Raw genomic sequence first — 46,182 nt, forward strand, 5'->3', positions numbered from 1 at the left:
AGCGGGCGGACGAACTCCCACTCGACATCAGACAGTTCATGGCGACGTATCACCCGACCATGATCCGCCACTCAAGATCTTTTGAAGACACGGCCTAGCGGTCGCGCTCGCAACCCTGGTCCACGCCTTGTCCGATGTACCCACGCGGGGCTGGACCGCCACGCCGATGCTGCTCGAATTCCTCGCCGTCATCGGCGTGGCAACGTTGCTCACTTGGCACGAACGCCGCACCACACACCCGATCGTTCCACCAGCCGTAGCGCGGTCCGTACCGGTGACGGCGTCGATGACGCTCCTGCTGGTCACCACCGCCGGCGTGTTCGGCGCGCTGTTCAGGGCCACGTTCTACCTCCAGAACGTACTTCGACTCGACGCACTCGCCAGCGGTCTGCGCGTGCTCCCGCTGACCGTGCTCATGGTCCTCGGCTCACCCGCCGCGGTCGCCGCACTGCGCCGGTACGGTGCGCGCCGCACCGCGATCGCCGGTACGGTCCTCGTCGTGGTCGGCATCGCGGGGCTGTCCCGGCTCGATCCCGCCAGCACATGGATGGCTACGGCTGCAGTCTTTGCCGCCATCGGTGCCGGGTTCGCCACCGTGATGGTCACCGCCACCGGGACCGTCGTCGGTGACGCGCCGCCCGGGTACGCCGGAGTCGTCGGCGGGCTCAAGCAGACCGCCATGAACATCGGGCCGACCTTCGGCATCGCCGTCGCGGCCAGCGCAACCAGCTCGGCTGTTTCAACCATGAGCTCTACTCTGCTGATCCTGGCCTCACTCGCCGCTCTCGGCCTGCTGCCCGCGTCGCGGCTGCCCCGGCGGCCGGCCCACCAGGAAGGAGACGAGACGACCGCCTCACGCCCGGCGCAAGCACCAACACCATAAGCGACGCCCGCTCGCCACACGCAAAGTTGAGCAACCGCCGAACACACCCAGGCTGATCCGGTCATGCACCAGACCGATCTTCAGAGTCGGCAAACGATGGCGCCCGCGACAAGGTCCGCATCGACACCGCGAGCGGCGCGAAGGCGTCCAGGCGGAAGCTCGACCTCGCGCTTCAGTTGTTGCGCAATGGCGACACATTGAAGGCACCCGGCTCGGCCGGCTCGCCCGCAAGAAGACCGCGCTCACGAAGTCCTGATCGCTACTTTGCGGCTTGTGTCTGAGCTAGGACTCCGGGGCCGACACGAGCTGATGTCTCATGAGACACGTCAAAGTCTGGAGAAGGACGGATGGCGCGCGCTTGTGTCGTGGGACGCCGGGCGTCTGGTGCTGCGCTCCCGCAGGGGCACAGACCTCGCCCCTTCCTTCCCTGAGCTGCACTCCGGCGCAGTCCTCCAGCTCCCAGACGCGACGGCCCTGGATGGGGAAGTGGTTGTATGGGAGTCCGGCAGGCTCGCCTTCGAGCGGCTTCAGGGCCGTCTCCAGCGGCGAGGCGCCGGCGCGGCCCGGGTCGCCAAACAGTGGCCCGCCCATTACGTGGCCTTCGACCTGCTGCGGCTTGCGGGCACCGACACCACCACCTGGCCGTACCGGCGTCGCAGGGCCGCCTTGGAGCATCTGTTCGCCGAGCGCCGGCTCACCGCACCGTGGGCGCTGTGCCCGTCGACCACCGACCCGGACACCGTGCGCGAGTGGCTGACGAGCTGGACAGCCGTCGGTGTCGAAGGCGTGGTCTACAAAAGGTTGGAGGGCGCCTATGAACCCTCCTCGCGTGGCTGGAGGAAATTCAAGACCAGGGAGACCGAGGACGCCATCGTCGGCGCGTTCACCGGCTCTCCGACGGCTCCTCGCACGCTGCTGCTGGGCCGGTATGACACCGACGGGCGCCTGCGGTACGTCGGGCGCAGTACGACGCTTCCGCAGGCCGCGGGCCGGGCGGTCGCCGGGCTGTTCACTCCGGCTGGAGACGATCACCCCTGGACGGGGTGGACGTTCTCCGCCGGGTGGGGCTCGCGCGAGAGGCTGCGCGTCACTCTCGTAGTGCCGGAATTGGTGGTGGAGGTCGGCGTCGACGTCGCACGCGATGGTGCCGGACGCTGGCGCCACCCTGCGCGCTGGCACCGGATGCGTCCGGACCTGTCACCGGCCGGCACCCCGCGTTTCGAGCCGGGGCCGACGGGCTGAGCGACCGCCCGGGGGCCACGCTGCTACGCGAGGGCAGCACGCTCTAGCCGGGACGTACCCCGGCGCCACTCCCTGCAGCCGCTGCCCCGGCACGCGGGGCGGTGTGCCTCGCTCCGCTCGTTGCCCCGGTATCCACTGGCCGTGCTGCACTGCGGATGGTCCTGGCCCAGCACGCACAGGGACCACCCGGCCTCGTCTAGCTCCTCGGCGAACGCAGAGTCCCAGTTCGCCCGGCCGTAGACCTGGCGCAGCGTTACCCCGGCCTTCTCCGCCGCCTCGGCCACGGGCGTCTGTGCCGCGACCAGATCCAGCACGCGCCTGCTGAGGACCGCCACCAGCCCGTCGACGGCCGCGGGCGGCCCGGTCAGCCGTACCTGGGTGAAGGCCGGGCCCCGCGGTGTTGAGGACTCTGCGCTCACACTTGCTCCTTGAGAAGACGGGCGGCCCGTGCTGCTTGGGTGGGAGCCCCTGGCGGGCCGGCTCGGGACGAAGGCGCCGCAGACGGCGCACACGGCCAGTGTTGCAGGGGCGGCACAGCCGAGATCAACAACCATGCCCGTTGTGGGCAGGCGCGGACGGCGGCCGGGGCTGCGGCGGTCAGGGGACGGGACGCAACTGCTGACCGCGTTCCGGGGCGCGGGAGTACGGGCGGCGCGGCGCGGCCCGCGCAGGATACGTGCACCAGATCACCTCATTTCATATGGTTTGCCTGCCCGGCTCTGACAGGACAGCGGGGCTCGGCGGTCCCGTGCCCCATTCGCACGTCGCACGGGACCGCCTCCCCGTCTGCCGCCGGTCCGGGGCGCCAGGTCCTCGTGGCGCGTCAGAGGCCGGGGCTCGCGGGCGCGGCCGGGGCGGACTAGGGCCTGTCTGGAGTCGTGCTCGATGCGGTCTGTTTTCGGGCCCGAGGGTTGCGCCGAGCTGGTAGAACGCTTCGGTGACGCGACGTGAACTGAGCGATGACGAGTGGGAACTGATAGAGCCGTTTCTACCGATAGGGCGGTACGGCCCTTTCCCGCAGCGCCTGCGAGTGCAGTTCGAGGGCGTCATCTGGCGGTTCCGCACTGGCAGCCAATGGCGAGAGGTGCCAGAGGAGTTCGGGGCCTGGCAGACGGTCTACGGCCGCTTCACCCAGTGGCGTGACGTCGGCATGTTCGCCGTGCTGATGGAGGGGATGATCGCCGAGGCCGCTCGGCGCGGCCAGGCGGACATGTCTTTGGTCAGCGTGGACTCCACGGTGGCCCGCGCCCATCACGACGCGGCCGGGATGGTGGTGGAACCGGAGGTCCTGGCGGCGTTGGAAGAGGCCGCGGCGCAGGAAAAGGGGCCACGGAAACCGGGCAAACCGCCCCGGCAACCGTCGACTCGCTGGCTGGGGAGTCCGAGCGGGCCGAGCGCCGGCGGCTGCGTCGGCGCCGCCGGGCCCGGCTCAAGGCTGCGGCGCTGGGTCGTTCGCGCGGCGGGCTGACCAGCAAGGTCCACCTTGCGGCAGACCGGCGATGCCGCCCTCTGGCGTTCGTGCTCACGCCCGGGCAGGCCGCCGACAGCCCCCGATTCGTCGCGGTGTTGGAGAAGGTTAAGGTACGCGGACCAGTGGGCCGTCCGCGCACCCGACCGGACGCGGTAGCTGCCGATAAGGCGTACTCCTCGCGGGCGAACCGCTCCTACCTGCGCAGACGCGGGATCAAGGCGGTCATCCCGGAGAAGGCCGATCAGGCCGCGAACCGCAAGAAGCGCGGCAGGGACGGCGGTCGACCGGTGGCCCATGACGCTGAGCAGTACAAGGAGCGCAACACGGTGGAACGCTGCATCAACAAGATCCGGGCCTGGCGGGGCCTGGCCACGCGATACGACAAGACGCCCGCGAGCTACATGGGGGGGCTCCAACTACGCGGATCCATCATCTGGATGCGCAGCCTCAACCCGGGGCCGCGGTTGCGGCGCCCGGCTGGCAAGCCGGACGCCGCAACCCCGCACGTCAGGCCAGCGAGGTGACTGACCGGCCGAGGTGCCGGGCGAAGAACCGGACCGCGCTGTCGGCCTCGAACCGGGGCAGCTCCTTGTGCTTGCCCGAGTTCACGTGCAACGACTTCTCCTTCGAGGCGAAGGCGTCGAACAGCGCGAGACCCTCCTCGCGCGAGATGTGCTCGTCGTCCCACTGCATGTCGAACTCGATCGGGATGGTGATCTGCTTCGCCTTCTCGGCCAGGACATCGGGCCAGTGCTGGCCGAAGACCGCGGCGGTGATCCTGGGTTCGATCGCCACGAACGGTATGCCGATCGCGGTGCCCATGTTGATGCCCCAGAAGCCGACCGGCCCGTCGGTGCCGATCTCCGGGAGTTCTTGGAGGGCGTCCAGGGTCGCCTGGTACTCGGGCACGGCGAGCTCCGCCAGGTGGTCGTTGTAGCGCACGACGATCGGGCTTTCCGGCTCGCCCGCCGCCCTCGCCCGGAACAGCTCGGCGATTTCCGCCTCGTCGTGCGCCGTGCGCGGCCGGTCGCCGTGACCGGGTGCGTCGATGACGGCGACGTGGAAGCCGCAGCCGGTCACGAGGAGACGGGCGCGGCCGGACATCGCCGGGTGCTTCTTGTGGTTGCCGCCGCCGTGGGCCATCAGGACCAGGGGTGCACGATCGGCTGCGCCGGAAGCCGGCGACCAGAGGACGCCGGGGATGCCGCCCACGGTGAAGTCGCCTTCGAGCATGCCGTTCGACGACGACTCGGCGGTGAACTGCAGAGAGTGCATAGGTGGTGCCTTTCGGGAGTGCCTAGTTATCGAGGCGCTCCCGGCGACACCTACGTCAATCGCCGGCCGTGACGGCAAGGGGGAGCACCCACATGGATACAGCGTTCATGGGTCTCACCTCCTCGGACGGTGTCACGGTCGACTGAAAACTACCAGCCCGATGATCACCCCTCAACCCATTTCCCCGCCACGTCGTTACGACTCCAGACAGGCCCTAGGCGGCGGGTTCACCGCCATCTAAGCGATCTACAACGTGGGTCTCATCTGAGGTACAGAGACATAGCCGCAGGCCAGCGCGTTTCAGCAGGTGAAGGGGGCAATGCGGAACGTAGAAGTGCTGAGGTATCGCCTACTCGCTCGGGTCGCATCCCGCCGTAGCCGCTGCCCAGGCTGCGCCTTCTCCGCTTTTGTGATGCCCTGAAAGGGAGGCGAATGTCCTGAGTGCGGGCGCTTCGGCCGCTGGGCCGGTGAGCCGGGCTTTCCCCGCTGGCGGACCACAACGGACATTGATCACTCCGGGCTTTGCCGTGTCGTACGAGCTGCTCTGTCTGACGAGGTGCCTCATGCGTGAGACATTGAAAGCCGCGCTACAGGGATGGATGGATCAAATCGGTGCTGCTCGGGATCCCTCCTTGGCGTTGGAGCCGGAGGCTTTGGCGGCAACCCGTGAGCTTGCGGACGACATGCAGGCCGGAGATACGGATCTTGAGGCCCGGCGCATGCTCGGCTGGATGTACTTCTACCAGTCCCTTGCACTACCCAGACATCAGGGCGACTACGAGGCCGCTATGGCGGCGGTTGAACAGTTCACACCCTGTTTCCTGGCTGGCGAGCAGGACCTGCCCCAGCCGATGCTCCCCGCCATCGCGGACGCCGCAACACGAGATGCCGCCGCCACGATCCACGGCCTGCGTTACTCCCACGACATCGCCCAGATCTCGACCGCGGCACGGGCGTGGCAGCGCATCATCGCCATCCTGCCCGACGACCACCCAGAACGGGCACTCCACCTGCGCTACCTGGCTCTAGCCCTGCAGCTCTTGGCTGAGCAGAGCGAAGTCCCCCAGTCCCTAGCCCTCTTGGATGAAGCGATCGAGGCACGCGAACGAGCGGTGGATGCCATCCCCGTCGGCACCCCCGACCGGGCGTCGGCGCTGTGCGATCTCGGCGCAACCTGGCAGCTACGGTTCGAGCTCACCGACGCGATCGAGGATGCGGACAAGTGGATTGAGGCGTTCGAGCAGGGAGTGGAAGCCGCCCCCGCCTCAGACCCGGACCTCTCACGCCGACTCGCCCACTTGAGCACCGCATTGCGTAACCGGTTCGAGCGCACTGGGAGGATGGAGGACGGGGACAAGGCCGTGCAGACGGCTCGGCAGGCAGTGGCGGCCGCTTCGCACCGGGACCGACCTGACGCACTGTCCGTCCTCGGCGGCGCGCTGCGCACCCAGGCCGAGCACACCGCAGACCTGGCACAGATCAACGAAGCGGTCGAGCAAGAGCGGCATGCCCTGGCAGCGTTGCCAACCCACGCCGACGACGCGAAGTACTTGTCCGGCCTGGGCATCGCCCTAGGCACTCGATTCAAGTTCACCGGCCGCCTGGAGGACATAGACGAGGCTGTTCGTCGGCTCCAGCAAGCGGTAGATGCCACCCCCAAGAGCGGTGCGGCGGGCCTCCGTGCCCGCCGCCTGTCCCACCTCGGTGCCGCCCATAGCAGCCGCTTCGACCACACCGGGGCGGTGGAAGACCTGGACGACGCCATCGCGGCAGGCCGGAAGGCACTGCGGCTGACCCCTGAGGCTGCCACAGACCGGCCTATGTACATGTCCAACCTCGGCTCTGCCCTGCAGAAGCGATTCGTGCGCACCGGGGCGAGCCCGGACATCGATGAGGCCGTGGACATCCTTCGCAAGGCGGTGGACGCCACCGAGACCGGCCATCCCGACCGCGCAGGCCGGCTGTCCAACTTGAGTAATGCCTTGCAGGTGCGTTTCGAGCGATATGCACGGATGGCGGATGTGGATGAGGCCGTCTCCACGGCCCGCCAGGCGACGGAGGCGACGGAGGATACACACCTCGGTCATGTGGGCAGGCCTTCGGATACATACCTCGGTCGAGTGGGCTGGCTGTCCAACCTGAGTAACGCTCTGCAGGTGCGCTTCGAACGGACTGGGCAGATGGCCGACCTGGACGAGGCCATCAATGCGGCCCGGCAAGCTGCGGAAACCTCGCAGGCCAGTTCCAACCGCAAAGACTTGCCCGTCTGCCTGTCCACCTTGAGCATTGCCCTGCTGATGCGCTTCCGGCGGAACAAGCAGACGGCGGACATGGACGAGGCCGTCAACGCGGCCCGGCGAGCCGTAGAGGCGACCCCTGGGAATAGCCCCGACCGTGCCGACAGGCTGTTCAACCTCGGTACTGCCCTGCACACCCAGTTCGAGCACACTGGCGACGCCACCGACGCGCGGGGTGCAATGGACGCCTTCGCAGGTGCCTCCAAGACCGCCGATGCTGCGCCCTCGACCCGGATCCACGCGGCCCGGGCGGCGGCAGATTTGGCCGTGGAGCAGGAGGTGGGAACCCGCTACGCCTCGGAGCTGCTGGAGAGCGCAGTTCAACTGCTGCCCGAAGTGGCTCCCCGACAGCTCGAGCGGGCCGATCAGCAGTATGAGCTGGGAGGTTTCGCTGGGCTGGCCAGCGACGCTGCCGCTCTTGTTCTTGCCGATCAGGACACCGGCCTGGACGGCCACCGGACCGCCAAAGCCCTGCGCCTCCTGGAATCCGGCCGGGCAGTGTTGCTCAGCCAGTTGCTGGACACCCGCAGCGACCTCACTGACCTGCAACAAGCCGACCCCGAACTGGGAAAAAAACTTGCTGACTTGCGAGAGCAGCTCGACCCGGCCTTCGCCCGAGGCCCTGCCGCGGCACTCGGCAGGGATCCAGCCGCCGAGCGGCATGTGGCCGCGTTGTTCAGCGCCACGGTCGCCGAGATCCGCGAGCTCCCTGGCTTTGAGTCCTTCCTGCTCCCGCCGGATACCGAGACCCTCACCCAGGACGCCGCCCAAGGCCCGATCGTGGTCTTCAACGTCAGCAGCCACCGTAGCGACGCGCTGCTGATCACGTCAGACGGGGTCACCGATCTCCCCCTTCCCGGACTCGATCTTCACTCCGTCACGGGGAGGATCAACCAGTTCCAGACAGCGCTCGAAGCACACGACGAGGAGTCGTTGAGCGGCACTTTGGAGTGGCTGTGGGATGTCGCCGCGGAACCTGTCCTGGAAACCCTGGGCTACCGCAATCAGCCCCAGTCCGCGACATGGCACTGGCCACGATTGTGGTGGTCACCTGGCGGTCTGCTTGGCCAGCTGCCTCTGCACGCCGCCGGCTACCATCGCCACCCCGCCGACCCGCGCCCACGCACGGTCATGGACCGAGTGGTCTCCGCCTACACACCCACCGTGCGGGCCCTGCACTACGCCCGGCAACCGATCCCAGCCCCCTCCACGTCGCCGAAGGCCTTGATCGTTGCGATGCCGACCACGCCTGACGCGGGTGAGCTTCCCAACGTGGCCGCCGAAGCCACCATGCTCAAAGACCGCCTTCCCCACTCCATCCTGCTTGAAGAAAAGGACGCGCCCGTTGAAGAGGAAGACACGGCCGCCCCAGACCTCCCCACGAAGTCTCGCGTCCTGACGGAGCTGAGTGGCTGCGCCATAGCGCACTTTGCATGTCACGGCCTCTGTCATGCCACCGACCCGTCACAGAGCCGGCTGCTGCTCCACGACCACCGCAGCGATCCTCTGACCGTCGCCAGCCTCGCCCCACTCAAGCTCGACTCGGCGAGCCTGGCCTACCTGTCAGCCTGCCGGACGACGTTCACCGGCGCACCGACCCTTGTCGACGAGGCCATCCACCTCACCTCCGGCTTCCAACTGGCCGGCTTTCGCCATGTGGTCGGCACACTCTGGGAGATCGACGACGCTGTCGCCGTCCGCGTCGCCGACGCCTTCTATGCCGCTCTACAACAAGCGCCTGAAGCACTGGGCAGTGGCGCGAACGCTCATGCCCTCCATCACGCTGTGCGGGCCGTCCGCGACGGACAAGACCTTCGCAAGCCCCTCGACCGTCGAGATACCCCCTCCCGGTGGGCGGCCTATGTGCATGCGGGCGCTTGACCAGACCGCTCCACAACAGGAGGCACGGGATGGACCAGGACATCATCGATGTCGCCCGCACAATCAGGTTCTACTTGCCCGAGCTTGTCAGCGACAAAGCCGACGCGTACGACAACGAGATCAAGGACCTGCTCGCCCGAGCCCACGAGGGGGTGGACGTCGGCGACGAGATCATGGCTGTTCTGACCCGCTCCGGAGTAAAGGAATGGGTAATCCGGGTATTCGAGGACGAATACCACAGGCCACCCGTTCTCCTTCCGCGGGACCGGGGCGCCGGCTACCAGCCGCCGCCAGGCGCCGGCGGCTACCAGTCGCCGCCAGGCAAGCCCACCCCGGTCCTTTCCGACAAGTACGAATGCCCGGTGGACCGCAATTACGTCTGGTACCGGCCGTCAGTCGGATTCCCGGTGCCTGATTGCAAGGATCACCCAGGAGTCAGGCTCGTGCCGGCGGCATCTGATGCTCAGTAGCTTGTGGGAGGCAGCCGGCGCCAAGTTGGCCGAGCGTTGGGCCGCCGTCTCCGTTCCCGCCCTGGTGTTCTGGTTGGCCGGGCTGCTGGCCTGGACACGCAGCAGAGGCGGCTTCCATGCGCTCAAGGTGCCCGCTGACTGGCTGGCCAAGCAATCCGTTCCAGCCCAGATCACTATCGTGCTGATCGCCCTACTAGGGGTATCTGCATCCGGCGTGATCATCGAGCGGCTTACTACTCCGGTACTTCGACTTCTCGAGGGTTGGTACTGGCCGTGCTTCCTCAAGCCGCTACGCCACAAACTCGTGGAACGGAGGAAGACGAAGGTTGAAGAGCGACTAAGGCGCTACCAGGAACTCAGCCCTGCCGTGGCTGCGGGCACAGCCTCGCCGGAAGAGCGGACAGAACACGGCAGCCTCACCATGCTTCAGCGCCGGTCGCCCAGTCCCGCACCAGACATGCCCACCCGGATCGGCAATACCCTGCGCGCCGCTGAGACCCGCCCCGTAGACAAGTACGGCTTGGACGTCGTTTCCGTGTGGCCTCATCTTTGGCTGCTGCTGCCCGATACCGCCCGTAAGGAAATCGCCACGGCGAGAGTCTCGCTGGACGCCTCCGTGGCCGCGTGCATCTGGGGCGTGCTCTTTGTCCTGTTCGCCCCGTTGACGCTGTGGGCAGTGCCAGCCGGGCTCGGCGTTGCTGTGGTTGGGGTCGTGGCCTGGGTGCCCTCCCGTGCAGAGGTGTACGCCGACCTCCTTGAGGCTGGATTCGACCTCTACCGAAGAACCCTGTATGAGCAACTTCGCTGGCCCACGCCGTGCAACCCGAGGGAGGAGCGCGCTCAGGGACAGGAGCTGACTCGCTATTTGGTACGCGGTTCGGACAGCACCACCCCCGCCTGGGGTAGCGACCGCTGACCTCCCGGTGTGCACGCACTACACGACTCCGCGGCCAGCGTTACACGTATTTACATAGGTTCAAGGCTATTGACCAGCGCAGAAGCCAACGCGGCGTCCGTGGTGGGGCGAACGTCCAGCTTGCCGACGGCCCGACATATGCGCGAGTGGCCCTGCGGCAGTTTCGCGGGCCGTTTGGGGCGGGCGACGCCGACGTAGCGCATCGCGTTCTTCTCCGTGATGCCGAACAGCCGCGTCAACGTGAGCGGATCGGCCCATTTCATGTGTCTCGTTGTCGACCCGGCACACCGAAGGCGCCGCCCTCGATGAGGACGAGCAGGCCGATGCCGATTCGGACGACGGGCAGCAGGATGTGGCCCCAGCGGCTGAGAGCCTGGCGATCACGGGCCAGTTGCGAAGTACCCGCCGGCCGCGATCCACATCGCGAGCAGGCGTCAGCGAGGCCCAGGTCGACCTGCCTGAGCCTGCCGACCGGGCTGGTCGCTACCGGGGCAGCTTTGAGGTGCGCTCTGGGTGCGAGGCGCCGATGTAGCGCATGGCGGTCTGTTCGGTGATTCCGAACAGGCGCATCAGTCTAAGCGGGTCGGCGCTTTCGGACGCCTCGTTCAGGATGCGGTCTTGGCGCAGGCCGCTCAGTGTCAGCCCGCGGGGAAGGGCTCCGCTCAGGAGGCCGATGCTGACGGCTGGGTGGTCGGGGTCGACCGCGGTCTTTTGGCTGACCAGTAGGTGGGGGTTGGCCGAGGCGGGCCACCGTCGGTGGCGGTAGGTCGTCCAGTCGGCGGCGAGTTGGTGGCTGAGCTCCTCCAGATAGAGGGTGTGGCGCAGCAGGCCGCGCCGTACTTCGAGGGTGCCGCGGGAGAGGTCGAGGCCTGTTGTTTGCAGTGTTCGGATCTCGTGTCCGGGCAGTGCGTGGATGGCGGCCAAGGCGACGATGAGGCGGCCGAGCGGCGTCGACGCCTGGTCGAGGAGTCCCATCAGAAGGTCGGAGGGGATGGACTTCGGGAGGCCCTTGAGGTCGCCGACTGGGAGGTTCCGGGCGGGGTTGCGGAAGATCACTCGTTCGCGTTTGAGCGCGCGGAACAGGCTGCGCAGGGCTGTGGCCAACCCTCGGCGGGCGTAGCCGGATAGGCCGCCCACGGCGTCCTCGACGTGGTCCTTCGTGATCTCCCTTAGCGAGGCCACTCCGGCCGTCCTGGTCCAGGCGGTGAGGGTGGGCTGGAGCGTGGTGAGGTAGCGGCGGATGCCGTCGTACCCGCGGGGCTCGCCCTCGCAGCGACCTTGCTCGCGCATGACCTTCACCCAGGTTTCAACCTCGCTCCTGATCGGCTCCGGCAAGGCGGCAAGGGTCGACTCGATCCACATCAGATCCGCGTCCCGATGCAGGTCGGGGTCTTCCACCAGCATGCCGCGGGCGCGCAGGAACTGGCAGACGGGCTTGGCAGCGAGGTTCACGTCGATCTCGGCGAGGTCGTGCACGTCGCGTTCGAATAGTGCCGTCTCGGCGCCGAGCCAGTACAGAAGGATCTCGAGCGTGCGAGTGTTCTTCCGGTAGTCCGGGCGCTGCCCCGGTCGATGGCTCGTGAACTCCTCGAGCAAGCGCTGGGCGGTCTCGGTCAGCGGCGGATCGCCCGGAGGCATGCTCCGCAGCCGGGCCAGCACCGGGGACCAGTCGCGCCGGATGGTGAATAGCGGTTCTTGTCCGCGGATCGTGTGCATAGCGGGCCGCCGCTCGTCGCAGTCCGGCGCCCGACCATCGTCGATCGGGAATGCCTCGAACGGTCCGCCCTTGCCAATAGGCAGAGCGATCACCAACTGCGTGAACCGTCGGGAGACAGGGCGGGCTTCGTCGAGGAGACGGTAGGGGTGGCAGCTACGGCAACGGTCGTCGCGCAGAGCCAGTCCATCGCGACTACAGCGGCAGCAGCGGCCCCGCCCTGCCCGCTCCCGCCAGTGCCGGCACGGATCACAGACAAATCCTGCCCGCCGGCCGACGGGAATCCATGCGTCGCAGTCTGCACACTGGCGCGGTGCCCGGGGCGCCAGAGGTGCTAGGACGTCGAAGTAGGGCGTGCGGGCGGGCTGATTCCTTCCGGAGAACCGCATGGCCTCGGGCGCCTCGTCCAAAAGCCCGGCCCGCAGCAGGATCAGGCGGACCGCGTCCCCGTTGGCCGGCAGATCCCGCAGCATCGCCTCGGGCAGCCGCTCAGCACCCTCGGCCTCACGCACGGCCAGAGCGAGGCGAACCATCTCAGCCACCTTGCGGCGCCAGCCAGCGGTCAACCCGTGCTCGGCCTCCATCGCATCGATCACCTGCCGGGCTTCCTCCCACCCGACGACCGACCGGTCGACAAGCGCGCTGACCGTGGCGTCGCCCAGCGCCCGGGGCACGGTAAACAGCGGGATCTGTCCGCGTACCTGGGCCTCCAGCACCGGCGGCCCGGCGGGAGCGGCACGCTGCTGTCTGAGCTTCGTCCACCACTCCTTCCCCACACCTAGACCAGTCTTGGTGGGCCTGCGCAGCGGCCGGGCTGACGCCGACCGGTCGCCGTACGTGCCGCCGACCGTGAGCTGGACCGGCCGCGGCCGGGCATCCTCCAAGCCCAGAGCCCACTCGGCGTCTTCCTCAACTCGGATCGCCATGAGGCACGGCTTGCACAGCCCGTCCGTGTTCAGGTGTGCCTCGTGCCGGCACCGCGGGCACACCCCGCGCTCGGGGTACTTCCTCGCCCAGGGCCGGCACCCGTCGCACACCCGGTACCAGTGCACCACCAGCCACCCCAGGCACACCGGGCAACTCCGCGCCAGCCCCTTCCCACGACCCACCGTCACCGGCCGACCCCTCAGCTCGGCGGGAGCGAGCGCGGCCCGGCACCACGACGGCCGCGCGGCACCGGTCGCACCGGGCCCGCCCCCGGCTGTTCCTCGGCGCCGACGACCCGTTGGCCGGCCTCCGGCACGGCCTGGCCCGCGGCGAGCGGCTCGGCCTGGAGCAGGTCGGCGACCGTGCAGTTCAGCGCGGCGCACATCTTGTCCAGGTCATCGAGGCGCACCGTGACCGGTGTGCCGCTCCACAGTGCGGCCACCTTGCTCAGCGACGGGTTGAACCCGACCTGCTGGAAAGCGGCGAGCACCTCGGTCGGCCTCCACAGGTCCCGCTGGGCGGCCACCATCCGCAGATTCCATTTCACCGAAGGTTCCCCTTGTCCATCACCAGTCGCTGGGCCACCCGGGAGCTGGCCGCCAGATTCGCGAGCTCCGGGTCAGCGTGCGCAGTCGCCATGTACCGAAGAGTCGTAGTTGCCCAGTCGTGTCCGAGGACCTTCTGGACCTCCCAAAGTGTCATCCCGCGCTCGTAGTTGTGGGTCGCGCAGGCATGCCGCAACAGGTGCGGAAACAGGTCGGTGACCGGACCCGTCAGGTAGTGCGCGGCCGCGGTGTGCAACGCCGTCCGGAACGTCGAAGGCACGATCGCCGGCGCGATCGGCACGTTCAGGTCGGCGATCGCCTTCGACTTGCGCTCCGACGGCCACAGTGGCGCCCGCGGGTGCTCGGCGTCGTCACCGAACTCGCCCCGGATCTCCTCGATGTACCACCACAGCAGGGCACGGCCCTCTTGAAACAGGTATGCCTCGCGCGGCCGGGGACCTGAGCCCCGGGCGCCCTTTCCGAGGACGACGAACCGGCCCCACTGGCCGTGCTCCCAGTGGATTTCGCCGAGGCAGACTCCGCACAGCTCTGCCGCGCGCACTCCCGACAAATAGGCGATCTTCGTCATCACGTAATCGCGGCAGGCGACCGCGTACTTCCGTGCGTGCGGCAACTCCTCGCGCCAGCGGGCGAAGAAGTCCTTCATCGCAGTCTGGGACGGCGGGATGCGCAGCCCGAAGTCCCCCCGGTGGCGCGGCCGGTTGAACGGGTCGATCGGAGACTCGACGGTGGCTCCGAAGCGGCGCATGATCTCGCCCGCGTACCGTTGCTCTAGGAAGGCGAAGTACGCGTCGATCTTGTTGATCTTTCCGCGCAATGTCGACTGTGCCCGCTTGCCGGGGCCCGCGAAGTACTTGTCGACCTCCCGGGGCGTCAGCTGCCAGGGGACCGTGCCGTAGTACTCACAGACCTCGATCACCGGCTTGATCAGCCCGTCGAGCGTCGTCTGCGCGAGGCCAGCCGCGTCGCGCGCCCACTGGTACTCCGAGAGCGTGTCGAGGAAGAAGCTCTCCTCGTCGTACGCGGAAACGCGGGCCTGCCGGCGCCGCTGGAGCGTGACGACGTCCGCGAGCCCGGTCTCAACCGACACCGAAGCCGGGTCCACCGGCACGGCCGACTCCGGCACGGGGCGTACGAGCGTCAGCACGCGACTTTCAGATCTGCCACGAGGTCGCATATTACAGCGATCACTCGCAGATTTTACGGGTTACTGCGGAGATCTCACGCCGGAGGTTGGGGCGAGCCAATGTGGTGATCTACCTGCTGAGATGCGGCTTTTTGGTCGTCGATAGTCCGAGAGGAACCCGCGCGCACTCCACTATTGAGCACGGTGCCATCGGGCAGCAGCTTGATCGTGCGCGCCGTGGCGCGGCCGGTGTAAGCCGCGTTCGAGGCTTGATAAATCGTTCCTGCATGCCCAACGGCTACTAATTTGCCCGTATTTGTGCGTCTTGGTACGGGATCTGCGAAGGACACCACGCCTCGTACGTCCGAGGTGAGCAGTGCGTCGAAGGTGCGGGCAAGGAACCAGCTCTCGGCGTTCGCCGGGCACTCGTCCAGCAACACGAAGCGCGAGCACTCCAGCGCCGCCACATTGGGCCTGTTCTGTGCATCGAGAGAGGACATCGCCGCAGTACACGCCACGTCTTTCCTGCGGGTCTATGGGTTGGCCCACTGGAGCGGCATTTGTGCAGACCTTGGGGGCAGCACGGTACAGCCGGTGTGCTGCCGCAGGCCGGGCTGGTTCTGCAGCAGTCAGTCGGCCGCGTGGTGGGAGGAACGCTCGGCCTTCTCGGTGGCGGCCCAGGTGGAGAGCAGGCGCAGTCCTTCCTCGGAGGGTGAGCCGGGTTCGGCGGTGTAGATGGTGAGGGTGAGGCCGGGTTCGGCGGCCATCTCCAGGCCCTCGAAGGCGAGGGTGAGGTCGCCGACGGCGTGGTGGTGGAAGCGTTTGGTGCCGGTGCCGTGGTGGCGGACGTTGTGGGCGCCCCAGCGGGTGCGGAATTCCTCGCTGCGGGTGGACAGCTCGCCGACCAGGTCGTGCAGACCCTTGTCATGGGGGTTGCGGCCGGCTTCGGTGCGCAAGATGGCCACCGCGACGTCGGCGAAGAGGTCCCAGTCGGGGTAGAAGCGGCGTGAGGCGGGGTCGAGGAAGTTGAACCGCGCCAGGTTGGCCTGGTTACCGGGTGAGGCGTAGACGTCGGCGTAGAAGGCGCGGGCGAGCGGGTTGGCGGCGAGGATGTCCATGCGGCCGTTGCGGACGAATGCGGGACCTGCGGTGATGGCGTCCAGGGTCCATTGCAGGCTGCGGTGCGGCCGCCACTGGTCCTTCGTACGCCGTCGGCGGGGCCGAGTGAGGGCGTCGGACCCGTCGGCGGCCTGGGCCAGGTTGAGCAGGTGGGCGCGTTCCGCGTCGTCAAGCCGCAGGGCTCGGGCGAGGGCTTCCAGAACGGCCGGTGAGACGCCGGCAAGGTTGCCGCGCTCCAGCTTGGCGTAGTACTCGACGCTCATGTCGGCCAGGGCGGCGACCTCGCTGCGGCGCAGTCCCGGCACACGGCGTCGAGGGCCTGCGGGCAGTCCGGCCTGTTCGGGGGTGATCTTGGCTCGCCGCGAGGTGAGGAACTCGCGGACCTCCTCGCGGTTGTCCATGGCTTCGACGGTACGGCCTGTCCGGGGAGGGAGGGATGTACTGCTGGTACACCCCTTGTCAGTGACTCGCTGCCCGCGCGGGATGGGGGTTACCTGGGTGTCGTGGTGCTCATCGTCTGCCCGTCTCAGTGGGCAGGCCGGGCACCGGGCCCGGGGCCCGCAGACGGCGGATGCGCTGTCTGCGCCGGGTTCCCTCATCCGTTCGATGACCTGCCGGCCCCCTGGGTTCTGGCAGGCTCCAGCAGGCAAGGAGCCTTCCCTCATGCGCGGAGCAGTGATCCACGCCCCCGGCGACATCCGTTTCGAGACCGTGGACGACGCCAAGATCCTCAAGCCGACCGACGCGGTCATCCGGACGGCCGTGACCTGCGTGTGCGGCTCGGATCTGTGGCCCTATCGCGGTGCCGAGCCGACGGAGCACGCCCATCCGATGGGTCACGAGTACGTCGGCTTCGTGGAGGAGGTCGGCTCGGAGGTCACCGCGGTCCGCCCGGGTCAGTTCGTCGTCGGCTCCTTCGCCACCTCGGACAACATCTGCGCGAACTGTCGCAACGGCTTCCAGTCGAGCTGCCTGAACCGCGAGTTCATGTCCACCTGCCAGGCCGAGTACGTGCGCATCCCCAACGCCCAAGGCACCCTGGTCGCCACCAAGGAGGTGCCGGGCGAGGAGCTGTGGCCCGGCCTGCTGGCCGTCTCCGACGTGATGGGCACCGGCTGGTGGGCCGCGGACGCCGCCGAGGTGAAGCCCGGCTCGACCGCCGTGGTCGTCGGCGACGGCGCGGTGGGCCTGTGCGGTGTGATCGCGGCCAAGGAGATGGGCGCGGAGCGCATCATCGCGATGTCCCGCCACGAGAGCCGGCAGAAGCTCGCCCGGGAGTTCGGCGCCACCGACATCGTCACCGAGCGCGCTGAGGAGGGCGTCGCCCGGATCAAGGAGCTGACCGGCGGCATCGGCGCCGACAGTGTGCTGGAGTGCGTCGGCACCGCCCAGGCCATGAGCCAGGCCCTGCACTCCGCCCGGCCCGGCGGGAACGTCGGCTTCGTCGGCGTCCCCCACGAGGTCGCCGTCGACGGGCAGGAGCTGTTCTTCTCCCACGTCGGCCTGCGCGGCGGCCCCGCCCCCGTCCGCCGCTACCTGCCCGACCTCATCGACCGCGTCCTGACCGGTGCGATCGACCCGGGCAAGGTCTTCGACCTCACTCTGCCCCTCGCCGAGGTCGCCGAGGGCTACAAGGCGATGGACGAGCGCCGCGCCATCAAGACCCTCCTCAAGCCCTGACTCCCTTCCCGTACAAGGAGCAACCGTGCAGATCACCCGCAGTTCGATCGACACCGTCAAGGGTCCGGCCGACTGGTTCACCGGTGACGTCTACATCGACCCGGTCGCCGCGGCGTCGGCCCCCTCCCGGGTCACTGCGTCCCTGGTGCACTTCATGCCCGGCGCCCGCACCCACTGGCACCGCCACCCCCTGGGCCAGACCGTCTTCGTCACCGAGGGCGTTGGCCTGTGCCAGCGACGCGGCGGCCCGGTGGAAGTCATCCGGCCCGGCGATCGTGTCCTGTTCGAGGCGGACGAGGAGCACTGGCACGGCGCCGCTCCGAACCGGCTGATGGTTCACCTGGCCATCAACGAGGGCGACGACGACCACGACGTCGTGCACTGGCTCGCCCCGGTCACCGACGACGAGTACACCACCGCCCCGGCCACCGACTGACACCGCGGCCCGCCCGCCCCGGCGTCCGCACCTCCTCACCTCGAAAGGATCACCGTGACCACGTTCGCCCTCATCGGCGCCGGCCCCGGCCTGGGGCTGGCCGCCGCCCGCCGCTTCGGCACCGCCGGCCACCACGTCGCCCTCCTTTCCCGCAACGCCGAGCACCTCGACGCCCTCGCGGCCGAACTCGACGGTGGGGGCATCCGGGTGCGCGGCTTCACCGCCGACGTCCTCGATCCCGCCTCCCTGACCGCAGCCCTGGACACGGCGGCCAAGGAGCTGGGGCCGATCGAGGTCCTCCAGTTCAGCCCGGTGCCCCGCGCCGACTTCATGAAGCCGGTCCTGGACACCTCCGCCACCGACCTGGACGACCCGCTGGCCTTCTCCGTCAAGGGACCGGTGACCTGTGTGCACACCGTCCTGCCCGGGATGCGGGAGCTGGGACGGGGCACGCTGCTATTCGTCAACGGCTCCAGCGCCGTACACCCGAACCCCAAGGTGGCCGGCACCTCGGTCGCGTTCGCCGCCGAGAGCGCCTACGCCGCGATGCTCCACGACGCCCTCGCGCCCGAGAACATCCACGTCGCTCAGCTCATCGTCCCCGGCGCGATCCGGTCGGACTCCGAGCACTCCAGCCCGACGGTGCTGGCCGAGCGCCTGTACGCGATCCACACTGAGCGCGGCGTCTTCCGGCACTACGCCGAGCCCATGCCCACATGACACCCCTCGGAACGCCGCTCATGAACCGCGCCGCCCGCCAGGGGCTGGTCCGTGCCGCTTCGGCAGCCGCCCTGCTGTTGGCCGTGACCGCCTGCTCCAGCGGCCCCCGGGAGAGCGCCCCGGCCGCCACGCCCTCTACCGCCGCCTCTGGCGGGCAGCAAGAGCCGACGGCCTCCACCTCGTCGTCCGCCTCCGGGAGGAACGTGTCCATGAACATCCGAGTCCGCCTCGACGGCCGGCCCGTCGACGCCGTCATCAACGACAGCCCCGCCGCCCGCGACTTCGCCGAGCTGCTGCCGCTCAGCCTGGACCTTCAGGACTTCCACAGCACGGAGCGGGTCGCCGACCTGCCGCGCAAGCTGGAGACCTCCGGCGCCCCCGAACCGGTCGCGGCCAAGGTCGGCGACATCGCCTACTACGCGCCCTGGGGCAACCTGGCCCTCTTCTACCAGGACGGGCCCGCCCCCTCGGCCGACCTGCTCATCCTCGGCCACCTCGACGTCAGCGCCGACCAGCTCGGCCGGGCGACGCGCATCACCATCGAACCCGCCGCCTGACCACCCCCACCCCGGGCGAGCCCCCAGCGCCGCCCACCCCGAGAGAGAGAAGTACCTCTATGACCTCTGCCGCCGGCACCCGAGAGGGCAAGCTGCCCTTTGTCGTCCGGGTGCTCGCCGCCGGCACGTTCTTGATGGGCACCACCGAGTTCATCATCGCCGGACTGCTCCCCGAGATCGCCGGTGACCTCGACGTGAGCGTCTCGCATGCCGGTCTGCTGATCACCGCCTTCGCCGTCGGCATGATCGTCGGCGGGCCGGTCATGGCCCTGGCCACCCTGCGCCTGCCCCAGCGCCTGACCCTCGTCGGAGCGCTGGCCGTCTTCGCCGCCGGGCACGTCGTCGCCGCGCTGAGCTCCTCCTTCGCGGTGGTCCTGGCGGCCCGGGTGGTGACCGCACTGGCCACCGGCGCGTTCTGGGCCGTCGGCTTCGTCATCGCCACCGCCGCCGCAGGCCCGGCGCGGGCCACCCGGGCCGTCGGCGTCATGATGGGCGGCCTGACCCTGGCTAACGTCATCGGCGTGCCGATCGGCTCCCTCGTGGGACAGCACACCGGCTGGCGCGGCCCCTTCTGGGCCCTGGCCCTCCTCGCGGGACTCGCGGCCGTATTCGTCGGCCGATTCATCCCCCGCACGGAGCAGCGGGCCGAAGTATCAGTACGGGCCGAGGTCCGCGCCCTGCGCCAGGGACGGCTGTGGCTGGCCCTCGCCTCCGCCGTACTGATCATGGGCGGGGTCCTGGCCGCCTACACCTACATCACCCCCCTGCTGACCGACCGCGCGGGCATCCCGGCCGGGGCCGTTCCGCTGGTCCTGATCGTCTTCGGGCTCGGCGCACTGGGCGGCACCGCCATCGGCGGACGGCTCGGTGACCGCCGCCCCGGGGCCACCACCCTCACCGCCACGGCGATCACCGCCCTGGCCCTGTTCCTGCTGATCCCGCTGTCGGCCGGCCCCGTCACCGCCGTCGCGCTGGTCTTCCTCATGGCGCTGGCCGGGTTCACCGTCAACCCCGTCGTCACCTCCCTCGCCGTCCGCTTCGCCGGCGGCGCCCCCACCCTCACCTCGGCCCTGACCACCTCCGCCTACAACACCGGCATCGCCGCCGGCTCCGCCCTCGCCGGCACGGCCATGGGCACCTCCGCCTACAACACCGGCATCGCCGCCGGCTCCGCCCTCGCCGGCACGGCCATGGGCACCTCCTTCGGCCTGACCGGCCCGGCCCTGGTCGGCGCGGTCTTCGCCGCCCTCACCCTGCTGCCGCTCACCGCGCTGGCCCTCACCGGCACCCGCAAACCCACCCGGATCGTGGCCCAGCACACCCGCCGCCTGCCCCGCGAACACGGCTGCGAAGAACCGGCGGCACCGGCCCCAGCACGGCACTGATACGCCCCCTCGACCCCCACATCCTTGATAGGACGCTCATGAGCACGACCTACGACTTCACCGGCAAGGTCGCCTTCGTCACCGGAGCCGCTTCCGGTATCGGCCGTACCACCGCCCTGGCCTTCGCCCGCGCCGGCGCCCAGGTGGCCATCGTCGACCGGTCCGCCGGCGCGCTCGAAGAGACCGCCCGGCTTATCACCGCAGACGGTGGGCAGGTGCTCGCCCTGACCTGTGACGTCACCAGCGAAGAGGACGTCCAGCAGGCCGTGGAGCGGACCTTCGAGCAGTTCGGCCGTCTGGACGCCGCGTTCAACAACGCGGGCGTCGAGCAGCCCGTCAAGCCGCTCGCCGAGCTCACCAAGAACCACTGGGACCGCGTCCTCGGCGTCAGCCTCACCGGCGTCTTCCTGTGCGCCCGCGCCCAGGTCCGCCAGATGCTCCGCCAGAGCGGCGGCGGAGCGATCGTCAACACCTCTTCCGGGGCCGGCGTCAAGGGCTTCCCGGCCCAGGCCGCCTACACGGCCGCCAAGCACGGCGTCATCGGCTTCACCCGCTCCGCCGCTCTCGACTACGCCGCCGACAACATCCGTGTCAACGCCGTCTGTCCCGGCATCATCGACACCGAGATGATCCGCCGCTTCGGCGACGACCGTCCCGGCGGCCGGGAAGGACTCATCGCCGATGAGCCCGTCGGCCGCCTCGGCAAACCCGAGGAGATCGCCTCAGCCGTCCTGTGGCTGTGCTCCGACGACGCCGCCTTCACCACCGGCACCGCGCTCGTCGTCGACGGCGGCCAGACCGTCTGAGTACCCCAACCTCGCTCAAGGAGTTCCGCTCATGAACCCCACCTATGACTTCACCGGTCAGGTCGCCTTCATCACCGGCGCCTCCTCCGGCATGGGCCTGGCCACCGCCCGCGCCTTCGCCGAAGCAGGTGCCGCCGTCGCCCTCGCCGACATCGACGAGACGGCCGTCAACGCCGCCGTGAAGGAACTCATCGACGCCGGCCACCAGGCCCTCGCCCTGGTCTGCGACGTCACCGACGAGGACCAGGTCGCCACCGCCGTCGACCGCACCGTAGAAATCTTCGGCCGGCTCGACATGGCCTACAACAACGCCGGCATCATGCCCCCGCCCACCGACGCCGCCGACGAGAGCGCCGAGCAGTTCGACCGCGTCCAGAACATCAACCTGCGCGGCATCTGGGCCAGCATGAAGCACGAACTGCGCCACATGCGCGACCAAGGCAGCGGCACCATCGTCAACTGCTCCTCCCTCGGCGGCCTCGTCGGCAACCCCGGCCGCGCCGCGTACCACGCCACCAAGCACGGCGTGATCGGCCTGACCAAGAGCGCCGCCCTCGAATACGGCTCCCGCAGCGTCCGTATCAACGCGGTGTGCCCCGGTACCATCAGCACCCCGATGGTCGACGCCATGGTCGAAGGCGGCGAACTCGACCGCACCCAGGCCGAAGCCGGCCAGGCCATCGACCGCCTCGGCACCGCCGGCGAGATCGCCCAAGCCGTCCTGTGGCTCTCCAGCCCCGGCGCCAGCTACGTCACCGGCATCGCCCTGCCCGTCGACGGCGGCTACACGGCCCAGTGAACTTCAGCGGCCGAGTGCCGCCCCGGTCCCGAGGAACGTGATCAGGTATCCGCGGACATCGGGGCAGAAACCGATCGTCGGCAGACAACGAATCCTGGACGGCCGGCGGCCAGGTGCCACAGCGTGACTTCATGGTCATGGCCTCGGGGTCTGCTCTTCTCCTCCGAGCAGCCGGGTGTTCTCCATCATCAGGCGTTGAACGACGTTGCGCAGCGACAGCAGGTCCGTCTCCCCGCGCTGGGCGGCTGCCAGGGCCTGGTCCCGCTCCCGGCGCAGTTCCTCGACCTCGGGGTTCGCGTCCAGGGTTGCGACGTGCTCCCCCCGCGCGCCGGCCGCGAGATCCCGCACGCGGAGGGCTCGGAGCTCGGCGCGGGCCGTGTCGAGATCCCGGCGCAGCGCGGCGTTCTGTTCGAGGAGCATGCGGTTCTCCACCGTCAGCGCCGCTTCCTGTCGAGCTGCTGCGGCGGCCACGGCGCGGGGGGCGGTCGTCGGCGAGGTGAGCGCGGACGGCCTCCGCTTCGGCCTTCAGGTCGCGGTGGCGCTGCAGGTACTGCGGGTTGACCTCGGTTCGCCTGGTGATCTCCGCGTCGGAAAGGGGCTGGCGGGCCCTGCGCATGCCGGTGATGACGTCCAGCACCCGGCGGCGGCACCGCTCGCTGTCGGACCGGCGCCGGGCCGCGGCAGCCTCCCGCCCCGCGTCCAGGACCGCCGCGCGCCCCGATCCCGAACCCTCGGGCGTCGTGTTCGTGGAACGGGGGTCACCGCTCACCCGGTCTCCTCGGTCAGCAGGATCGGGTCGATGGTCGGCTGGTCCACGTGCTGGCGGCCCGCCAGGACGGCGGCGACCGGGATGACGGTGAGGAAGCGGTCCCGGCTGTGCAGCCAGGATTCCACGGTGGCCTTGTCGTCCTCGGTCAGGGAGCCGAGATCGGTCTCGCACTTGGCGATGAGTTCGTCGAGCTGGACGAGCTCCTTGTGCAGGAGCTCCTGGTTGGCTTCACTCAAAGGGCCCGGGGCGAAGACGCTGCCGTAGGCGGCCTCCAGCCGCAGGAGCTGTTCGGCCTTCCCGTCGCGTACCTGTCGGAGCTCGGGCAGCTGGGTGAAATCGGTGGTGAAGAATTTGCAGGAGAAGCAGCGGTAGTACACCGGGCAGCCCCGGCCGTCGGCGCGGACGTTGTTCATCTCGTGGCAGGCCCCGCCCGGGACGGGCACCGAGCCGACTCCGGCACGGATGCGGTCGGCGAGGTCGTCGTCGCTGCTGCGGACGCGCAGCCGGCCGCCCTTGACGTCGAACTGGTACCTGGCCGCGATGGCACGTACGGCTTCCACCCGGCGTGGGTGGGAGACCCGGTAGTAGACCTGGGTGGTGGACGGGTCCTGATGAGACATCAGGACTTGCAGGATCTCCATCGGCACGCCGGCGTCGGCGCGCAGCTGGGCGTAGGTGTGCCGGAACGCGTAGGGGAACACGCGGGTGCGGTCGAAGTCGTGGCCGTGCTCGTCGACCAGGCGGTCGACGGCTTCCACCCACACCTCCAGCCAGTAGCCGGGTGAACTGCCTTCGTACGGGCGCAGCAGAAGCCAGGGGGCGGTGAACACTCAAAAGCTACCGGCCGGTTACATGCTCCCGGGTGCCTGAGCTAGGACTCCGGGGCCGTGTTCGTGCGGCGGAGGGCGAGGTGGCCGGCGATGACCGCGTTGCCGCTCTCGCCGATGAGGGCGCAGGCGATGGCATCACGCGGGTCTGAGGCTTGCTGGTGCGTGCGGAAGGCTTCTTCGAGGAGGGTGAAGACTGAGACGCCGGCCAAGGTTCCGACCTGTGAGCTGATGCTGTGCACAAGGTTGTCCGGAGTATCCAGGTCGCGGGAGACGGCGGCCACCAGTTGCGGGTTCGACTCATGTACACACAGCCGGTGCAGGGCGTCGAACGAGGACAGCCCCAGCGCTCCCAGGCCTTGTTGTGCGACGCCGGGAATGCTGGTGCGGAACGTGGTGCCGACGTCGCGGGCGCGGATGGTCATGCGCGGCACGCTGTCGCCGGTGAGAGTGACACGCCAGTCGTCCGCGACGGCCTGCCACTGGGCGTCCTCGACGAGCCACTCCTGGTCGGACATGTCGGCATGGCCCACCACCATCGCGCCGACTCCTTCCCCGAAGATTGCCTGGAAGAGCCAGGCGTCGATGTCGGCGCGCAGGGCGGCGGGCGCCAGGGCCCGTGTGTGCGCGAAGGGCAGGAGATCGCTGACGGCCGTGATGAGCACATAGGCGTCCGGGTCGTGGCGGGCCTCGGTATGGCGGAGCAGAAAGCGGGCATGCCTCAGCGCGACGAGGAGACCGGCGCAGCCGGAGAAGAGGACCTCGCCGGGCAGGCCGGGCTTGTGGCAGCCTGCGGCGCGGCGGCAGTCGAGTACCGCGAAACTGGGGGCGCTGTCGTTGACAGCTGCGAAGTGGAGGTGCCCGGCGATGGCCTGGTCGCGCGCCGCGTGCCTGCCCGACGTCTGTTCGTGGCGGCTCAGGGCGGTGTCCATGGCTCGGGTCAGCATGGTGATGATGTCGGGGTTGGTGGGTGGCGTGGGGATCGTGGCTGCCGCTTGGTTCCAGTCCAGGCCGCTGTCGATCATGGCCCGGGAGGTGGCGGCAGTCGTGTGCGTGGTGGCCACCGACTCGATGCCCAGCTTGTCCTTGAGGAACGAGACAGGAAGCTCCCCCTTCCGGGGATCCAACCGTGCGGGACGGATTCCGGCGAGGATCCTGTCGGTGGGGACGAGCGTGCCGAACTCCTCGCCCGACGGGCCGTACCCCGGGACGATCGCGCACACGCTCTTGATGGCGATGCGGTCCGCGGAATCCAGGACGCCTTGACGCTCAGTGCTGCCCGGCATGTGTGTTCCTCATTTCTTTCTGTCGTTGGTCTCGGTTCGGCAACGGCACGTGCGCTTGTGCGGGGTCAGAGTCTTGTCAGGGATCCTGCGAAGAGGGCCAGCAGGAGGCGGCGCTGGAGGACGTCACGCTCGATGCGCTCGTACGCGGCCACCGAGGAAAACTCCTCGGTAAAACCGGTGAGGAAGTCGGAGTTCTTCAGCACGTCCAGGAGGTCCAGGACGCCCCAGCGGCGTACGACCTCGTCCTTGAGGGCCTGGAGGCCGGTGGGCTCGGCCAGCGGCTCCAGCTTCGGCACGATGATCCAGGGCTCGCCCTTGCGGGTGGTGACCTTCACCCCGCCCGCGCTGCCGTCCGCCAGCGCACTGGACAGCTGGTCCAGGCTCGCGGTCATGCGCTTCTTCAGGTCCGCGATGAACGCCCGCGGGTTCAGCCGCTGTCGGATCGCGGCGTAGTGCACGGCACGGGTGGCCTCGAAGTCGCCGGGCAGGTCGTCCTCCGGGGTGCGCCAGCGCGCGGCGCCCTCGACGTAGATCTCGCGGCGCCGTACGGCGTCCCGCAGCGCGACCAGGACGCACAACTCGTACGGGATTCGCTCGACCTTGCCCTTGTCGTCGGCGACCGCCTCGCGCCAGTCCTTGCGCACCACGCCGTCCATGGGCACGTCGTCGCCGGCGTCATAGAAGCGGGTCTTGCCGTCGATGTCGGCGTACTTCTTCAGCAGCTTCATCGCGTCCATCACCGGCCGGTAGGCGGTGTTGTTGCACTTGAAGCCCAGGGTGTTCAGCAGCGGCGGCAGCATCTGCCGGTAGTACGAGCTGTAGGAGGAGCGCAGGGTGGTGCGGACCTTGGCCTTGAAGACCTTCTCGTTCGCCTTCGCCTCGGCGACCAGCTCGCGCAGCGTCTTCTCCCCGACCACCGGGAACAGGGCCCGGCGTACGACCTCGTCCGGCTTGTCGACGGCGGCCGTGGCCAGCTTGAAGAGGATGCCCTCCTTGCCGCGGACCTTCTTCAACTCGGCCGTCAGCTGCTTCTCTACACGCCGCTCGGCACGAGCATTGATCTTGTGGACCAGGGCGACCAGCAGCTCGACCAAGGCGTCGGTGATCTCCGCTTGCCGGGACGAGCACAGCGCCGCGAGCAGGGTGATCCGTACGTCCTCGCTCGTGTCGCGGAAGTCCGAGGGGTACATCTTGATCACCCGTGCCCGCCAGGCGGCCACCAGCTTCTCCGAGTAGCCCATGAACAGCCCGTCGGGCAGCCCGAGCTTGCGCACGTCGTTGAGCTTGGTGATCTCCGCGAGCAGGGAGTCCAGGCCGACCGCGCCCGGGTCGCGCTTGAGCGCGGTCAGCAAGGCGGTCCCCGCCTCGTTGTCCTCGGCCACCAGGGACAGCAGCCGGGCCGTGCCCGCCTCGCCCAAGCGCCCGATCGTGCGGGCGCAGAACGTCTTCTCCCACTTGCCGCGCGCCGCGACGAGTACCTTCTCGACCCGGGTACGTCCCGGCGGCTCGATCTTCCGGGCCCGGCACTCGACCAGCAGGGCCTCGCGCTGCCGGTCCTCCACCAGCTCGACCGGACAGACCTCCACAGCCAGCCACTCGGCCAGCGCCTTCTCGTCCGCGACCGTCGATGGCCGAAAGCCCAGGGCCTCACGGATCTGCTTGCGGTGATACTCGGCAGTCCGGCCGACCAGCAGGTACTTCGCGAAGTCGGTGGCCGGGACCTTCACCAGATCGGCCGCGTACTCCACCGCGGCCGGCGGAACTTCTTCCAGCACATCGGGGAACCGACCCTCCAGCTCGAAGAACTTCAGCAAGAGGCTGAAGCCGAGCCGGGTCGTCCCGCTCTTGTTCGCCACCAGATCCCAGTCGCCGTCTACCAGCGTCCAGTTCGCCAACAGCGCCTCTGGCGACCACTCTTGCCGCACACCCGCCCCTTTGGCCTCGATCACTCGATCAGACCAACGACGACGCCCAGGACGGGGAAACGGAGCTCCTCCAGCTCCCCGCGACCTAGTTTGCGGCTGGCGTCTGAGCTAGGACTCCAGGGCCTTGTTACCGCGCCACCATTGCGCAGCCCAGTCGTTGCTTATGGTGTGAACAATTCAACCCGGGCGTCTGCAGGTGCCCTTCTGCGTCTCCATGACGTCCGTAAGGCTTATGGCCGGCGCCCGGTACTGCGCGGGGTAAGCCTGGACGTGCCGCGGGGCTGTCTGCTGGGCATCGTTGGCGCGAACGGCGCCGGCAAGAGCACGCTGCTGCGCATTTTGGCGGGTCAGGCCGTGGGCGACAGCGGGACGGTTCAGTGCCGGGGGCGGATCGGGTACTGCCCGCAGAACACCGTGCTGCACCCGGCATTCACGGTCGCTGAGCACGTGCGGTCCTTCCAGGCCGCCTACCGGCTCGAAAGCTGTGCGCGCGTGTGGGAGCTGCTGGAGGAGCTGGGCTTCGACGAGAGCCCTCGCAGCCGCATGCACACGCTCAGCGGCGGGACGCGGCAGAAGCTGAACCTGGCCCTGGGGTTGATGCACGACCCTGAGGTGCTGCTCCTGGATGAGCCGTATCAGGGCTTCGACTGGGAGACCTACCTGCGGTTCTGGGACATCGCCCAGGGACTGCGGGAGCGGGGCCGCGCCGTCGTGGTCGTCTCCCACCTCGCCTACGACCGTGAGCGCCTGGACGTGCTGCTCCGGCTCCAGGACGGCGTTCTGGCCGCCGACCACAGCAGCGCCGCGGGAAGGGTCGCATGAGCCGACGGCAGTCTCCGGTCACCGCAGTGCGCGACGACGCCTCCAGTTCAATGTCCGCGCTGCTGCGGCCTGCCCGCTCCGTGGGCTCCGGCGCAGGCCGGCTGGACTTGGAGCGGATCGTTCGCAGCATCGAGGAGGTGCTGACCGTGTTCGTGGCCGACAAGGTCAGCGGCAGCCGTGCCGAGGAGCCTGGTCTGGAAGCGCTGCTTGATGCGGTGGGTGACTTCATCTCCGCGCCGGGCAAGCGCATCCGGCCCTTGATGTGCGTGCTGGGCTGGTACGCGGCCGGAGGCACAAGCCCCGTACCGCCGGTCCCGGTCCTGCGGGTGGCTGCCTGCCTGGAGATTTTCCACGCGTTCGCGCTCATGCACGACGACGTCATGGACGGCAGCGACCAACGTCGGGGCCGGCCGTCCCTGCACCGGACTCTGGCGGCGCACCACCCGAGCCATCCCAGGGCTGACCGGCTGGGCGTGAACGCGGCCATCCTCGCCGGCGACCTGGTGCTGGTGTGGTCCGATGAACTCCTCACCAGCACGCCCATGACTCCCGAGCAGATCAAGGCCGTGCTGCCGGTGGTCTACCGCATGCGCCGCGAAATCGTCACCGGCCAGTACCTGGACTTGGCGACTACAGGCCGCCCCACCGACTCCCTGAGCACCGCCTTGCGCATCGCCCGGTACAAGACCGCCCAGTACACCGTGGAAAGCCCGCTGCAGATCGGGGCCGCGCTCGCCGGCGCGGATCAGTCGCTCCTGCACGTGCTCAGCACCATCGCCCTGCCGTTGGGTGAGGCGTTCCAGCTGCGCGATGACCTGCTGGGCACATTCGGCGACCCCCGCCGTACGGGCAAGCCCACACTGGACGACCTCCGCGAAGGAAAACACACCGCCCTGCTCGCCTTCGCTCTGCGCCGGGCGGACCCGGCCGGTCAGGAACTGCTTCTGCGCACAGTCGGCGCGGCGGATCTGGACGCCCATACGGCAACCCGCGTCCAGGGGCTGCTGGAGGAGTGCGGCGCCCGCCAAGCGGTGGAGGACCTCATCCAAGAGCGCCACCACCAGGCCCTGGAACGCCTGAACCACGCCCACCTGCCTGCCACGGCGGCATTCGCGCTGCGCGACCTGATCCAGGCCGTGCACAACCGAACCGCATGACAGGCGCCGCTCTCGCAGTGACCCTGTCCTGTCACCCGTGCGCACCCCTGGGGCCAGAGCCGGCCTCCCACCGCATTCGTGGAGTGAAAGTGTCAACGACCCAACACAACTCTGGCTGCCTACACCGGTCGCAGGACGGCGTCCCGACCGCCGACCGACGCGGCGTCACCGGGCGTGCCGCATGAAGTGGTGGGGGCGGTGTCTGGGGACAGCGGTGCGCCACGCTGCGCTGGAGCAGGCCCGCAACCGGCTCGCGCTAGTCCTGGTGCTCTGCTTCGTTCCGCTGTGGCTGACGCTCGCCTACCAGGTCCTTCCCAGCGCCCCGGTCCGGTTCTTCCTGCGCGCGGCCGATCAGCCCGTGGCCCTGGGCGCCAACACGGTCAGCCAGCTGTCCGGTGGGCTGCACTCCCTCGCGCTGATCGTCGGGTTCATGATGTTCCTCGCCGCCAGCCGCTCCGCGGAATTCGACCACCGCATGGTGCTCGCCGGCTACCCGCGCATCTGCCTGCTGCTGGCTCGCAGCACCGTACTGCTCCTCACCGCGGCACTGACCGCCTCGTATGCCACGGCATGGGTGTGCTTCTTCTACCGGCCGGAGCGCCTGGACGTCCTGGCCGCAGCGTTCATGGTGGGAGCCCTGACGTACGGGGGCGTCGGGATCCTCCTGGCGGCGCTGCTGCGCAGTGAGCTGGCGGGGATGTTTGCCGTCATCATGCTGAGCTTCATCGATCTGACGCTGCAGAATCCCGTCGCCAACCCTTCTGCGGACAGTCCGCTGCTGAAGTGGCTGCCCGCCTACGGGGCGATGCAGTCCGCCGTGTCCGCGGTCGACCTCACCCCCACCCCCTGGCGGCACCTGTTGCTCGGCCTGTGCTGGTCGGCAGGACTGACCGCCGCCGGCCTGGCCGCTTTCACCGCCCGCACCAGCCGGCGCAGCATCACAAAGAGACTCCTGGGCGGGCGCGCCACCAAGCCCCGCGCCCGCCAGATCGCCCTGCGTCTAGTGCACCCGGTCCGCACGTACGTCTACCGCCAAGCCGGTATCCACGACACCACGGTCATCACCGGCTACGAAATCTGCCGCCGCCTGATGCACCGGTCGGGTCCAGTGGAAGCAGCTCTCACCAAGCTCCTGCCCGGCCGGCTGCGACCGTTGTTCTGGGCCATGTACGGATACGGCCGGCACCTGGACGACCTCTCCGACACCCAGCACCTCGACCGGCAGGAACGAGTCGAACGCGTCAGCCGGTTCAGCGAACTACTGGAGGCCGATCTGCGGGCAGGCCACAGCGAAGACCCCCTGCGCGCGGCCTTCGTGCACGCCGTATGGACCTGGGACCTGCCCAGCGACGGAGTAAGGGCAGCCAACGCCGTATACCGCCAGGACGCCCAAGGCCAGAGCGCCCTCACCACCTGGGACGACTGGTACACCTACTGGCGCACCCTCACCTTCCCCTTCGGCGTGAGGCGCCTGATGGCCCTGCTCACCACCCCCGGTTTGGCCTTCACGCCCGACGACGCCCAGGCACTGCGCGTGTGGACCGACGCGCTCAACCTCATCGACGTGCTGCGCGACCTACGGGAAGACGCCGCGGAGGGCTTCGTCAAGCTGCCCGCCGCCGTGCTCGACGAGCACGACGTCAGCCCTGAGGCCCTCGCCCACGGCCGGTCGGACGGCCGGTATGCCGACATGGTCCATGCCATGACCGCCCAGGCCCGCCAGTGGCTGGCTCAGGCCGCGACCGCCGGCGCCCAGCACCCACCCATGGCCGCAGCCCTGCAAACCGTCATCGACCTGCACCTGCTCGAACTGGACCGCATCGACCGCAAACCCCACGCATTGTTGCAGCGCCGCTCCCGGGCCAACCCGGTCCGCTTCCACCTCACGCTGGCCCGCGGCCGACTCCGCACGGCCAGAGCCTGGCACCGCCACACCCAGACCGCTGCCACCACTCCTGCCACCATCCACCTGCCGCACCCCGCAGAAGGCAACCACGACACAGCGCACACGACCCCTCCGCTACCACCGGTACCCCACCCCAGCGGTGCCCAGCCACCCCAACTCCCCGCCCACCTAGTCCCCCAACACGTGGCGCTCATCATGGACGGCAACGGACGATGGGCCACCCAGCAAGGCCAGCCGCGCACCGCCGGCCACAAAGCCGGCCAGCTCGCGGTGCGAGACGTCATCTACGGCGCCCTCGAAATCGGCCTGCCCCACCTCAGCCTGTACTCCCTGTCCTCGGAGAACTGGGCACGCCCCGCAGCTGAGATCCAGGCCATCCTGGGCCTGGTCCAGGACGGCCTCGTCATGGAAACCGAGGAAGTCTGGCGACGCGACGTCCAGCTGCGCTGGTCCGGCCTCCCCGAAGGACTGCCACCGGACCTGGTGCGCGCACTGCGCCAGACCGAGCACCTCACACGCCACCGCACCGGCCTGACCGTGAACATGTGCATCAACTACGGCGGCCACAGCGAAATCACCCAAGCCGCACGCGAACTCGCCCGTCAAGCGGCCGCGGGGACCATCCAGCCCGACGACATCACCCCCCGCCACCTCGCCGCCCACCTCCACCACCCCGACCTGCCGGACGTGGATCTGCTCATCCGCACCGGCGGCGAACAGCGCACCTCGAACTTCCTGCCCTGGCAGTCGACCTACGCCGAACTCGTCTTCCTCGACACCCTGTGGCCGGACACCGACCGCACCCACCTGTGGCAGGCCATCGACACCTACACCCGCCGCGACCGTCGCTTCGGCACCACTCCTTCCCCACTCACTAGCCCCGACGAACAAGCATTCACCCGGTGATCATGCGTGCCCCATACGGCCACCCGGAGTTCTCCGAGCGAGAATCAGTCAAGCTCGGCCTCCCGGGCGAGGACGAGCTGTCCGGACGCGGGGTGTCCTGGTGCGCGGGCATGCTCGGCGGCGTCGTCCTGCGCGACGTCTTCACCGGTGCCACCCGCGACCTGGACGTGACGGGGCTGTTCATCGCCATCGGCCACGACCCGCGCACCGAGCTGTTCGCCAGCCAGGTCAACCTCGACGCCGAGGGGTACATCACTGTCGCCTCCCCGTCGACGCGTAGCAGCCTGCCCGGGGCATTCGCCGCCGGCGACGTGGTCGACCACACCTACCGCCAGGCCATCACCGCCGCCGGCACCGGCGCGGCCGCGGCCCTGGACGCCGGGTGGTGTTCACGCCAGCGGGCTTGTGCCAGGCGTACGCACTGGCCAGTTCCGTCGCGGCGAGCCCCGCCAGGACGACGGTCCAGGCGGGAGGCGCCGATGTCGCCAGACTCAGGACGAATGTGGCGGTGAGCAGCAGGCCCGCGACCGCCAGCAGGCGGCTGATGAACGTGCTGCGTCCGGTGCGCTGTACCGGCGCGTGGCCGAGGAGTAGCGCTGTGAGCGGCCCCCGCTGGGCCCGGTCGTTGTTGGGCTGGTCCTCGGCCAGTGCGGTGTTCAGGATCATGCCCAGCAGGGTGAGGATGTGCAGGAACCCGGCGAAGATCACCAGTGCGGTCAGCGTGTCGTTGGACTCGGACACGGTCCCCCCTTCTCAGTTCGAGGCGGCGCGTTGGTGCGCCGTCGTGGGGACTCTGGCGGGGCTGGGGGTTAGCCCCGCAAACTGCTCTGGTGCTGTCGCGGGCCGGGACGGCGTCTCGACGTGTCGGTCTCCTGCCGCCCGCTGTGGTTGCTCTGTCGGCGATGAGCTGGGCTTCGCCCAGCAGGACGTCCCCGGAGCGGCCCAGGTGGGGCCGGTCCAGGGACGTCCTGTGCCGATGCCGGTGCACGGTCAGTTCTGCTGGTGCGTCGTCGATCGGTAGGTGCGCCGGTCGAGGAACGTCAATGCGTCCTTGGCTGCGCGCAGCAGGGAGCCGGTGAGCCGGCCGAGCTCGTCCAGTGCGCTCAGCGCCTCGGCCGGCTCGAGCTCATCGAGTCGGGCGAGTAGGGAGCCGTCGCTGGCATCGGCGTGGTCCCCGCGTTCCTTCGTTTCCTCCCGGAGGGCGGCGAGGAGTGCAGCTGCGAGCTGCTGCCCGGTGCCCAAGGGGTGGGGGCGGTGCTCTGCGATCAGGTCACGAAGCCAGTCAGGCCAGGTCTCCGGGTCCTTGAGGTCGGACTGGTTGACGTACGCGGCCTCGCCTTCGGCGGCGGTGAGGCGAACGGCCTTGAGGGTCGTGTCGGTGAAGCTGAGGGCGACCTGGGCGATGGCCCGCTGCTGGCCGAACATGTCGAGGAAGGGCTGGTTGCTCGGCAGATCCACGGTGATCCTGCGTCGGTCGTTCGAGACGATTGAATTGATCATGATGTAGGTGCTCCTTGTCGGCTGGGGTTGCGGCCTGCTCTTTGCCGCGCGTCGAAAGTCGGGCGGGAGACGGTTAGGCGCACAACTTCGGGCGAGCCCCGTCGGGGAGGACGGCCCGCACGGAGGGCAAGTGGTGAGGGCCGTTCCTGTGGGCGGCCCTCGCCTGATGGCGCAGGTGTGCGCTCGATCCGCCGACTAGGCCGCCACGGTGGCCTGTTGGTAGGCGCCGATCGCCTCCCTCACGCGCGTGCCGAGGACGGTCTCCCCGGGGCCCGCGAGCCACTGCGCGGCCGTCAGGGTCGGCGTCGTGGCCAGGCTGGCGGTCAGCTCGGACAGGTCGATGTGCGGGCACCCGTTGGCGTTGCACGAGCTCTCGAAGGCCCCGACCCCGGGCACGTACGCGACGTAGTGGCCGTCGGCCTCCTCGAAATACGGGTCCTGCCAGAGCAGGAACGCGGTGGTCGGCGCGTCCTTTCGCAAGCGCGCGGCCAGGTCATCGGACGCACCCAGGGGGGCGTGGTGGTTGCCGTAGCTCTGTCCGAGCCTGAGAGAGCCTGTGGTCCTGCCGCGGCTAGGCCGTTTCGTTTGGATCAGTTGGTCGTTGGTCCGGGTGTGCCGTTAACAGATGCGCAATGGGCGCGGATTGAGCCGTTGCTCCCGGACCGAACGCCGAAGCGGGGTGGCCGCTGGAGGGACCACCGCGAGGTGATCGACGCGATCGCCCACAAGTTCCAGACCGGAACGCATTGGGTTCACCTGCCGGAGAAATACGGCAACTGGCGAGGCGTCTACAACCGGCTGCGGATGTGGGCCGTCGACGGCACCTGGGAGCGGGTGTTCACCGCGCTGATGGCCCAGGCCGACGCCGAAGAGGACCTGGCCTGGGCCGTGTCGGTGGACTCCACGATCGTGCGGGCTCACCAGCACGCGGCCGGGGCCCGCAAAAAGGGGCCCCGGCCGGTGAGCCGGCCGATCACGCCATCGGCCGGTCCCGCGGCGGACTGACTACGAAGATCCACCTCGCTGCCGATGCCCGCTGCCGGCCGCTCGCGTTCGTCCTCACCGCCGGACAGGCCGGCGACGCGCCCGCCTTCACTGACGTGATGGCCCGCCTGCGCGTTCCCCGACGGCGTGGTCGTCCGCGCACCAGGCCGGACGTGGTCCTGGCCGACAAGGCCTACTCATCTCGCGCGATCCGCACCCACCTGCGCAAGCGCGGTATCCGGGCGGTGATCCCCGTCCCGGCGGACCAGCGGAACCACCGGTTGCGACGCGGCAGCCGCGGCGGCAGGCCACCGGCCTTCGACCGTGAGTCCTACAAGCAGCGCAACACCGTCGAGCGGTGCATCAACCGCCTCAAGCAGTGGCGCGGCATTGCGACCCGCTACGAGAAGACCGCGACCATCTACCTGGCCGGACTCCACATCGCAGGCATCTTCCTCTGGTCCGCCCGGTGATCCAAACGAAAGACCCTAGCCCTGCACCCAGCTCTAGCGTGCGCTCAAGTCGTGCGGCTCACTGGGCCGGAGCGCACCGTGCACCCGCCACACGCAGGCGTAGAGGATGAGCGCCCAGGCCAGCGCGGTGCCGCCGCCCGTTACCCAGTCCGAGAGAACCGCCTCGACGACCTGTTCCGCGCCTTCAGGGTGGGTCGTTGCAGGTCCGCCCCGGTAGTACTGCAGGGTGTGGGTGTTGGCCACGGCGCCGGTGAGGGCGGCAACGGCCAACGCCGCTACAACACCCCAGCGGACTGTTGCCGAAAGCGCTGCCTGGCCGGTGTCGCCAGCCGGGGCCCGGCGCACACGACGCCACAAGTGCACCGCGACGGCGGCCAGGCCCCCGGCTGTGCTGATGTGCTCGACCACCCGCGCCACCGTGAGATCCCCCGTGATGTGGGACCGCAGGACGCTCAGGTGAGTGACCACGTAGCCGTCGCCATGTGTAAAGGAATCCCACACCAGATGGGTCAGGATGCCGATCAGAACGGACAGCAGCGCCCAGCCCGTCCGGCGCAGGCCACCGCCGCCGCGGTCGGCCGTATTGGCCGGCAAGGGCCGGGCAGGAAGCAGCGCGGCGGTCGGGCGGTGCACGAGCCAGTACAGCATCAGGAGTGCCAGAGCGAACGGCCCCGACACGGTGATGCCGGACAGTGTGTGGGAGAAGGTGGCGTTGAGGAACGGCTCGTACCAGGACTGGGCACTCAGCGGTACGCGCACGGCGGCGAGAAAGTACGGTACGTCTGGAGCCATGGCTCCGCAGACGAGGGCGGCCGGCGAGAACGGGTGGCGCAGCAGCGGCAGAACGGCTGCGGGGTGGGACAGTGTGAACGGCATCGAGGAGTCACTTTCATGTCGACGCGGGCCGTGGGGGCGGTCGCCGGGTGGGGTCGGGCATGGAGCAGCACTCGAAGCCCCCGTCCGGGGCTCGCCCCTCCTCGTCCTCGTCGGTGCCGGCGGCGGCCGGGTCGCGCAACAGGCGCAGGCCGCCGCCAGCCGGGGTGAGGCACGGAAGTTGTAGCGGCCCAGCATGGTGAGGTTGGCGTGGCGGAGCAGGGAGAGCCGGGCCGCGTCCTGGACCAGCACGTCGTGCTCGCGCTATTCGGCGGGGTGTGGGTGCTGGGGGTGAACGGTGCACCGTGGCCGGGGATGACCAGGGCGGGCTTCAGCTCCAGGATCGCGTGGCGGAAGCCGGCGAGCAGGCTGCGGTCGGTGGCGAAGGGGTCATCGGCGGAGTTTTCGGCATTCCACCACAGACGGGTAAGGACGACGGGTTTTCGTCGGTGCCGACGACGGTGCTGATGTCCCCGCTGGCGCGTGTGGGGGGTGCGCAGCAGGTGGATGTGTTCGCTGATGCGGACTGGTCGGCGTCGCGGTCTTCCCGGACGTCGTCTTTGTGTATGGCCATGTCGTCGCGGCAGCGCAACAGCGGGGAACAGCGCGGCGCTCAGGGTGTGGTCGGGATGGTGGCGGCTGAAGACTGCATCGGTGACCTGCTCGGGGCTGCCGCCGGCGGCTTGCAGCGGCAGGAGGATGAGCCTTCGGTTCGCGACCACGCCGGGGTCGATCATGATGAGGGTGCCGATGTCACCAGGAGGGTGACGGTGCTGGCGACGTGGTCGTCGGCGTAGCCGGTGGTCAGAGCGTGGACGGTGGCGGGCACGGTCGGGCTCCTCGGGGCTGGGGTCGGCCGTGCGTGCGTGGTCCTGGTGACCGCCGCCGGTGGTGATGGTGAGGCTGTGGTCAGGCGTCGGGAGCGGCGTGGACGCGGCGTCCCCCGACGAAGGTCTGCTGAACGCGTGCGGCAGCGATTTCGTCGGTGGGGTGGGCGAAGAGGTCACGGTCCAGGACGGTGAGGTCGGCGAGCTTGCCGACGGTGATGGTTCCGGTGTCGGCGAGGTGGTTCACGTACGCGCTGCCGGCGGTGTAGGCGGTCAGCGCGGCGTGCAGGGTGATGCGTTGCTCAGGCAGGAAGACGGGCCGTTTCGAGCCTGGTTCGTGCCGGTTGACGGCGGTGTGCAGGGCAGCGATCGGGTCGGGGCTGGAGACGGGCCAGTCGCTCCCCGCCGCCAGGGTCGCGCCGCTGTTCACCAAGTCCGCGAAGGGGTACTGGCGTGCGGCGCGCTGTGGGCCGAGGAACGGGATGGTCAGATCGTCCATCTGGGGTTCGTGGGCGGCCCACAGGGCCTGGATGTTGGCGATGGCACCCAGCTCGCGGAAGCGGGGGATGTCGGTGGGGTCGACGACCTGGAGGTGGGCGAGGTGGTGCCGGTTGTCGGTCCAGCCGTTGGCGTGGCGCGCGGCGGCGACGGCGTCGAGGGCTTCGCGCACGGCGCGGTCGCCGAGGGCGTGGAAGTGGACCTGGAAGCCCTCACCGTCCAAGCGGGTGACGATGGAAGCGAGTTGGGCGGGATCGATGAAGGAGATGCCGGTGTTGTCGGACGTGCAGCCGCAGGCGGTGAGGTAGGGGGTGAGCATGGAGGCGGTGCGATTCTCCGCAATGCCGTCCTGCATGATCTTGACGGTGTAGGCGTTGAGCCGGCCGACGGTCAATTTCTCTCGGCGCTCCAGGAGTTCGGGCAATTGCTCGAGGCCGCGGGCCCGGTCCCACCACAGCGCGCCGCGGACGCGGGCGGTCAGCGTGCCGTCGTGTGCGGCGCGCAGGTAGGCGGGGGCGGCGTCGACGGTGGAGGCGTGGTGACCCAGGAGTGCGTCCTGCCAGGCGGTGACGCCGTAGGCGTGCAGCGCGCTCTGGGCGCGCAGCAGACCGTCGAGCTGCTCGCCGAGGGTGACAACGGGGATGTGGTCGGCGACCAGGTGCATGGCTCCTTCCTGGAGCATGCCGGTGGGGTGGCCGTCGGGGTCGCGTTCGATGCGCCCGTCGGCGGGGTCGGGAGTGTCGCGGGTGATTCCGGCGAGCTGCAGGGCATGGCTGTTGGTCCAGGCGCCGTGGTGGTCGCGGTTGATCAGGTAGACGGGCCGGTCGGGGACGAGGGTGTCCAGGAGGCGGCGGTCTGGGGTGCCGCCGGGGAATGCCTCCATGGACCAGCCGCCCCCAGTGATCCAGACGTGGTCGGGGTGAGTGTCGGCGTAGGCGCGGATCCGGGCCGCGTACTCCTCCGCACTGCTCCCGCCGGCGAGGTGGCACTGGCCCATTTCGATGCCTGCGCCGACGGGATGAGCGTGGGCGTCCTGGAATCCGGGAATGAGCAGGCGGCCGTGCAGGTCGACGATCTCGGTCCTGGGTCCGATCAGGGTATGGACCTCGTCGTGACCGACCGCGACGATCCGCTCGCCGCGGACGGCGACGGCGGTGGCGCGGGGGTGGACGGGGTCGACGGTGTGGATCGGCCCACCGGTGAAGACAAGATCGGCGGCGGTGTCGGCATGCATGAGTGGTTTCTCCTGGAGAGTGGGGGCACGGAACGGGGCGCCTACGAGAGGCCGGGTGACAGTCAGTAGGCCTCGTCCATGGGCAGGGGTATGGCGTCGGCGTCCGTGCCGTGGCCGGTGGTGAAGTAAGGGGAGCGGCGGCGCCACTTCGCGTAGCCGGCCGCGATCAGACCGGTGACGACGAAGAGCGACGGGACCAGCAGCATGAACCAACCGTTGTCCGGAGTCGCCTGGAAGCGGTGACTCATGGTCGCGTACTGCCAGGCGAGGTAGGCGCCGAGCCCGAACAGGACCAGCGCGCTCAGTGCCGGGACGATGACCGAGCGCATTGCCTCCGCCGGCCCTTCGCGCAACGCGCTACGGAACCGCACGGCGCAGGCCAGGGCCGTGAGCCCGTAGTACAGGGCGACGATCAGTCCGATGGAGTTGACGGCGGTCAGGATCATCATGTTGATCTTCGGGATGCCGACCGCGAGGACCGCGACGCCCGCGGACAGAGCCATGATCACGATCGTGCCCGTGGCCGGGGATCCGAACCTGGGGTGGATCTTCGTCCACATACGTCCCAGTGTTTGGTCGCGGCCCATCGCAAGCGCGCCGCGGGCGGTCGGGATGACGCTGGACTGCAGCGAGGCGAACGCCGAGCACATCAGCGCGGCCAGCGGCAGGGACGCCCACGGTTCCGGAGCGAGCTTGCCACCGAGGAAGGCGAGCGCCTGCGGGCCTTGGGTGATCAGTTCGCTGTTGTCCATCACACGCTGGAACGAGATCGCGGCGAACACGAAGAGCCCGAGCATGGCCACCAGCGCGATCAGCCCGCCGCGGGAGGCGTCGGCGGCGTCCTTGGTCTCCTCGTTCACGGTGAACGCCGCGTCCCAGCCCCAGAAGATGAACACAGCCAGCACCAGGCCCTGCGCGAGGGAGTGGAGCGAGCCGATCGCGAAGGGGTTGAGCCAACTCAACGAGAACGACTGGTGCCCTGTGACCAACGCCCAGATGCAGAACATCAGCATCACGGAGTACTCGAAGGCCAGCAGCCGCCACTGCAGACGGGTCGCCGACCGCACCCCCGTCACGGCGGTGATCGTGACCGTGACCAGGGCCACCAGGCCGACCGCGGTGCTGATGCCGGTCGAGCCGGGGTCGAGGGTGAGGCCGAGCAGGCGGTGCAGATGGGCCTTATTGGCGAACTGCAGGATCACCGAGCCGGTGACCGCACTGGTGTAGGCCATGAAGACCACGTTGGCGACCAGCACGACCCAACCCGTCAGGAACCCGGGCCACGCGCCCACCGAGCGCCCGACCCAGGTGTAGCCGTTGCCGCAGTTCGGCTCGGTGCGGTTCAGCCGGGCGTACGACATGGCGATCCCGAGGATCGGCAGGAACGCGACGATCAACAGCGCCGGTGTCTGGCGGCCCGCGTACACCGCCAAGGCGCCCATGCCGATGCCGATGCTGGTCGTCGCCGCGGTACTGGACGCGGCGATCGCCATCCCGTCCCGCACACCTAGCGTGCGCCGCAAAGTCGTGCCGGAAGGCTCGGTCTCGGGAATGACAGTGGCCAAAGCGCACTCCTCGTATGGAATCCCACCATCCCGGCCCGGGCGATGGTGCCGGGCCCCGCAAGGAGGTGGTGTGCGCCGATGAAACAACCCTGGCATACTTACGTCAATAAGTTGTCGTAAGGGGGACCGGTCCGTCCGCGCCCGGCAGGAATGCCCCCGAGCCACCATGTCAGGAGGCTGCTGTGGCCGCATCCGATCGCGTCCCCGTCAAGCGCCGGCGCCGACGCCCGACGGGCACCGGGACCGTGCTGAGCAAGGAGCTGATCGTCGCGGCGGCGCTCGAGCTAATCGAGGCGCCAGGCGGCAACGCGCTCACGGTGCGCCGCCTCGGGGCGGCGCTGGGCTGCGACCCCAGCGCCGTCTACCGCTACTTCGCCGACACCGACACCCTGCTGCTCGCCGTCGCCGACAAACTGATCGGCGACTCCCTCGCCGGGTTCACCTCCGGCGAGGACTGGGTCGCCTCGCTCCGGGACTTCGCTGTGTGTGTCCACAGCTCGGTGCTACGGCACCCGCGCCTGGCCGCTGTGCGCGCCTCTCGGGTGACCGCCGGCCCCGCCGAGTCCCGGGCCGTCGACACCGGCATCGGCATCCTTCTCCAAGCCGGGTTCGGCCCCGCCGAGGCGGTGCATCACTACCGTATGGTCATCGATACGGTCCTCGCGCACGCCGCTGTCGACGCGGACGTCCGCGATCTGAGCGAGCAGCAGCGCGATCAGGAGAACCAGGTCTGGCAGGAGGTCAACTCCCACCTGCCCGCCGAGCAGTACCCGAACCTCCATCAGGTGCGCGAGCACCTACACCTCATGGGCGGCTCGCCATTCCTCGACACGCTGGACGCGCTCCTGGCGCACCTCGCCGTGCTGCGCCGAGAGCAGTCTCCGCCCACGTCGTAGTCCCGCACGCGCAGAACGGGCCGTGCAGTGCTGGCCGCCCACGGCAGGCGCGGCAACCGGCGTGGCGACGGGCGTAGCAGCGGGAGAACCACATCTGAACGGCATGCCGGTCCCACAGGCCCGAGCGCCGCCATCCCTCCAGGTCGCCCGATGGATCCCCACCCCACCCGAACGCCGGCACCTGAACGCCCAGGAACGGCTCAGCCTGCTGTTCGCTCACTGTCCGGAACTGGCTCACGTACACGAGCCGGTCCGCGAGTTCGCCGCGATGCTCGATCAGCACGACGCCACCGAACTGGCCGGCTGGCTCGAAAAGCCCGCCAACTGCGGACATCCGACCCTGGGGTGCCTGGCGAAGGGGATCCGCGAGGACCAGAACGCGGTCGTCCAAGGAACTACCACCGCCTACGGCTCCGGGATGAGCGAAGGCCGCGTCACCGATGTGAAAACTCCGGAAACGGATCATGGGTGGCCGCGCCAGTGTCCCGCTCTTACGGGCAACGCGTCGTCGTGATCGCTCATTTCAGACGCCACTACACGGACCAGGCCACATCCCCCTGATGATCACCGGCCACGAAAATCTTGCCAGAGCCACTCAAGCGAGTGCGCGGAGAACCGTCTGCCGAGAATTTTTGAACACCGACCGAAGAACACGCCGGCCTCCTGCCGCTCAACAGAGCCTCGCATCATGACGGGACAACCTCCTCCGGCAAGGATCGGTCCGTAACCGCGCGGTCGAGCCGCCGCCGCGCGAGCAGCCCGCCGACGCCCGGACGACGGCCAGGACCTTGGCAGCGGTCGCGGCCTTGTTGAGTCGCCAGGTCGCGATCAGACGAACAGGTGGGCGCAGCCGTGGGTCGGGCCCATCAGGATGAGACGGGCTTGAGGTGGGCGGTGAACAGATCGGTGAGCATCAAGATCAGCGAGATCAGTTCAACGTGAGCCGCGATGCGCAGGTGACGCGGGGACCGCACGTGCATGGTCACAGCCCGTGATGGAGCCAGGGCGGATGATCATCAGTACGGTGACCGTGGCCAGAGCAGGTTGAAGATGCCGGTGAGGATGGCGAGTCGACCAGTTGCGGTGCAGCGTCCGCAGGGTCGCCAGGGCGTCGCCGTCACCGGAGTCGCAAAGGGCACGGCGCATCGTCGCGGGTACATGCTCGTGGCCAAGGTGACCGGGCTGACGCCCATGATGGCGGCCAAGACGTGCAACAGGAGGAGCTTGGTCACATCTGGTACTCAGAGGCGGTCTGGCGCTCGCCAGTGACCTTCGAGGCCGGAAGGCGGCCGGCCTTGGAGGAGCCCTTGAGCGTGTCACCGTCGACCGTCACGTCGAAGGCAAGGTTCAGCCGCATCGGCTTGGTGACAACCTGCTTCCAGGTGAGTCGGTCATCGTTGAGAACGACATCCTTCAGCGGTACCTCCTCGCCGGCAGTGCGGGCAACCCCGGTCAGGACGCCGTCCTGCCGACGCAGTTCGACCACGGCCCTCATCTTGCCGATGGGGGTGGAGATGGACAGGTTCCAGGTGCCTTCAACGGACATGCTGATGTTCTCCTGACCGTGCAAGGGATGGTGGGCGAACGGCTGGCGAGGAGCGCGGGCCGAGCATTCAGAAGGTGGCGGGAGCCGGGCCCTGGGCGCGCCAGACGGTGCCGCGCCGCTCGTGGGAGAAGAGCTCTTCGACGGCGTGCGCGACGCGGGGACCCACCTCGCGCTCCAGCAGGTACAGCCCCAGATCGAGCCCGGAGGTGACGCCGACGCCGGTGATCAGGTCACCGTCGTCCACGACGCGGGCGCGGACCGCGTGGGCACCGGTGGCATCCAGCATGTCCAGGCCCATGTGGTGGGTGGTGCCGTGGCGTCCCTCCAGCAGACCCGCCATGGCCAGCACGAGCGAGCCACCGCAGACGGTGGCGACCGTCTTGTCCGGGTCATCCATCGCCTGCTTCAGGAGCGCGGGCAGTTCGGTGGTCAGCGTGCGGCCAAGGAGCATCGGGATGAACTCGTCCTGCTTCCACTCGCCGGCGCCCACCTCTTCGTCCGGAACCTCGCCGGGTTCGCCGACGCGGCCGGAAGCACCTGGCACCAAGAGCACATCCGCCCGCTCCAGATCGAGGGCAGCGGTGGCGCGCAGCGTCAGCCCACCGGTGCCACTGATCACCTCGCGGGGCCCCTCCGCGGAGACCAGCTCCACGCTCACTGCACCCTCTGATGCCATGCCGCCGGCGTGCAGCACCTCGTAGGGGGCAATGACATCGAGCGGGTCGAAGCCGTCGAACAGGACAACCTGGATGTGCATGGGTGTTCCTCCGGGGATCGAGCTCAATCTGGTGCTCCCAAGCGAACCGGCTGTCACCGGGATCGCCCAGTGGCGTGAGTGACAGGTTTCAACGGGATATCGCCAAGAACTTCGGGAGGGCATGGAAATGCGGTGACATGGCGTTGTCCGGACATCGGCCCGGAGCCGCCACGTGATGAGGAGGTGGGTTCCGGCCATGCACACCGTCGCCGTCCTCGCGCTGGATCAGGTGATCCCGTTCGACCTGTCCACACCGATCGAGGTCTTGACCCGGACCCATGTGCCCGACGGGCGACCCGGCCACCAGATCCGGGCGTGCGGCTAGGGACTGTCGTTTGGATCACCGGGCGGACCAGAGGAAGATGCCTGCGATGTGGAGTCCGGCCAGGTAGATGGTCGCGGTCTTCTCGTAGCGGGTCGCAATGCCGCGCCACTGCTTGAGGCGGTTGATGCACCGCTCGACGGTGTTGCGCTGCTTGTAGGACTCACGGTCGAAGGCCGGTGGCCTGCCGCCGCGGCTGCCGCGTCGCAACCGGTGGTTCCGCTGGTCCGCCGGGACGGGGATCACCGCCCGGATACCGCGCTTGCGCAGGTGGGTGGGGATCGCGCGAGATGAGTAGGCTTGTCGGCCAGGACCACGTCCGGCCTGGTGCGCGGACGACCACGCCGTCGGGGAACGCAGGCGGGCCATGACGTCAGTGAAGGCGGGCGCGTCGCCGGCCTGTCCGGCGGTGAGGACGAACGCGAGCGGCCGGCAGCGGGCATCGGCAGCGAGGTGGATCTTCGTAGTCAGTCCGCCGCGGGACCGGCCGATGGCGTGATCGGCCGGCTCACCGGCCGGGACCCCTTTTTGCGGGCCCCGGCCGCGTGCTGGTGAGCCCGCACGATCGTGGAGTCCACCGACACGGCCCAGGCCAGGTCCTCTTCGGCGTCGGCCTGGGCCATCAGCGCGGTGAACACCCGCTCCCAGGTGCCGTCGACGGCCCACATCCGCAGCCGGTTGTAGACACCGCGCCAGTCGCCGTACTTCTCCGGGAGGTGGACCCATTGCGTTCCGGTCTGGAACTTGAAGGCGATCGCGTCGATCACCTGGCGGTGATCCCGCCAGCGCCCACCCCGCTTCGGCGTCCGGTCCGGGAGCAACAGCTCGATCCGCGCCCACTGCGCATCTGTTAACGGCACACCCGGACCAACGACCAACTGATCCAAACGAAACGGCCTAGTGCTCTGACCGCATAGGTTCACCGGGTTTCTGCCGCCCTGGGGCTGGGGCCCAGCCGGTGAGTGGAGGCGTGGTGGCAGAGCCGGTCAGAATCACTGCCGGGTGACCGGATCTGCTGCGAGGCCTTGCACTGCATACTGTCCCCACGCCGCATCACCCGTCAGCGCACCGTGAAGGAGTCCATCGCCCGGGCGGAGCGTCATGCCGACCGCATCGCGGCCCTCTAATGGCGGTCACTGGGTGCAGGCGCAGCGTTCTTCTGGTCGAGTGTAGGTATTCGATCACGAGGTGGCGGCCATGCAATTTTCGTTCCGGCTTCGCAGTGTGACCTGCCGATCCGTGCTGTCTACCGATGACAGCCCCTGGGGCCGCCAAGACGGTATTCGGGTTGTCCTGATCGCATATTCCGCGAACGGGTACCACGATTTCCTGATCAGCGGCCGAGAATTTCCGGAGCCCGACCTCGTCGAAAATTATGTATTCGTTCCCGGGAAATCGCTTAACTTGGACAATTTTCCCCCGGTAGGCCGCCCTGACTGGACATTGAAACCCGTTCCCTTCGGTGAGTCGGCAGACGTAGTAAAAATCGCCGTGGTGGGGATTAACGAAGGTCTGCCCTTCGCCGGCGGTGGTGGCGGGTTCAACTCAGTGACACATGAGGGTTTCAAGCAGCTCACCGAGCAGTTGGCGGAAAAAGCCTCGCTTGGTATTACGGCCGCGGTTGGTCTCGAGGTTGCCTTCGAGCTGCTTAAGACGGCTCTTGAGGGTTTGAACGGGCCAGACTGCCGCGGTGTGGCCTTCGTCTATCAGACCGATCTCAGCCTCAAAAAGCTACTTCAGGATCACCTGCATAGGAAGTCCATCACGCACGTGCTCGGTACCGCCAACGGAAATCAGGCGCTTGGAATCGTCAGCAACGTCGGGGTGCCGGCCGGCTGCGGTAGACCGAGCTATGAGGCAGCCCTCCAGGCTACCCGGGAGGAGCCGCTCTCGCTCGACGTTCAGGACCGGGCAAGCGAGCCGCGGGCGGGGGATTCTGTGGAGTTCCTGCCGTCCGTCAAACTCTGTCGTCCTGCGGAGCCCATCTTCGTGCGCCCAACACTATTTGACCGAGAGATCACGCTCATCCCGAGCTTTCACTACCCTTCACTGAAGCCTATGTGGCGCATCGAGGACGAGGAAGTCACCACAGATCAGGGTGTGATGGAGCTCCAAGTTGAGGTGCAGCGGCCAGGCAACGAGCATGTAACCAATGGCAAGGTCACGGTAGGGCACCGGCGCGAGGAAGTAGGCGGCATCGAGCGGCTGATTCTGTCAACTACGGGCGATGATGGGAATTATTTGCTAAGCGTCGGACTGTTCCTCAATTTCGAGGGAAATATCCCACCTCCGCCCACTCCCTTTGTGGAGTTCGACCATGCGTTCGTCTCAGTGGAGGGGTTCCGGATCACCGGGAACGCTGCCTACGATCAGTATCTGAGCTGCGTTGAGCACCTCGGGAAGGTGTTCGCGAAGCTCTGGCCTCAGAGGCCCAAGTTGGCTATCGGCCTCGAGCCTGTTAATCCGATCGCCGAACTTCGACGGTTTGAGGATGCTGTTCTCAGTGTGGGGCGGGTATTCAATGGAGAGACCACACTGGATCAGCTGCAGGCAGGTGTGGACGCATTCGAGGCGAACCGGCTGGTCTCCCAGATCTCTTTGGTGGAGGGGCGGCACAATCTGATTGCTCGATTGATCGATGAGGATCGCATCGAGGAGGCCGTTTCTCTGGTGGCCGAGACGGTCGCGGGCTATCGGCAGTACGCACGACTTGCGGGTGCGGACGGAATGCAAGTCGGCCGGTACCTGGCGGAGTTGGCTGCCCTACTGACACGCGCGCGTCGAACCGCGGAAGCGGTGAATACACTGCAGGCCCTGATGGATGTGTACGGTGCCTTCA

Annotated in this window: 39 protein-coding genes and 7 pseudogenes; 22 read left to right on the forward strand and 24 right to left on the reverse strand. The window is 68.7% G+C overall.

What is annotated here, in order from left to right:
* Positions 1-94: 94 nt before the first annotated feature.
* Positions 95-883 (forward strand): annotated as a pseudogene (locus ACF1BE_RS32160) (MFS transporter); the annotation flags it as partial.
* 309 nt (positions 884-1,192) lie between these two features.
* The gene (locus ACF1BE_RS32165; protein WP_392202537.1) at positions 1,193-2,125 is read left to right on the forward strand and encodes an ATP-dependent DNA ligase; all 933 of its coding nucleotides are present in this window, start codon (positions 1,193-1,195) and stop codon (positions 2,123-2,125) included.
* Between the two features lie 23 nt (positions 2,126-2,148).
* Here the strand turns inward: ACF1BE_RS32165 and ACF1BE_RS32170 are convergent, their stop codons facing one another.
* Positions 2,149-2,544: a hypothetical protein gene (locus tag ACF1BE_RS32170; RefSeq protein ID WP_392202538.1), complete on the reverse strand. Its 396-nt coding sequence runs from the start codon at positions 2,542-2,544 to the stop codon at positions 2,149-2,151.
* A gap of 518 nt (positions 2,545-3,062) precedes the next feature.
* On the opposite strand from ACF1BE_RS32170, the pseudogene ACF1BE_RS32175 reads away from it, so the two are divergent.
* A pseudogene (locus tag ACF1BE_RS32175) lies at positions 3,063-4,045 on the forward strand (IS5 family transposase); the annotation flags it as partial.
* Positions 4,046-4,103: 58 nt separating this feature from the next.
* Here ACF1BE_RS32175 and ACF1BE_RS32180 read toward each other — a convergent pair.
* Positions 4,104-4,871, reverse strand: coding sequence for an alpha/beta hydrolase (locus ACF1BE_RS32180; RefSeq protein WP_392202539.1), 768 nt, complete (start codon positions 4,869-4,871; stop codon positions 4,104-4,106).
* A gap of 563 nt (positions 4,872-5,434) precedes the next feature.
* On the opposite strand from ACF1BE_RS32180, the gene ACF1BE_RS32185 reads away from it, so the two are divergent.
* From ACF1BE_RS32185 to ACF1BE_RS32195, 3 genes are read left to right on the forward strand one after another with little or no spacing between them, the layout of a single operon-like run.
* Positions 5,435-9,049 (forward strand): CHAT domain-containing protein, encoded by a 3,615-nt coding sequence (locus ACF1BE_RS32185; RefSeq protein ID WP_392202540.1) that lies wholly within the window; start codon positions 5,435-5,437, stop codon positions 9,047-9,049.
* A 29-nt stretch (positions 9,050-9,078) separates the two neighbouring features.
* Entirely contained in the window at positions 9,079-9,519 is a 441-nt protein-coding gene (locus ACF1BE_RS32190) for a hypothetical protein (protein WP_392202541.1), read from the forward strand.
* 1 nt (position 9,520) lies between these two features.
* Entirely contained in the window at positions 9,521-10,435 is a 915-nt protein-coding gene (locus ACF1BE_RS32195; RefSeq protein ID WP_392202542.1) for a hypothetical protein, read from the forward strand.
* 50 nt (positions 10,436-10,485) lie between these two features.
* Here the strand turns inward: ACF1BE_RS32195 and ACF1BE_RS32200 are convergent, their stop codons facing one another.
* The 6 genes from ACF1BE_RS32200 to ACF1BE_RS32225 all read right to left on the reverse strand — a co-directional run bounded on the left by ACF1BE_RS32200 (position 10,486) and on the right by ACF1BE_RS32225 (position 16,288).
* Entirely contained in the window at positions 10,486-10,698 is a 213-nt protein-coding gene (locus ACF1BE_RS32200) for a hypothetical protein (protein ID WP_392202543.1), read from the reverse strand.
* A 220-nt stretch (positions 10,699-10,918) separates the two neighbouring features.
* A complete protein-coding gene (locus ACF1BE_RS32205) occupies positions 10,919-13,075 on the reverse strand; it encodes a hypothetical protein (RefSeq protein WP_392202544.1) in 2,157 nt (718 codons plus the stop codon).
* Positions 13,076-13,275: 200 nt separating this feature from the next.
* Positions 13,276-13,623, reverse strand: coding sequence for a helix-turn-helix domain-containing protein (locus ACF1BE_RS32210; protein WP_392202545.1), 348 nt, complete (start codon positions 13,621-13,623; stop codon positions 13,276-13,278).
* A complete protein-coding gene (locus tag ACF1BE_RS32215; protein WP_392202546.1) occupies positions 13,620-14,753 on the reverse strand; it encodes a tyrosine-type recombinase/integrase in 1,134 nt (377 codons plus the stop codon). Before ACF1BE_RS32215 ends, ACF1BE_RS32210 begins: the two co-directional genes overlap by 4 nt.
* A gap of 110 nt (positions 14,754-14,863) precedes the next feature.
* Positions 14,864-15,268, reverse strand: coding sequence for a hypothetical protein (locus ACF1BE_RS32220; RefSeq protein WP_392202547.1), 405 nt, complete (start codon positions 15,266-15,268; stop codon positions 14,864-14,866).
* Positions 15,269-15,397: 129 nt separating this feature from the next.
* Positions 15,398-16,288: a helix-turn-helix transcriptional regulator gene (locus ACF1BE_RS32225; RefSeq protein ID WP_392202548.1), complete on the reverse strand. Its 891-nt coding sequence runs from the start codon at positions 16,286-16,288 to the stop codon at positions 15,398-15,400.
* Between the two features lie 262 nt (positions 16,289-16,550).
* Here ACF1BE_RS32225 and ACF1BE_RS32230 point away from each other — a divergent pair, with 262 nt between their 5' ends.
* The 7 genes from ACF1BE_RS32230 to ACF1BE_RS32260 are packed head-to-tail and all read left to right on the forward strand — an operon-like array spanning position 16,551 to position 22,270.
* Positions 16,551-17,567, forward strand: coding sequence for a zinc-dependent alcohol dehydrogenase family protein (locus ACF1BE_RS32230; protein ID WP_392202549.1), 1,017 nt, complete (start codon positions 16,551-16,553; stop codon positions 17,565-17,567).
* A 25-nt stretch (positions 17,568-17,592) separates the two neighbouring features.
* Positions 17,593-18,003 carry a cupin domain-containing protein gene (locus ACF1BE_RS32235; RefSeq protein ID WP_392202550.1) on the forward strand — a complete coding sequence of 137 codons (411 nt, stop codon included), beginning with the start codon at positions 17,593-17,595 and terminating at the stop codon, positions 18,001-18,003.
* A gap of 54 nt (positions 18,004-18,057) precedes the next feature.
* A complete protein-coding gene (locus ACF1BE_RS32240) occupies positions 18,058-18,723 on the forward strand; it encodes an SDR family oxidoreductase (protein ID WP_392202551.1) in 666 nt (221 codons plus the stop codon).
* Between the two features lie 20 nt (positions 18,724-18,743).
* The gene (locus ACF1BE_RS32245; RefSeq protein WP_392202590.1) at positions 18,744-19,280 is read left to right on the forward strand and encodes a cyclophilin-like fold protein; all 537 of its coding nucleotides are present in this window, start codon (positions 18,744-18,746) and stop codon (positions 19,278-19,280) included.
* Positions 19,281-19,339: 59 nt separating this feature from the next.
* Positions 19,340-20,665: an MFS transporter gene (locus ACF1BE_RS32250; protein ID WP_392202552.1), complete on the forward strand. Its 1,326-nt coding sequence runs from the start codon at positions 19,340-19,342 to the stop codon at positions 20,663-20,665.
* Between the two features lie 38 nt (positions 20,666-20,703).
* A complete protein-coding gene (locus ACF1BE_RS32255; protein WP_392202553.1) occupies positions 20,704-21,471 on the forward strand; it encodes a glucose 1-dehydrogenase in 768 nt (255 codons plus the stop codon).
* A 31-nt stretch (positions 21,472-21,502) separates the two neighbouring features.
* Positions 21,503-22,270 (forward strand): glucose 1-dehydrogenase, encoded by a 768-nt coding sequence (locus ACF1BE_RS32260; RefSeq protein ID WP_392202554.1) that lies wholly within the window; start codon positions 21,503-21,505, stop codon positions 22,268-22,270.
* Positions 22,271-22,405: 135 nt separating this feature from the next.
* On the opposite strand, the gene ACF1BE_RS32265 is transcribed toward ACF1BE_RS32260, so the two are convergent.
* The 4 genes from ACF1BE_RS32265 to ACF1BE_RS32280 all read right to left on the reverse strand — a co-directional run bounded on the left by ACF1BE_RS32265 (position 22,406) and on the right by ACF1BE_RS32280 (position 27,101).
* Positions 22,406-22,690 carry a hypothetical protein gene (locus ACF1BE_RS32265; RefSeq protein WP_392202555.1) on the reverse strand — a complete coding sequence of 95 codons (285 nt, stop codon included), beginning with the start codon at positions 22,688-22,690 and terminating at the stop codon, positions 22,406-22,408.
* A gap of 345 nt (positions 22,691-23,035) precedes the next feature.
* Positions 23,036-23,869, reverse strand: a complete 834-nt coding sequence (locus ACF1BE_RS32270) for a hypothetical protein (protein ID WP_392202556.1) — start codon at positions 23,867-23,869, stop codon at positions 23,036-23,038.
* 41 nt (positions 23,870-23,910) lie between these two features.
* Positions 23,911-25,152 carry a hypothetical protein gene (locus ACF1BE_RS32275; RefSeq protein WP_392202557.1) on the reverse strand — a complete coding sequence of 414 codons (1,242 nt, stop codon included), beginning with the start codon at positions 25,150-25,152 and terminating at the stop codon, positions 23,911-23,913.
* 65 nt (positions 25,153-25,217) lie between these two features.
* Positions 25,218-27,101 (reverse strand): DUF4158 domain-containing protein, encoded by a 1,884-nt coding sequence (locus ACF1BE_RS32280; RefSeq protein ID WP_392202558.1) that lies wholly within the window; start codon positions 27,099-27,101, stop codon positions 25,218-25,220.
* Positions 27,102-27,245: 144 nt separating this feature from the next.
* On the opposite strand from ACF1BE_RS32280, the gene ACF1BE_RS32285 reads away from it, so the two are divergent.
* From ACF1BE_RS32285 to ACF1BE_RS32300, 4 genes and pseudogenes are all read left to right on the forward strand, one after another.
* Positions 27,246-27,899: an ABC transporter ATP-binding protein gene (locus ACF1BE_RS32285; protein WP_392202559.1), complete on the forward strand. Its 654-nt coding sequence runs from the start codon at positions 27,246-27,248 to the stop codon at positions 27,897-27,899.
* Positions 27,896-29,056, forward strand: a complete 1,161-nt coding sequence (locus tag ACF1BE_RS32290) for a polyprenyl synthetase family protein (protein ID WP_392202560.1) — start codon at positions 27,896-27,898, stop codon at positions 29,054-29,056. The genes ACF1BE_RS32285 and ACF1BE_RS32290 overlap by 4 nt, the downstream gene beginning before the upstream one ends.
* Before the next feature lie 214 nt (positions 29,057-29,270).
* Positions 29,271-31,868: a polyprenyl diphosphate synthase gene (gene uppS / locus ACF1BE_RS32295; RefSeq protein ID WP_392202561.1), complete on the forward strand. Its 2,598-nt coding sequence runs from the start codon at positions 29,271-29,273 to the stop codon at positions 31,866-31,868.
* Between the two features lie 50 nt (positions 31,869-31,918).
* Positions 31,919-32,248, forward strand: a pseudogene (locus ACF1BE_RS32300) (NAD(P)/FAD-dependent oxidoreductase); the annotation flags it as partial.
* Here the strand turns inward: ACF1BE_RS32300 and ACF1BE_RS32305 are convergent.
* From ACF1BE_RS32305 to ACF1BE_RS32315, 3 genes are all read right to left on the reverse strand, one after another.
* Positions 32,208-32,609, reverse strand: a complete 402-nt coding sequence (locus tag ACF1BE_RS32305; protein ID WP_392202562.1) for a hypothetical protein — start codon at positions 32,607-32,609, stop codon at positions 32,208-32,210. The pseudogene ACF1BE_RS32300 and the gene ACF1BE_RS32305 sit on opposite strands and share 41 nt — an antisense overlap.
* A 249-nt stretch (positions 32,610-32,858) precedes the next feature.
* Positions 32,859-33,368, reverse strand: coding sequence for a hypothetical protein (locus ACF1BE_RS32310; RefSeq protein WP_392202563.1), 510 nt, complete (start codon positions 33,366-33,368; stop codon positions 32,859-32,861).
* 195 nt (positions 33,369-33,563) lie between these two features.
* A complete protein-coding gene (locus ACF1BE_RS32315; protein ID WP_392202564.1) occupies positions 33,564-33,848 on the reverse strand; it encodes a hypothetical protein in 285 nt (94 codons plus the stop codon).
* Between the two features lie 114 nt (positions 33,849-33,962).
* On the opposite strand from ACF1BE_RS32315, the pseudogene ACF1BE_RS32320 reads away from it, so the two are divergent.
* A pseudogene (locus tag ACF1BE_RS32320) lies at positions 33,963-34,825 on the forward strand (IS5 family transposase).
* Between the two features lie 33 nt (positions 34,826-34,858).
* On the opposite strand, the gene ACF1BE_RS32325 reads toward ACF1BE_RS32320, so the two are convergent.
* From ACF1BE_RS32325 to ACF1BE_RS32340, 4 genes and pseudogenes are all read right to left on the reverse strand, one after another.
* Positions 34,859-35,701 carry a DUF4184 family protein gene (locus tag ACF1BE_RS32325; protein ID WP_392202565.1) on the reverse strand — a complete coding sequence of 281 codons (843 nt, stop codon included), beginning with the start codon at positions 35,699-35,701 and terminating at the stop codon, positions 34,859-34,861.
* Between the two features lie 596 nt (positions 35,702-36,297).
* A pseudogene (locus tag ACF1BE_RS32330) lies at positions 36,298-36,435 on the reverse strand (MBL fold metallo-hydrolase); the annotation flags it as partial.
* Between the two features lie 172 nt (positions 36,436-36,607).
* The gene (locus ACF1BE_RS32335; protein ID WP_392202566.1) at positions 36,608-38,257 is read right to left on the reverse strand and encodes an amidohydrolase; all 1,650 of its coding nucleotides are present in this window, start codon (positions 38,255-38,257) and stop codon (positions 36,608-36,610) included.
* A gap of 62 nt (positions 38,258-38,319) precedes the next feature.
* Complete coding sequence (locus tag ACF1BE_RS32340; RefSeq protein WP_392202567.1) at positions 38,320-39,750, reverse strand: APC family permease; 1,431 nt, start codon at positions 39,748-39,750, stop codon at positions 38,320-38,322.
* 254 nt (positions 39,751-40,004) lie between these two features.
* Between ACF1BE_RS32340 and ACF1BE_RS32345 the strand changes: the two genes are divergently transcribed.
* Positions 40,005-40,718, forward strand: a complete 714-nt coding sequence (locus ACF1BE_RS32345) for a TetR/AcrR family transcriptional regulator (RefSeq protein WP_251096578.1) — start codon at positions 40,005-40,007, stop codon at positions 40,716-40,718.
* 103 nt (positions 40,719-40,821) lie between these two features.
* On the forward strand, positions 40,822-41,232 hold the full coding sequence (locus tag ACF1BE_RS32350) for a hypothetical protein (protein ID WP_392202568.1): 411 nt from the start codon (positions 40,822-40,824) through the stop codon (positions 41,230-41,232).
* A gap of 419 nt (positions 41,233-41,651) precedes the next feature.
* Here the strand turns inward: ACF1BE_RS32350 and ACF1BE_RS32355 are convergent.
* The 3 genes and pseudogenes from ACF1BE_RS32355 to ACF1BE_RS32365 all read right to left on the reverse strand — a co-directional run bounded on the left by ACF1BE_RS32355 (position 41,652) and on the right by ACF1BE_RS32365 (position 43,021).
* A pseudogene (locus tag ACF1BE_RS32355) lies at positions 41,652-41,950 on the reverse strand (hypothetical protein).
* Positions 41,947-42,264, reverse strand: coding sequence for a hypothetical protein (locus ACF1BE_RS32360; RefSeq protein ID WP_251096576.1), 318 nt, complete (start codon positions 42,262-42,264; stop codon positions 41,947-41,949). The pseudogene ACF1BE_RS32355 and the gene ACF1BE_RS32360 overlap by 4 nt, the downstream one beginning before the upstream one ends.
* A 67-nt stretch (positions 42,265-42,331) precedes the next feature.
* A complete protein-coding gene (locus tag ACF1BE_RS32365) occupies positions 42,332-43,021 on the reverse strand; it encodes a DJ-1/PfpI family protein (RefSeq protein ID WP_392202569.1) in 690 nt (229 codons plus the stop codon).
* A gap of 196 nt (positions 43,022-43,217) precedes the next feature.
* Between ACF1BE_RS32365 and ACF1BE_RS32370 the strand changes: the two are divergent.
* Positions 43,218-43,340 (forward strand): annotated as a pseudogene (locus tag ACF1BE_RS32370) (AraC family transcriptional regulator); the annotation flags it as partial.
* Between the two features lie 21 nt (positions 43,341-43,361).
* Here ACF1BE_RS32370 and ACF1BE_RS32375 read toward each other — a convergent pair.
* Both ACF1BE_RS32375 and ACF1BE_RS32380 read right to left on the reverse strand, forming a co-directional pair.
* On the reverse strand, positions 43,362-43,835 hold the full coding sequence (locus tag ACF1BE_RS32375; protein ID WP_392202591.1) for an IS5 family transposase: 474 nt from the start codon (positions 43,833-43,835) through the stop codon (positions 43,362-43,364).
* Complete coding sequence (locus ACF1BE_RS32380) at positions 43,811-44,203, reverse strand: IS5 family transposase (protein WP_392202570.1); 393 nt, start codon at positions 44,201-44,203, stop codon at positions 43,811-43,813. Before ACF1BE_RS32380 ends, ACF1BE_RS32375 begins: the two co-directional genes overlap by 25 nt.
* A 337-nt stretch (positions 44,204-44,540) precedes the next feature.
* Here ACF1BE_RS32380 and ACF1BE_RS32385 point away from each other — a divergent pair.
* Positions 44,541-46,182 (forward strand): tetratricopeptide repeat protein (locus tag ACF1BE_RS32385; protein ID WP_392202571.1); only part of this gene is annotated, 1,642 nt, incomplete at its 3' end.

The sequence above is a fragment of the Streptomyces sp. NPDC014991 genome (assembly GCF_043080665.1).
Taxonomy (GTDB): Bacteria; Actinomycetota; Actinomycetes; order Streptomycetales; family Streptomycetaceae; genus Streptomyces.

Coding starts and splice junctions, on each gene's coding strand:
- ACF1BE_RS32165 (WP_392202537.1), top strand. CDS start 1,193: ATGTCTCATGAGACACGTCAAAGTCTGGAGAAGGACGGATGGCGCGCG.
- ACF1BE_RS32180 (WP_392202539.1), bottom strand. CDS start 4,871: ATGCACTCTCTGCAGTTCACCGCCGAGTCGTCGTCGAACGGCATGCTC.
- ACF1BE_RS32185 (WP_392202540.1), top strand. CDS start 5,435: ATGCGTGAGACATTGAAAGCCGCGCTACAGGGATGGATGGATCAAATC.
- ACF1BE_RS32190 (WP_392202541.1), top strand. CDS start 9,079: ATGGACCAGGACATCATCGATGTCGCCCGCACAATCAGGTTCTACTTG.
- ACF1BE_RS32200 (WP_392202543.1), bottom strand. CDS start 10,698: ATGAAATGGGCCGATCCGCTCACGTTGACGCGGCTGTTCGGCATCACG.
- ACF1BE_RS32205 (WP_392202544.1), bottom strand. CDS start 13,075: ATGGCGATCCGAGTTGAGGAAGACGCCGAGTGGGCTCTGGGCTTGGAG.
- ACF1BE_RS32220 (WP_392202547.1), bottom strand. CDS start 15,268: ATGTCCTCTCTCGATGCACAGAACAGGCCCAATGTGGCGGCGCTGGAG.
- ACF1BE_RS32225 (WP_392202548.1), bottom strand. CDS start 16,288: ATGGACAACCGCGAGGAGGTCCGCGAGTTCCTCACCTCGCGGCGAGCC.
- ACF1BE_RS32230 (WP_392202549.1), top strand. CDS start 16,551: ATGCGCGGAGCAGTGATCCACGCCCCCGGCGACATCCGTTTCGAGACC.
- ACF1BE_RS32245 (WP_392202590.1), top strand. CDS start 18,744: ATGAACCGCGCCGCCCGCCAGGGGCTGGTCCGTGCCGCTTCGGCAGCC.
- ACF1BE_RS32250 (WP_392202552.1), top strand. CDS start 19,340: ATGACCTCTGCCGCCGGCACCCGAGAGGGCAAGCTGCCCTTTGTCGTC.
- ACF1BE_RS32255 (WP_392202553.1), top strand. CDS start 20,704: ATGAGCACGACCTACGACTTCACCGGCAAGGTCGCCTTCGTCACCGGA.
- ACF1BE_RS32260 (WP_392202554.1), top strand. CDS start 21,503: ATGAACCCCACCTATGACTTCACCGGTCAGGTCGCCTTCATCACCGGC.
- ACF1BE_RS32265 (WP_392202555.1), bottom strand. CDS start 22,690: ATGCTCCTCGAACAGAACGCCGCGCTGCGCCGGGATCTCGACACGGCC.
- ACF1BE_RS32275 (WP_392202557.1), bottom strand. CDS start 25,152: ATGCCGGGCAGCACTGAGCGTCAAGGCGTCCTGGATTCCGCGGACCGC.
- ACF1BE_RS32290 (WP_392202560.1), top strand. CDS start 27,896: ATGAGCCGACGGCAGTCTCCGGTCACCGCAGTGCGCGACGACGCCTCC.
- ACF1BE_RS32310 (WP_392202563.1), bottom strand. CDS start 33,368: ATGATCAATTCAATCGTCTCGAACGACCGACGCAGGATCACCGTGGAT.
- ACF1BE_RS32325 (WP_392202565.1), bottom strand. CDS start 35,701: ATGCCGTTCACACTGTCCCACCCCGCAGCCGTTCTGCCGCTGCTGCGC.
- ACF1BE_RS32335 (WP_392202566.1), bottom strand. CDS start 38,257: ATGCATGCCGACACCGCCGCCGATCTTGTCTTCACCGGTGGGCCGATC.
- ACF1BE_RS32340 (WP_392202567.1), bottom strand. CDS start 39,750: ATGGCGATCGCCGCGTCCAGTACCGCGGCGACGACCAGCATCGGCATC.
- ACF1BE_RS32350 (WP_392202568.1), top strand. CDS start 40,822: ATGCCGGTCCCACAGGCCCGAGCGCCGCCATCCCTCCAGGTCGCCCGA.
- ACF1BE_RS32360 (WP_251096576.1), bottom strand. CDS start 42,264: ATGTCCGTTGAAGGCACCTGGAACCTGTCCATCTCCACCCCCATCGGC.
- ACF1BE_RS32365 (WP_392202569.1), bottom strand. CDS start 43,021: ATGCACATCCAGGTTGTCCTGTTCGACGGCTTCGACCCGCTCGATGTC.